This is a genomic window from Streptomyces sp. NPDC054842 (assembly GCF_053611025.1).
This window is the reverse complement of the sequence record NZ_JBSGZN010000031.1, coordinates 57,672-106,477: the sequence shown is the minus strand read 5'-3', so window position 1 is coordinate 106,477 and position 48,806 is coordinate 57,672. Positions and strand designations below refer to the sequence as shown.

Here is a 48,806-nt window from a genome sequence, read left to right as displayed (position 1 = left end):
ACCTCGTAGAAGACGGCTCGTTTGAACCATTCGGGGTCGCGGTCCTTGGCGGGGGTGTCCTCGAAGGTGTCCGGGACGGGCTCGTTGACGATCATATGGCGGGTGACCCTCCGATCTGCGGTGAGGACGGTCGCAGGACGGTGAGGATGTGCGCCGGCCTGTGCCCCGGCTCCAGACGCACATAGTTGGCCCTGCCCCAGTTGTAGGTCTCACCGGTGAGCTCGTCGCGCACCGGCACGGACTCGTGCCAGTCCAGGCCGAGTTGCGGCATGTCCAACGAGACCGTGGCCTCCTGGGTGTGGTGCGGGTCGAGGTTGGCCACCACCAGAACCGTGTTCGAACCGCTCTGCTTCGAGTAGGCGATCACGGCTTCCTTGTCCGTGGCGTGGAAGTGCAGGTCGCGCAGCTGCCGCAGGGCCGGGCTGCGGCGCCGTACCGCGTTGAGCCTCGCGAGGAGCGGCGCGATGCTGCGGCCCTCGCGCTCCGCCGCCGCCCAGTCACGGGGGCGCAGTTCGTACTTCTCGGAGTGGAGGTACTCCTCGCTGCCCTCCCGGGCGGGCACGTTCTCGCAGAGCTCGAACCCGCTGTAGACGCCCCACGTCGGGGAGAGCGTCGCGGCGAGCACCGCACGCACCTCGAACGCGGGACGGCCGCCCCGCTGGAGGAACTCGTGCAGGATGTCCGGGGTGTTCACGAAGAAGTTGGGCCGCATGTACGCGGCGGCCTCACCGGACAGCTCGGTGAGGTACTCCGTCAGCTCCTCCTTCGTGTTGCGCCAGGTGAAGTAGGTGTACGACTGCTGGAAGCCGATCGCCCCGAGCGTGTGCATCATCGCGGGCCGGGTGAACGCCTCGGCCAGGAAGATCACGTCGGGGTCGGTGCGGTTGACGTCCGCGATGACCTGCTCCCAGAACACCACCGGCTTGGTGTGCGGGTTGTCCACCCGGAAGATCCGCACGCCGTGGTCCATCCAGTACCGCAGGACGCGCACGGTCTCCTCGACCAGACCGGGCATGTCCCGGTCGAAGGCGATCGGGTAGATGTCCTGGTACTTCTTCGGCGGGTTCTCCGCGTAGGCGATGGTCCCGTCGGGGCGGTGGTGGAACCACTCGGGGTGCTTCTCCACCCACGGGTGGTCGGGGGAGCACTGGAGCGCGAAGTCCAGCGCCACTTCGAGCCCTTCGTCGGCCGCCCGCCGTACGAAGGCGTCGAAGTCCTCGATCGTGCCCAGGTCCGGGTGGACGGCGTCGTGGCCGCCCTCCGGCGAGCCGATCGCCCACGGCACGCCCACGTCGTGCGGACCCGCCGACAGCGTGTTGTCGGGACCCTTGCGGAACGTGGTGCCGATGGGGTGGATCGGCGGGAGGTAGACGACGTCGAAGCCCATCTCCGCGATCGCCGGCAGCCGCTCGGCCGCCGTGCGGAACGTCCCGCTGACCGGCGGCCTGCCCGGCCGGACGACGGCGCCCTCGGAGCGCGGGAAGAACTCGTACCAGGCGCCGTAGAGCGCCCGTTCGCGCTCCACGACGAGGGGCAGCGGCGCCGACGAGGTGACGAGTTCCCGCAGCGGACGCCCCGCGAGGACCCGGTCCACCTCGGGGGTGAGCGCGGCGGCCAGCCGGGACGCGGCGGGGCGCTCCGTGTCGCGCAGCGCGGCCGCGGCGGCGAGGACGACGTCCCGCCCGCCGCCGTCCGGCAGGCCGGCGGCCGCCCGTTCGTACAGGCGGGCCCCCTCCTCCAGGACCAGCTCGGTGTCCATTCCCGCGGGGACCTTGATGCCCGCGTGATGGCGCCAGGTGGCGACGGGATCGCTCCACGCCTCGACGGCGTAGGTCCAGTGGCCCTCCGTCGGCACGGAGACGGTGGCGCCCCAGCGGTCGGTGCCGGGGGCCAGTTCGCGCATCGGGGTCCAGGGCCCCTCACGGCCCTCGGCGTCTCTGAGGACGACGTTGGCGGCGACCGCGTCGTGGCCCTCCCGGAAGACCGTGGCCGATATCTCGAACGACTCGCGCACCACCGCCTTCGCGGGGCGACGTCCTTCCAACACGCGTGGCCGGACGTCCAGGACGGGGATGCGTCCGACTCCCGCCGTGCGGTCCGCGGAGGGTTTCGCCGCGGTCGGGGGACCTGAATCGACCCTGCTCATGGAGGGTGTGACGGTGTGCTGCGTCGGGGGTGGCGACGTGTGGTGCTTGGCGGGCATGACCGCTCCTGTCCGCGTCAACGTGGGTGGGCGGATGAGAGTGTGGGGAGGTGGACTCCTGAGGGGCGTACCGGAGGAGCCTTCCCACCCTATTCGGGTGAGCAATCCGGCGCTTTGTTAACTACTCACGCGTAAATCTGCACACAAGACCGGCCTTGTTCAGAAACGGGCGGGGCCGGCCGGAGCCCGGCGGTCCGGCCGGAGCGTACTCCCGTGCGCGCCGCTACGGACGGCTCGTCCGCAGCAGCCGGTCCGGTGAGCCTCGCCCCTCGCCGGTGACCTTCCCGCGGCTCGCCCGCTCGACGAGCGCCTTGCCCACGCGGTCCGGAGTCGCCCCGGGGTGACCGGCGAGATAGAGCGCGGCGGCGCCTGTGACGTGCGGAGTCGCCATCGACGTGCCGGAGAGGGTCGCCCTGCCGGTGTCGCCGGTGTGCGCGGCCGAGGTGACCGACACGCCCGGGGCGAACAGGTCGACCCCGGGGCCGAAGTTGGAGAACCTGGCGCGGGCGTCCGTCCGGCCGGTCGCACCGACGGTGAGCGCCTCCCGGACGCGGGCGGGAGAGTACAGACTGGCCGAAAGTCCGTCGTTGCCCGCCGCGACGGCGTACGTGACGCCCGAGGCGATGGAGTGGCGTACGGCCGCGTCCAGTTGCGCGTTCGCCGGGCCGCCCAGGCTCAGGTTGGCGACGGCCGGCTTCCTGGCGTTCCTGGTGACCCAGTCGATGCCCGCGATGACCTGCGCGGTGGTGCCGGCCCCCGCGTCGTCGAGGACCCGCACGGCGACGACCTCGGCCTTCTTGGCGACGCCGTACGTCCTTCCGGCGACGGTGCCGGCGACGTGCGTGCCGTGCCCGTTGCCGTCGCGGGCGGTGCGGTCGTGGCCGACGAAGTCCCAGCCGTGGCTCGCCCGGCCGCCGAAGTCCCGGTGGGTGACGCGGATGCCGGTGTCGATGACGTAGACGGTGACGCCGGCGCCCCCGGAGTCCGGTGAGGAGTAGCGGTGGTCCAGCGGCCGGGCCGGCTGGTCGATCCGGTCAAGGCCCCAGGACGGCGGGTTCCGCTGCCGGTGGTCGAGGCGCACGGCGGTGTCCTGGACGACCGAGACGACACGGGGGTCCGCCGCGAGCCGGCGTGCCCCGGAGGGGTCGGCCCGCACCGCGTACCCGTTGAGAGCAGTCCGGTAGGTGTGGCTGATTTTCGCCCCATACGTCTCGGCGACCTCCCGCCCGGCCGCCGAGGACGCCCGCGTGCTCCCGTCCAGGGTCACGAGGTAGCTCCCGGCGACCGCGCCGGGCCCCCCGGCGCCGCCTATCCGCCCCTCGGTGGCGGCGTGCGCGGGCGGCGCGGCGGCCGAGAGCACCGCCGCGGTGACGGCCGCGACAAGGGCCCCCGCCCGGTGCGGGCGTCTGGTACGCGTCTGTGGCATGTCCGGGTTCCCCTCCCTGACGCGACGCACGAGACGGGGGCCCACCCCGCCGGGGCGGGTCCGGGCCGGTGCGTCACAGAGCACCCTCTCGTGGGGCGCGAAGCGCCACAAGAGCGCACAGGCGGGCGGAACCGGCCATCCGGCGCATCACACCCCCAGGGGAATGTTGCGGCGAATTCACGCCGAAGTCGGCAGGTCGGCGCGGGAGTCCCACCGCGTGTCCCGCCGTGCGCCGTGGTTGCGAGGGCGCTCGTCCCGTTACCGTCGTGGGTGACGAAGGGCGCACAGCGACGTGCGTCCCTCTGCCGCGTACGTCCTCCGTGAAGGTGGAATTCGTGAAGGCAATCCGCAGGTTCACCGTTCGACCCGTACTCCCCGAAGCCCTTCACCCGCTCGTCGACCTCGCGCGCAATCTGCGGTGGTCGTGGCATGCGGAGACCCGTGACCTCTTCCAGTCAGTGGACCCCGAACGCTGGGCCGCGTCCGGCGGCGACCCGGTCCGGCTGCTGGGCAGCGTGCCGACCGCACGGCTCGCCGAGCTGGCCGAGGACCGGCGCTTCCTGCGCAGACTGGCCGCGGCCTCCGACAACCTGCGCGAGTACGTGACCGGCGAGCGCTGGTACCAGACGCAGTCGGCCGAACTGCCCGCCGCCATCGCCTACTTCTCACCCGAGTTCGGTGTCACCGCCGCCCTGCCCCAGTACTCCGGCGGCCTCGGCATCCTTGCCGGCGACCACCTCAAGGCCGCCAGCGACCTGGGCGTCCCGCTCATCGGCGTCGGCCTGCTCTACCGGCACGGCTACTTCCGCCAGTCCCTCTCGCGCGACGGCTGGCAGCAGGAGCACTACCCCCTCCTGGACCCGAACGAGCTGCCGCTGGTGCTGCTGCGCGAGGCCGACGGCACCCCCGCCCAGGTGTCCCTGGCCCTCCCCGGGGGCAGCCGGCTGCGCGCCCGCGTCTGGCTGGCGCAGGTCGGCCGCGTCCCGCTCCTCATGCTGGACTCGGACGTCGAGGAGAACGCCCCCGGCGAACGGAGCGTCACCGACCGGCTCTACGGCGGCGGCAGCGAGCACCGGCTGCTCCAGGAGATGCTGCTGGGCATAGGAGGGGTGCGCGCGGTCCGCACGTACTGCCGGCTCACCGGCCACGCGCAGCCCGAGGTCTTCCACACGAACGAGGGGCACGCCGGCTTCCTCGGCCTGGAGCGCATCGCCGAACTGTGCGACACCGGGCTCGACTTCGACTCCGGCCTGGAAGCCGTCCGCGCGGGCACCGTGTTCACCACCCACACCCCGGTCCCGGCCGGCATCGACCGCTTCGACCGGGAACTGGTCGCCCGCCACTTCGGCCCCGACGCCGAACTGCCCCGGATCGACGTGGAGCGCATCCTGCGCCTGGGCATGGAGACCTACCCGGGCGGCGAGCCGAACCTCTTCAACATGGCCGTGATGGGCCTGCGGCTCGGCCAGCGCGCCAACGGCGTGTCCCTGCTGCACGGACAGGTCAGCCGGGAGATGTTCTCGGGCCTGTGGCCGGGCTTCGACCCCGAGGAGGTGCCGATCACCTCGGTGACCAACGGGGTGCACGCGCCGACGTGGGTGGCCCCGGAGGTGTTCCGCCTCGGCGCCCGGCAGATCGGCGGCCGGCGCACCGAGGACGCGCTCACCGTCGGCGGCTCGGACCGCTGGGACGCGGTGGGCGAGATCCCCGACCAGGAGATCTGGGACCTGCGCCGCGTCCTGCGGGAACAACTCGTCACCGAGGTACGGGAGCGCCTGCACGCCTCCTGGCGCACGCGCGGCGCGGGCACGGCCGAGCTGGGCTGGATCGACGGCGTGCTGGACCCCGACGTCCTGACGATCGGGTTCGCCCGCCGCGTCCCCTCGTACAAGCGGCTGACGCTGATGCTGCGCGACCGGGACCGGCTCATGGACCTGCTGCTGCACCCCGAGCGCCCGGTCCAGATCGTCGTCGCCGGCAAGGCGCACCCCGCCGACGACGGCGGCAAGCGCCTGATCCAGGAACTGGTCCGCTTCGCCGACGACCCCCGGGTGCGCCACCGCATCGTCTTCCTGCCCGACTACGGCATGGCGATGGCCCAGAAGCTCTACCCGGGCTGCGACATCTGGCTGAACAACCCGCTGCGCCCGCTGGAGGCCTGCGGGACGAGCGGTATGAAGGCCGCGCTGAACGGCTGCCTCAACCTGTCCGTCCTGGACGGCTGGTGGGACGAGTGGTTCCAGCCGGACTTCGGCTGGGCGATCCCGACGGCGGACGGCACGGCGACGGACGACGACCGGCGCGACGAACTGGAGGCCGCGGCCCTCTACGACCTGCTCGAACGCCGCGTCGCCCCGCGCTTCTACGAACGGGGGGAGGGCGGCCTGCCCGACCGCTGGATCGAGATGGTCCGTCAGACCCTGACACACCTGGGTCCCAAGGTGCTGGCCGGCCGGATGGTCCGGGAGTACGTGGAGCGCCTGTACGCGCCCGCCGCCCGCGCCCACCGCGCCGTGACCCCGGAGTCCGCCCGGGAGCTGGCCGGGTGGAAGTCCCGGGTGCGGGCGGCCTGGCCGCGGGTCGCCGTCGACCACGTGGAGGCGTCGGCGGAGACGACGACCGCCGAACTCGGCACGACGCTCAGCCTGCGGGTCCGCGTGGACCTCGCCGACCTCGGCCCCGACGACGTCGAGGTGCAGGCGGTCGCCGGGCGGGTGGACGCGCAGGACAGCATCGCGGACGCGGCGACGGTGCCGCTCAAGCCGGCCGGCGGCCCGGACATGGAGGGCCGCTGGGTCTACGAGGGCCCGCTGTCCCTGGACCGCACCGGACCCTTCGGCTACACCGTCCGGATCCTGCCGGCGCACCGGCTGCTGGCGTCGAGCGCCGAACTGGGCCTGGTCACCGTCCCGTCGGAGGAGACCGGCGAGGGGGCGGGCGTGCTGATGCGGTGAGGGCGTCCGGCCCCGCCCGCGCGGCGGGGCCGGACCGCCGCTACTCCTTCACCTCGGCGCAGAGCCGGCGCAGGACGACTCCGCAGCGCTGGGCGTAGGCGTGCTGGAGGCCGCGGGTGGCCGCGCCGCCCGCCCGGGTGTACCACTTGGCCGGGCGGCTGAAGGCGGTCACCGTCAGCCAGACGGTGCCGTCGCCGGTGCGGTCCACGACGAAGGCCTCCTCGCCGCACTCCGGGTGGCCGGGCAGTGTGCCGTAGGCCCATCCGGCGCGGCGGGGTTCCTCGACCGTCCAGACGACCCGGCAGGGGGCCTTGATCGGGCCGATGCCGACGGTGACGTCGACACCGGGCGCCGCCGTCTGCGCGTCGGACGAGACGGCGACGCCCACCGCGCGGTGCAGTTCCCAGGTCAGCAGTGCCTGGCACGCCCTGCGGAAGACGTCCTCGCCCTCGCCGATACGGTTCCGGACATGCAGTCGGTGGAAGCCCGGCGGGCAACGGTCCTCGCGGGTCGCGCCCACGTCCTCGTAGGTGAAGGGCATGGGGGACAGCCTAGGGGGTGCCCCGAACGGCGCTCCCGAAGGGCGGCCCCCGGAGAAACCTTCTCTCCGGGGGCCGCCCGACGGGTGGGAGCGCGGGTCAGTTGACGTTGACCGCGGTCCAGGCGGCCTTCACGGCCGCGTACTCCGTGCTGGTGGAGCCGTACAGCGCCGAGGCCGCGGACAGGGTCGCGGTGCGGGCGCCCGCGTACTTGGTCGACGACGTCATGTAGGTCGTCAGCGCCTTGTACCAGATCTGCAGCGCCTTGGCGCGGCCGATGCCGGTGACCGCGGAGCCGTTGTACGTCGGGGAGTTGTAGGAGACCCCGTTGATCGTCTTGCTGCCGCTGCCCTCGGACAGCAGGTAGAAGAAGTGGTTGGCGACACCGGACGAGTAGTGCACGTCCTTGCTGCCGACCGTGGAGGACCAGTAGTCGGCGGAGCCGCCGTCCTTGCTGGGCTTGTCCATGTAGCGCAGCGGGGTGCCGTTGCCGTTGATGTTGATCTTCTCGCCGATGAGGTAGTCACCGACGTCGGAGGAGTTGTTGGCGTAGAACTCGACGCCGGTGCCGAAGATGTCGGAGGTCGCCTCGTTCAGGCCGCCGGACTCGCCCGAGTAGTTGAGGCCCGCGGTGTTGGAGGTGACGCCGTGGCTCATCTCGTGGCCGGCCACGTCCAGCGAGGTCAGCGGGTGGGTGTTGCCCGAGCCGTCGCCGTACGTCATGCAGAAGCAGCCGTCGTCCCAGAACGCGTTGACGTACGCGTTGCCGTAGTGGACCCGGGAGTAGGCGCCGACGCCGTTGTTCTTGATGCCGCTGCGGTTGAAGGTGCTCTTGTAGAAGTCCCAGGTCGTCTGGGCGCCGTACGCGGCGTCGGCGGCGGCGGTCTGGTCGGTGGTGGAGCTGGAGGCGGCGCCGGTGCCCCAGACGTCGTCGGCGTCGGTGAACAGGGTGCCGGTGCCGGACGTGCCGTGCTTGAGGTTGTAGGTCTTGTGGCCGCCGCGGGTGCCGTCCGTCAGGCTGTACGTCGATCCCGACAGGGTGGTGGTCAGCGGGACGCTGCCGGAGTACAGCGTCTTGCCGGTGCCGGTCTCGATGCCCTGGTACTCGTAGAGCTTCTTGCCGGTGGCCGCGTCCGTGACGACGTGCAGCTCGTTGGGGGTGCCGTCCTCCTGGAGGCCGCCGACGACGGTCTCGTAGGCGAGGGCCGGCTTTCCGTCGGCCGCCCAGATCACCTTGCGGGGGGCCTTGTCGGCGGTCGTCTTCTCGGAGCCGGCCGACTGGGCGGCCTTCACGGCCTGCTTCTCGGCCTTCTGGGCGGTCACGGCGGGCTTCAGGGAGGCCACGTCGATGGCCGCCTTCGTCGCCTTGGTGACGCCCTGGGTCTTCCCGGCCTTCGTCTCGTGGACGACCAGGTCGCCGCCGAGGACCGGGAGTCCGCCGTAGGTGCGCTCGTAGCGGGTGTGGACCGTGCCGTCGGCGTCCTTGACGACGTCTCTGACGACGAGCTTCTCCTCGGCGCCGAGACCTATCTCGTCGGCCGTCCGCGTGACGTCGGCCTGGGCGTCCTTGATCAGGGCGGTGCGGGCCGCGGCCGACAGCTGCACCGGCGCGGCGGAGAGCGCGGGTGCGCCCGAGGGGGAGGTGGGGGTCTGGGCGGACGCACCGGTGGTCATACCGGCGGTGAGGAGCGCCCCGGCCGCGACGGCGGTCGCGATGGCCAGGGTGGTGCGCTTGTGACGCGCGTAGAGGGGAGTCACGCAAGCTCCTTATGTGGGGGCGACCGGGCGGCGTGGGGTGGCCGTCCGGAAGTACGAAGGTGCGGTGCGGGAGTGCCGTGCGGTGGAAAGAGTGGCACCTGGGGCGCGTACATGTCAGGAGGGCGATCAAAGCTTGGCCGGAAAGCGTTCGTTGAGTGAACACCGCTGTACGCAATGCGGAATCGATCTTGCCCAAAGAGGCAACCAAGGCCGGGTCAGGGCACGGTAAAAGAGGGCGCCGCCCCGGGGAGTCGAACCACCGGGACGGCGCCCTGCCTGTGCGGGACCGCGGGACGGTCTACGGGAACGTCAGCTTCCAGCTGTTGATGTAGCCGGTGTCCTGCGCCGCCTGGTCCTGGACCCTCAACTTCCAGGTGCCGTTGGCGACTTCGGAGGACGCGTCGACCGTGTACGTGGTGTTCACGTTGTCCGCCGAGTCGGAGGAGCTGAAGTTCTTCAGCCGGTACGCGGTGCCGTCCGGGGCGAGCAGGTCGATGACGAGGTCACCGCGCCAGGTGTGCACGATGTCCACCGCGACCGCCAGGTTCGACGGGGCGTTGCCCGTCCGCCCGGAGACCGTCACCGAGGACGTCACGGCCGCGCCGTTGTCCGGAATCGATACGTCGGCCGTGTTCTCGAACGACGTGCCGCCACCACCGCCGCCACCGGAACGCGCGCCCACGGCCACGGCCGCCCACGCGTCCTGCACCGCCTTGTACTCGGCGCTCGTCGTGCCGTACAGCTCACCCGTCGCCGCGAGCGTGCCGGTGCGGGCCGCCGCGTAGTTGGTGGTCGAGGTGAACTTGGTGGTGAGCGCCCGGTACCAGATCTGCAGCGCCTTCTCGCGTCCGATGCCGACGACCGGGAGGCCGTCGGAGGTCGGCGAGTTGTAGCTGACGCCGTTGATCACCTTCGCGCCGCTGCCCTCGGACAGCAGGTAGAAGAAGTGGTTCGCGGGACCCGAGGAATAGTGGACGTCGATCGACCCGATGCCCGAGTACCAGCTGTCCTTGGACGCGCCGTCCTTGCTCGGCTTGTCCTGGTAGCGCAGCGGGGTGCCGTTGCCGTTGATGTCGATCTTCTCGCCGATGAGGTAGTCGCCGACGTCGGAGGAGTTGTTGGCGTAGAACTCCACACCGGAGCCGAAGATGTCGGAGGTCGCCTCGTTCAGACCGCCGGACTCGCCCGAGTAGTTGAGGCCCGCGGTGTTGGAGGTGACACCGTGGCTCATCTCGTGGGCGGCCACGTCGATCGAGGTCAGCGGCTTCGCGTTGCCGGACCCGTCGCCGTAGGTCATGCAGAAGCAGCCGTCGTCCCAGAACGCGTTGACGTACGCGTTGCCGTAGTGGACCCGGGAGTACGCGCCGACGCCGTTGTTCTTGATGCCGCTGCGGTTGAAGGAGCTCTTGTAGAAGTCCCACGTGACGGCGGCCCCGTAGTGCGCGTCGGCGCCCGCGGTGGCGGCGTTCGACGTGGTGCCGTTGCCCCAGGTGTCGCTGGTCTGCGAGAACAGCGTGCCGGTGCCGGACGTGCCGCGGTTCAGGTTGTACGTCTTGTGGCCGCCGCGCGCGCCGTCGTTCAGCGTGTACGTGGAGCCCGAGAGCGTGGTCGTGAGCGGCACCGTGCCGCTGTACTGGGTGTTGCCGGTGCCGGTCTCGATGCCCTGGTACTCGTAGAGCTTCTTGCCGGTGGCCGCGTCCGTGACGACGTGCAGCTCGTTCGGCGTGCCGTCCTCCTGGAGGCCGCCGACGACCGTCTCGTACGCGAGCGCGGGCTTGCCGTTCGCGGCCCAGATCACCTTGCGGGGTGCCCGGTCGGCCTCGGTCTTCTCCGAGCCGGCGTCCCTGGCGGCCGACAGGGCCTGCTTCTCCGCCTTCGAGGCGGTGACGGCCGGGGTCAGCGAGGCGACCTTGATCGTGGCCTTCGTCGCCTTGACGACACCCTCGGTCCTCCCGGAGGCGGCGGTGTCGACCACCAGGTCGCCGCCGAGCACCGGCAGTCCGGCGTAGGTGCGCTCGTAGCGGGTGTGGACGGTGCCGTCCTTGTCCTTGATGACGTCGCGGGCGACGAGTTTCTCCTTCGCCCCGAGCCCCAGGTCCTTCGCGGTGTCCGCCTTGGCGGCGTCGGCGTCGCGTATCAGCTCGGCGCGCTGGGAGGGCGTGAGCTGCACGGCGACGGAACCGGGGTTGATCTTCCCGGCCGGCGCATTCTCGGGGGCGGCGCTGGCGGCGCCCGACTGGACGGCCGCGGTGAGCAGCGCGGTGACGCCGACGAGGGCGGCGGCGGTGGCGCGGCGGCGGGCGGTGTGGGAGGTGCGTCTGTGGGAGGTGCTGCTTCTCAACACTGACTCCTTCTGCGTGGCCGCGGGTCGCACGGCCAGGGGAGACCGGACGATGGGTGAGCCGTCCGGGCAGAACAGGGCGGTACGCAAAGCCAGGTGCACAGGAGGTTGCGCCGCGGCACAGCGAGGAGCTGTGAGGTTGCTGTGGAGCGGCCGTGGGAAGAGTGGCAGCAGATTGCCTGTCCTGTCAGGGGCGCATCAAGAAGTTGGCCGGAAACCGTTCGTTGTCCGGTTGGTCGTGTTCGGTATACGAACTGGCCACCCGGTCAGGCCAGACTGTCCTGCCACGCCCGGTGCAGATCGGCGAACCTGCCGGTGTCCAGGACGAGTTGATCCGGCGTGCCGTCCTCCACGATCCGCCCGTGCTCCATCACCAGCACCCGGTCGGCGATCTCCACCGTGGACAGCCGGTGCGCGATCACGACAGCCGTACGGCCGTGCAGGACCGTCGACATCGCGCGCTGCACCGCCCGCTCCCCGGGCACGTCCAGCGAGCTGGTCGCCTCGTCGAGGATCAGCACGGCGGGGTCGGCGAGCAACGCCCGCGCGAACGCGACCAGTTGGCGCTGACCCGCCGAGATGCGGCCGCCCCGCTTGCGTACGTCCGTGTCGTAGCCGTCGGGCAGGGCGCTGATGAACTCGTGCGCGCCGATCGCCTTCGCGGCCCGCTCGATCTCCTCGCGGCCCGCGTCGGGGCGGCCGATGGCGATGTTCTCGGCGACCGTGCCGGAGAACAGGAACGCCTCCTGCGTCACCATCACCACCCCGCGCCGCAGTTCGGCGTTGGCGAGATCGCGCAGGTCGACCCCGTCCAGCAGGACCCGGCCCTCGGTCGGGTCGTAGAAGCGGGCGAGGAGCTTGGCCAGGGTGGACTTGCCCGCGCCCGTCGAGCCGACCACGGCGACCGTCTGGCCGGCGGGCAGGACGAGGTCGAAGCGGGGCAGGACCTCGCCGCCGGTGCGGTACGCGAAGCGCACGCCCTCGAACACGACCTCGCGTCCCGGCTGCTCCGAGGCCGGTTCCGGCAGGTGCCGGGGCGTCACCGGCTCCGGCACCGCGGGCGTCTGGGCCAGCAGACCCGCGATCTTCTCCAGCGAGGCCGCCGCCGACTGGTACGAGTTGAGGAACATGCCCAGGCGGTCGATGGGGTCGTACAGGCGGCGCAGGTAGAGCACCGCGGCGGCCAGCACCCCGAGCGCCAGCGAGCCGGACGCCACCCGGTGCGCGCCCCACAGCACGATGCCGGCGACCGCCACGTTCGCGACCAGCCGCGAGCCGGTGACGTAGCGCGCCATCTCCAGCAGCGCGTCGCCGTTCGTCCGCTCGTGACGCCGGTTCAGGACCCGGAACTGCGCGTCGTTGGCCGCCTCGCGCCGGAAGGCGCGCACCGGCCTGATCCCGTTCATCGTCTCGGCGAACTTCACGATGACGGCGGCGATCGCGGTCGACCGCACGCGGTACACGCGGCCCGCGCGGCGCTGGTAGAGCCGCACCAGCAGGTACAGCGGCACGAAGGAGGCCACCGCGAGCGCGCCCAGGCCCAGGTCGAGCCAGAGCAGCATCGCCGAGATGTAGACGAAGGACAGGATGACCATGACGAGTTCCTGGAGGCCCTCGCTGAGCAGCTCCCGCAGGGACTCGACGTCCGTGGTGGACCGGGAGATCAGCCGGCCCGAGGTGTACCGCTCGTGGAAGTCGACGCTGAGCGCCTGCGCGTGCCGGAAGATGCGTCCGCGCAGGTCGAGCAGCACGTCCTGGTTGACGCGCGCGGAGGCCGCGATGAACGCGTACTGGAGTGCGCCGGCGGCGACCGAGCACAGCAGGTAGGCGACCGCCACCGCGATCAGCGGACCGCGGTCGTCGTGCCGGAAGGCCGGAACGGCGCGGTCGATGGCGTACGCGACGAGCAGCGGGCCCGCCTGCACCACCGCCTGCTGGACCAGCAGCAGCACCGTCGCCACCACGACCCGGGCCCTCAGCGGGGCGAGGAGCGAGCGCAGCAGCGCGGCCGTCGCGCCCGGGGGAGTGGGCAGGACGTCACGGTCGAAGGGGTCGACGTGCCCGGCGTCCTCCCGCGGCGTGTGGTCCGGGTCCCCGGCCCGGTCCCGGTCGGGGTCCCGGTCCGGCGCGGTCGTCGTGGGCGCCGTCATCGGTGGTCCTCCTCGGTGTGGGCGCCGGCGTGGGCGGTCCGGCGTGCGGTGTCGGTGCCGTGCCCCGCTCCGGGAGCGGCGCCGGAGTACTCGGTGCCCGACATCAGCCAGGCGTACTCGGCGTGCGAGCGCAGCAGTTCGTGGTGGGTGCCGACGGCGGCGATGCGGCCCCCGGACAGCAGGGCCACCCGGTCGGCGAGCAGCACCGTGGACGGGCGGTGCGCGACGACCAGCGCCGTCGTGCGGGCCAGGACGCGGCGCAGGGCGGCCTCCACCGCGGCCTCCGTGTGCACGTCCAGCGCGGAGAGCGGGTCGTCCAGGACGAGGAAGCGGGGGCTGCCGACGACCGCGCGCGCCAGGGCGAGGCGCTGGCGCTGGCCGCCGGACAGACTCAGGCCCTGCTCGCCGACCTGGGTGGCGGTCCCCTCGGGCAGCGCTTGGACGAAGTCGGCCTGGGCCACGGCCAGCGCGCGGTCCAGCTCCGTCCCGCCCGCGGTCCCGGCGGCGCCCATCAGGACGTTCTCACCGACGCTCGCGGAGAACAGGGTGGGCTCCTCGAAGGCCACGGCGACGAGCTCGCGCAGCGTCGCCCTGGGCATCCGGGTGATGTCCTCGCCGTCCAGCGTGATGCGGCCGGACGTCACCTCGTGCAGGCGGGGGATGAGGGCCGTGAGGGTGGTCTTGCCGCTGCCGGTCGCCCCCACCAGGGCCATCGTCTCGCCGGGGCGGATGTGCAGGTCGATGCCGTCGAGCACGGGGGCCGCGTCCGCGGGGGCGTCCGGGTAGCGGAACCGCACGCCGTGGAACCGCAGTCCGCCCGCGCCCGCCCGCCCCGGACCGGCCGCTCCGGCACCGACGCCCTTTGGGCCCCCGACGTCTCCGCCGCCGTCACCGTCGTGGCGATCCGCCTCGGAACCGGCGGCGTGACCGTGAAGATCACCATCACCGGCGTCGGCGTCGTCCCGAGTCCCCGTACCGACGCCCTCGCGGAGACCGGCGCCTTCACCGTCGACCGGGTCGGCCGACTCCGGCGGGGAGTCCATCACCTCGAAGTACCGCTGCGTGGCCGTCGCCGCCTCCTGGCTCATCGCCAGCAGGAAGCCGATCGAGTCGATGGGCCAGCGCAGCGCGAGTGCCGTCGACAGGAAGGCGACCAGCGTCCCGGCGGAGAGGTCGCCGTCGGCGACCTGGACCGTGCCGAGGACGAGGGCCGCCCCGATGGCCAGTTCGGGCAGGGTGACGATGACGGCCCAGATCGAGGCGAGCAGCCGTGCCTTGGCCAGTTCCGTGCCGCGCAGGGTCCGCGACAGGTCCCGGAAAGCGCGGGCCTGGCTGCGGTGGCGCCCGAAGCCCTTGATGATCCGGATGCCGAGCACGCTCTCCTCGACCACCGTCGTCAGATCGCCGACCTGGTCCTGCGCCTGCCGTGCCACCTGCGAGTACCGCCGCTCGAAGAGCCAGCAGACCAGCACCACCGGCAGCACCGGGGCCAGCAGCACCAGCCCGAGGGTCCACTGCTGGAGCAGCATGATGACCATGCCGACGAGGATCGTCACGCCGTTGACGAACAGGAACGTCAGCGGGAAGGCCAGGAACATGCGCAGCAGCATCAGGTCCGTGGTGGCCCGGGACAGCAGCTGACCGGAGGCCCAGCGGTCGTGGAAGGCGACCGGGAGCCGCTGGAGATGCCGGTACAAGTCCGCCCGCATGTCCGCCTCGACGCCCGCGAGCGGACGCGCCACCAGCCACCGGCGCAGTCCGAACAGCAGCGCCTCCGCGAACCCGAGCAGCAGCAGGTACAGCGCCCCCAGCCACACCCCCCGCGGGTCGCGGCCGGCGACGGGACCGTCCACCAGCCACTTCAGGACGAGCGGGATCACCAGCCCGACGCAGGAGGCGACGACCGCGACGCACGCCGCGCCGAACAGCCGCGCCCGCACGGGCCGCACGTACGGCCACAGGCGCAGCAGGCTGCGCACGGTGGAGCCGCCGTCCGTGTGGTCGCCGGGGCCGGTGGCGCCCTCGCGGGCAGCCGCGTGACCGGGCCCGTCGGCGGGGTCGTCGTGATCCTTGGTCGCTGCATCTGTCGTGGCCATCAGGGGCGAGCCTACGGATTGCCACTGACACCGCCCACCGAGTTTTGGCCGGACCCGCGACGCCCCGACGGCTCCGGACCCGCGACGGCCGGACGGCCCGGACACCCACCGGACGCCGTACCGGACGTGGTCCTTCCGCGGGCCGGCGCGCACCGGGCGCGGGCCCGCGAGGCGCCGCACCCGCGCCGCTCAGCCCGCGCCCCTCAAGTCCGCGTCCCTCAGCCCGCGCCGCTCACCCCACGCCCCTCAGCCCAGGCCCCTCCACCCGCGCCCCTCAGCCCAGGCCCCTCCACCCACGCCCCTCAGCCCAGGCCCCTCCACCCGCGCCCTCTCAGCCCGCGACCCGCAGCAGCAGCACCGCGCGCGCCTGCACCGTGACCGTCGCCCCGCCCCGGTGCACCACTCCCGGCGCCTCGGTCTGGTCCTCGCGGGAGGTGTCCACGACCACCTCGTACTCCGCGGCCCACGGCGGCCCCGGCAGCACGAATTCCGTCGGCCGGTCCCCGGCGTGCAGCACCGCGAGGAAGCTGTCGTCCACGACCGGCGCCCCCCGGGCGTCCCGTCCGGGGATGTCCCGCCCGGACAGGTACATCCCGAGCGTCGCGGCCGGCGCGTACCAGTCCCGCTCCGTCATCTCGCTGCCGCGCGAGGTGAACCAGGCGAGGTCCCGCAGCCCGTCCGCCGAGTGCGCCCGCCCGGAGAAGAAGGCCCGCGTCCGCAGCACCGGATGCCCGTGCCGCAGGGCGATCAGCCGGGACGTGAGGTCGAACAGCGCCCGCCAGGCCGGGTCCTCCAGCTGCGACCAGTCGACCCAGCTGATCTCGTTGTCCTGGCAGTACGCGTTGTTGTTGCCCCGCTGCGTCCGCCCGAACTCGTCGCCCGCGACCAGCATCGGCACCCCGGTGGACAGCAGCAGCGTCGTCAGGAGGTTGCGCAACTGGCGGCGGCGCAGGGCCTGTACGCGCTCCTCGTCCGTCTCGCCCTCCACGCCGCAGTTCCAGGCGCGGTTGTCGTCGGAGCCGTCCCGGTTGCCCTCCCCGTTGGCCTCGTTGTGCTTGCGCTCGTAGGAGACCATGTCCCGGAGGGTGAATCCGTCGTGCGCCGTGATGAAGTTGACGGACGCGTACGGGCGCCGGCCGCCCCACGCGTACAGGTCGCTCGACCCGGACAGCCGGTAGCCCAGGTCCCGCACGTCGGGCAGCGCCCCGCGCCAGAAGTCCCGCACCGCGTTGCGGTACCGGTCGTTCCACTCCGTCCACAGGGGCGGGAAGGACCCCACCTGGTATCCGCCCGAGCCGACGTCCCACGGCTCCGCGATGAGCTTCACCCGCCGCAGCACCGGGTCCTGCGCGATGACGGCCAGGAACGGCGAGAGCATGTCGACGTCGTGCATGGAGCGGGCCAGCGCCGCCGCCAGGTCGAAACGGAAGCCGTCCACCCCCATCTCCGTCACCCAGTAGCGCAGCGAGTCGGTGATCAGCCGCAGGACGTGCGGCTGGACCACGTGCAGGGTGTTGCCGCAGCCCGTGTAGTCCGCGTACCGCCGGGCGTCCGACTGGAGCCGGTAGTAGCCGCGGTTGTCGATGCCGCGCAGCGAGAGCATCGGCCCCAGCTCGCTCGCCTCCGCCGTGTGGTTGTAGACCACGTCGAGGATGACCTCGATGCCGGCCGCGTGCAGCGCGCGCACCATCCGCTTGAACTCGCCGACCTGCTCGCCCCGGGTGCCGGTCGCGGAGTAGGCGGCGTGCGGGGCGAAGTAGCCGATGGAGTTGTAGCCCCAGTAGTTGCGCAGGCCCCTGCGCAGCAGGTGGTCCTCGTGCGCGAACTGGTGCACCGGCAGCAGCTCCACCGCCGTCACCCCGAGCGCCGTCAGGTGCGCGATCGCCGCCGGGTGCGCCAGCCCGGCGTAGGTGCCGCGCAGTTCCTCCGGGATGCCCGGGTGCAGCCGGGTGAAGCCCCGCACGTGCAGCTCGTAGATCACCGAGTCGGCCCACGGCGTCTTGGGCCGGTGGTCGTCCGCCCAGTCGTCGTCGTCGTGGACGACGACGCCCTTCGGGACGTACGGGGCCGAGTCACGGTCGTCGCGCACGGTGTCCGCGACATGCTGCTGGGGCCAGTCGCGGACGTGCCCGTACACCTCGGGCGGCAGCGTGAAGTCGCCGTCCACGGCGCGTGCGTACGGATCGAGGAGCAGCTTCGCCGGGTTCCAGCGGGCGCCGGTCCAGGGGTCCCAGCGGCCGTGCACCCGGTAGCCGTAGCGGCGCCCGGGGAGCACACCGGGGACGAAACCGTGCCAGATCTCGTGGGTCAGCTCGGTGAGCTGGACGCGGATCTCGCTCGCCCCGCCGCCCCGCTCGTCGAAGAGGCACAGGTCCACCGCCTCCGCGCCGCCCGCCCACAGCGCGAAGTTGGTGCCCGCGACGCCGTCGGGGCCCACCCGGAAGCGTGCCCCGAGCGGAGTCGGGGTACCCGGCCACACGGGCACGACGGGCGCCGCCCGCTGCGTGCCGTTCCTCGGAGGGGCGGACTGCGTGGGCAGCCCGCCGCCCGCGGCATGTCCCTCCTGGACTGCCTCCTGCTCGGGTGCGCTCGACACCGGTCAGCCTCCCGCGGCTCGATGGGAGCGACAAGAAAAGGGGCCCTCGGCGTCCCGGCCGCGGTTCCCCGTCGCGTCGTCCTCCCCACTGTTCTGCCCACAGCTTGGGTCGCACTCACGTTTCCCCAGGAGGGGCATGGTCGTTGGGTGCTCGTGATGCACGTACAGACGCGCGCGCGACGCGCCGTGGCCGCGCTGGCGGCCGCACTGACCTGGGCGGTCCTGCTGGCCGCCGCCTCCGGCTGCACCTCGGACGGGATGGACGAGGTGCTCGGCAAACCCCGCGCGCCCGAGGACGTCATCCGCATCTCGCCGGACGACGGCAGCAAGGGGGTGCGGCCGGGCCAAGGGCTGAGGGTACGGGTGGCGAGCGGGCGTCTGGAGTCGGTGAAGGTCGTCCGGTCCCAGGACGCCCAGGAGTCCGAGGTGCCCGGCCGCGTCACGGACGACGGCCTGAGCTGGCGGCCCGACGACCGGAGACTGGCACTCGCCGCCCGGTACACCGTGGACGTGGTGGCGCTGGACGGGCACGGGCGCCGCTCCGCCCGGCACACGGCGTTCACGACGGCCGTGCCGGACGAGCGCTTCATCGGCTACGTGGCACCCGAGAACCGCTCCGTGGTCGGCACCGGGATGATCGTCTCCCTGGAGTTCAACCGGGAGATCCGGCGCCGGGCCGCCGTGGAGCGCGCCATCCGGGTGACCGCGGTGCCCCCGGTGGAGATCCGCCCGCACTGGTTCGGCCGGGACCGGCTCGACTTCCGGCCCGAGACCTACTGGAAGCCCGGGACCAGGGTGACGGTGGCGCTGCGGCTGCGGGACGTCGAAGGGGCGCCCGGCGTCTACGGGTTGCAGCACAAGACGTTCACCTTCACCGTCGGACGCAGCCAGGTGAGCCTCGTGGACGCGGCCGAGCACACCATGGAGGTGCGCCGCGACGGCGACCTGCTCGCCACCGTGCCGATCACGGCGGGCGCCCCGAAGACGACGACGTACAACGGGAAGATGGTCGTCACCGAGATGCTGGAGGTGACCCGGATGAACAGCCGCACGGTCGGCTTCGGCGGCGAGTACGACATCCCGGACGTCCCGCACGCGATGCGCCTCACCAGCTCCGGCACCTTCCTGCACGGCAACTACTGGGCGCCGGACGCCTTCGGCAACACCAACGTCAGCCACGGCTGCGTCGGCCTGAGGGACGTCAGGGGCGGCAGTTCGCGGACGCCCGCCGGCTGGTTCTTCGACCGCAGCCTCGTCGGCGACGTCGTCGAGGTCGTCCACAGCAAGGACAAGAAGGTCGCTCCCGACAACGGCCTCGGCGGCTGGAACATGGGCTGGAAACAGTGGAAGGCGGGCTCCGCGGCGAAGTAGCCCGACATACGGGTACGTACGGAGCTCCTCCGACTCCCCTCCGCACAGTTGAACTTGGAACTGAACGGTGACAATCGCGGGGATCCATCACCTCGGGCGGTGTGATTAATTAGCGCGATATGCGCGTGGGACGCGCCGGGGTGCGGGCCTGATCAGGCCGTGCGAGGGGAGAACGACTGTGAACGGGCGACCGATATCGGGGGCGTCGGTTGGCGCGCGGACACGGCGGAACAAGGGGGGCCTGGCGCTGCTGCTGGGTGTCCTGATGTGTGCCGTGACCGCGTGCGGCGGAGGCGGGGACACGGGCTCCGGGTCCGGGAAGAGCAAGGGCGAGTCGGGTACGGCGGACACCAAGGCGTCGGCGGCGGTCGTGAGCATCGCGCCCAAGGACGGCGCCGACGACGTGCGGACCAGCGGCGCCCTCAAGGTGACCGCGGCCAAGGGCAAGCTGACCGAGGTGAAGGTCGAGGACACCAAGGGCAACGCGGTCGAGGGGAAGATCACCGGCGGGGGCGCCACCTGGACGCCCTCGACGCACCTGGCCTCGGCCACCAAGTACAAGGTCCACGCGGTGGCGAAGGACGCCGACGGCCGTGAGGCCGCCGAGGAGTCCGCGTTCACCACGCTGACCCCGAAGAACACCTTCGTCGGGATCTACACGCCCGAGGACGGCTCCAAGGTCGGCGTGGGCATGCCGTTCTCGGTCCACTTCACCCGGGGCATCACGCACCCGGAGGACGTCGAGAAGGCGATCAGGATCAAGACCGAGCCCGCGGTCGACGTCCAGGGGCACTGGTTCGGCAACGACCGGCTGGACTTCCGGCCCGAGGAGTACTGGAAGGCGGGCACGGAGGTCACCGTCGAGCTCAACCTCGACGGTGTCGAGGGCCGGCCCGGGGTGTACGGCAAGCAGGCGAAGACCGTGAAGTTCACGATCGGCCGCAGCCAGGTCTCCACCGTCGACGTCAAGACCAAGAAGATGACCGTCAAGCGCGACGGGAAGACCATCAAGACCATCCCGGTCACCACCGGCAAGCCCGGCTACGACACCTGGAACGGCCAGATGGTCATCAGCGAGCGCCTGCGGGTGACGCGTATGAACGGCGAGACCGTCGGCTACGGCGGCGAGTACGACATCAAGGACGTGCCGGACGCGATGCGCCTGACCAACTCGGGCACCTTCATCCACGGCAACTACTGGGGCGGCGACGCCTTCGGCAACTACAACGCCAGCCACGGCTGCGTCGGCCTGCGGGACGTGCGCGGCGGCGGCGACCGGAGCGTGCCCGCCGCGTGGTTCTTCGACCACTCGATGGTCGGCGACGTGGTCGTCGTGAAGAACTCCCACGACAAGACGGTGGCCCCGGACAACGGGTACAACGGCTGGAACATGTCCTGGGAGAAGTGGACGGCCTAGGTTCCTCCCGCCCTACGGGCCCGGTGTGCCGCTGTGACCGAGCACACCGGGCCCGTCGGCGTTAACGCCCACTAACCTGCTCCCATGACTGTGCATCTCGAAGTCGCCGAAGGCGTCGGCACCATCCGCCTCGACCGTCCGCCGATGAACGCGCTGGACGTCGCCACCCAGGACCGCCTCAGGGAACTCGCCGAGGAGGCCACGCGCCGCGCCGACGTGCGCGCGGTGGTGCTGTACGGCGGAGAGAGGGTGTTCGCCGCCGGCGCGGACATCAAGGAGATGCAGGCCATGGACCACGCGGCGATGGTCGCGCGCTCCCGGGGCCTGCAGGACTCCTTCACCGCCGTCGCCCGTATCCCCAAGCCGGTCGTCGCCGCGGTCACCGGCTACGCGCTCGGCGGGGGCTGCGAGTTGGCGCTCTGCGCCGACTACCGCATCGCCGCGGCCAACGCGAAGCTCGGCCAGCCGGAGATCCTGCTCGGCCTGATCCCCGGCGCCGGCGGCACCCAGCGTCTCTCCCGGCTGATCGGCCCCTCCCGGGCCAAGGACCTCATCTTCACGGGCCGGATGGTCAAGGCCGACGAGGCGCTCACGCTCGGGCTCGTCGACCGGGTCGTCCCCGCGGAGGAGGTGTACGCCCAGGCGCACGCGTGGGCCGCGAAGCTGGCGCAGGGACCCGCCATCGCGCTGCGGGCCGCCAAGGAGTCGATCGACGCGGGCCTGGAGACGGACCTGGAGACCGGACTGACCGTCGAACGGAACTGGTTCGCGGGGCTGTTCGCGACGGAGGACCGGGAGCGGGGCATGCGCAGCTTCGTGGACGAGGGTCCCGGCAAGGCGAAGTTCCTCTGATCCGGCAGCAGTTGCCGCCCCGAATCACTTGCAGTTGACGCGGTGTCTCACCCGGTGTCCCTCGTGAGGCTGGTTTATGCCCGCCTTAAGAGAACCTTAAGGGCAACTGAACGCGGGTTCCGGGGTCTTGCCGCGCTCCGGGGTCCCTTCGCAGGTGGGACGGGTCGCGGCCGGTCTTGAATTACCTGTGGCATATGCCGTTCGACTCCTGCGGAACGAGCGGTTCCGGGGGGCGTATTCCCTCGGAACCGCCCCGTAGGTCTCCCGGGGCGGCCATGATGGTGCCATGGCGGGGCTGGAGGGTGTGGAACAGCCGCGGCGGCACGCGAGTGCGACCGCGGCGCGCTGGTCGCCAGCGGTGGAGGACGAACGGGCGCTGAAGGCGCTGGAGTTGTTCGGCAATCCGACGGAGGGTGAGGTGGTCCTGCCGTCCCGCCCCGAATCGGCCGCGAGCGCGCGACGGCTCGCCCAGGTGGTGGTGCTGCGCCAGTGGGGGCTCTCGCCGAAGATGACCGAGGACGCGGTTTTACTGGTCTCCGAGCTCGTCGGCAACGCCGTACGGCACACCGGCGCCCGGGTGTTCGGCCTCCGCATGCGCCACCGCCGGGGCTGGATCCGCGTCGAGGTGCGTGACCCCTCCCGCGGACTGCCCTGTCTGATGCCGGTCCAGGAGATGGACCTCAGCGGGCGCGGACTCTTCCTCGTCGACAAGCTCTCCGACCGCTGGGGCGTCGATCTGCTGCCCCGCGGCAAGACGACGTGGTTCGAGATGCGGGTCGCTGACCGCTGAGGCGGGGGCGCGGCCCTCGTACCCCGGTTCAGTGGACGGGGTCGTCTTGGCAGCGTGACGTGATCGCGGGTGCTGCCCTCGCCGGTCGCCGGTGTGGACGTCACGGGGCTCCGCCCCGGGCCCCGCTCCTCAAGCGCCGGAGGGGCTGAATCTTTCGCGCCGCTTTCCCGGTCGTGCGCGCTCGCTCGTGCCGACGTCACGGGGCTCCGCCCCGGGCCCCGCTCCTCAAGCGCCGGAGGGGCTGATTCAGCGGACCGGTACCGCCCCCGTCGCGACCCGCGGCAGTCGTTCAACACGTCAATATGCCTATTCAGGGGCGTTTCGCCCTTAAATGGTGCGGTGACCACGACCGACCGCCGTTCGGCGCTGCGCGCGGGTGCCGGGCTCGCCGCAGCCGGGGCCCTCGCCGCCGCGTGCTCCCCGGGCGGGGCCGCCGCCCAGCAGGCCCGCACGCCCGGCACCCCGGACACGCCCGCCGCGTCCGGCGCCCCGCACCCCCGGAGCAGGCGCCCGGCGCCCGCGCCCCGGCACTTCCCGGGGCAGCCCGTCCAGATCGAGCACGGCCCCCGCACCCGGCCCCGGGTCGCCCTCACCTTCCACGGGCAGGGGGATCCGGCGATCGCCCGCGCCCTCCTGGACGAGGCCGAGCGCCGGGGTGCCCGGGTCACCGTGCTCGCCGTCGGGACCTGGCTCGACGAGCACCCCGAGCTGGCCCGCCGCATCCTCGACGGCGGCCACGACCTCGGCAACCACACCCAGCGCCACCTCGACATCAACGCGATGTCCGAGGCGGACGCGTACGCCGAGATCCGGGGCTGCGCCGACCGGCTGCGCCGGCTGACCGGCTCACCCGGCACCTGGTTCCGCTCCTCGCGCAGCCCGCACGCCTCGCCCCTCGTGGAGCGGGTGGCCCGCCGCGCCGGATACCCCCACGTCCTCTCGTACGACGTCGACTCGCTCGACTTCACCTCGCCGGGCGCCACGGCCGTGACCCGCAAGGTCATGGGCGAGGTGCGCGCCGGATCGGTGGTGAGCCTGCACTTCGGGTACGCGGACACGGTCGCCGCGCTCCCGGCCGTCCTGGAAGAACTCGACCGCCGCGGACTGCGCGCGGTGACCACCACGGAGCTGCTGAGCTGATGCACCGCAACCGGAGACTCACCCAGCGCGCCCTGATCGCGGGCGCCGTTCTCACCGCCCTCGCCGGCTGTTCGAGCGCGGACGGGAACCACGCCGACGAGGCCCTCGGCACCGAGGCGCCCGTCGAGCGGGCCCGGCCGGAGCCGGCCCGGGGACTGCCCGGGATGCCGCCCGTCCTGGACCCGAAGGACGTCTACGCGGCGGACCGTCCCGGCAAGCTCTCGCCGGTGGTCAAGGACTTCCCGTCCCGCGTCTACGTCCCGAACACCAACTCCGACACCGTCTCGGTCATCGACCCGGCCACGTACGAGGTCATCGAGACGATCCCGGTCGGCTCCCAGCCGCAGCACGTCGTCCCGTCCTGGGACATGAAGACGCTGTGGGTCAACAACGACAAGGGCAACACCCTCACCCCGATCGACCCGAAGACCGGCCGGGCGGGCAAGCCCGTCGACGTGCACGACCCGTACAACCTCTACTTCACGCCGCACGGCAAGTACGCGATCGTGATGGCCTCGCTCGACCGCGAACTGGTCTTCCGGGACGCGCACACCATGAAGCGGGTGAAGACGGAGCCGGTCAGCTGCTACGGCGTCAACCACGCCGACTTCTCGCCGGACGGCCGCTACTTCATCGTCTCCTGCGAGTTCAGCGGCGAACTGCTGAAGGTCGACACCGAGAAGATGAAGGTCGTCGCCCAGCAGAAGCTGCCGTTCGACGGCGCCATGCCGCAGGACGTGAAGATCTCCCCGGACGGCAAGAGGTTCTACATCGCCGACATGATGGCCCACGGCATGTGGGTGCTGGACGGCGACAAGTTCACCGAGCCGACCCTGCTGCCCACCGGCAAGGGCTGCCACGGCCTCTACGTCAGCCGCGACTCGCGCGAGATGTACATCTCCAACCGGGGCGAGGGCACCGTCTCCGTGTTCGACTTCGCCCAGGACCGGCTGACCAAGAAGTGGCACCTGCCCGACGGCGGCAGCCCCGACATGGGCGGTGTCTCCGCCGACGGCAAGGTGCTCTGGCTGTCCGGGCGCTACGACAACGAGGTGTACGCCATCGACACCCGTACCGGCGCCCAGCTCGCCCGCATCAAGGTCGGCGGCGGACCGCACGGACTCGCGGTGTACCCGCAGCCCGGCCGCTACTCGCTCGGTCACACGGGCATCTTCCGCTGACCCCGGACCGGCCCGTGCCCGCGTCGACCCGGTGACGCTGACACGCCGCCGCAGGAGTGAGGGTCCCCGGCCCGCCGCCGCCCAGCCGAGATCGTGCACCGCATGATCACCACTCGCCTGCGGCGACGGGCCGCCGCCCTCGCCCTGTCCCTCGCGGCCGTCCTCGCCACCTCCGCCGCGACGGCTCCCGCGTCCCCGGTCACCTCGCCCACCCGGGCCGCCGCCCCCGCCTGCCCCCAGTTCTACGATCCGCTCACGGCCGCGGCCGACCGGCGCGTGGACGTCGGCCGCATCACCCCGGAGCCGGTCTGGCGCACGACCTGCGGCACCCTCTACCGCAGCGACGGCCGCGGCCCCTCCACCGTCTTCGAGCAGGGCTTCCACCCCAAGGACACCGTCGGCGGGCAGTACGACATCGAGCAGTACGTCCTGGTCAACCAGCCCTCCCCGTACGTCTCGACGAGCTACGACCACGACCTCTACAAGACGTGGAAGAGCGCCTACAACTACTACGTCGACGCCCCCGGCGGCATCGACGTCAACAAGACCATCGGGACCACCCACCGGTGGGCCGACCAGGTCGAGGTGGCGTTCCCGGGCGGCATCGCGCGGCAGTACATCGTCGGCGTCTGCCCGGTCGACAAGAAGACCAGGACCGAGATCATGAGCGACTGCGAGAGCAACCCGTACTACGAGCCCTGGCACTGAGACGACGGCTCCCGGCGGGCCGTCACCGGCGGGCGAACAGGGCCTCCGCCCCGACCGGACGGTAGCCCGCCGCCTGGAACGCCCGCACACTGCGGGCGTTCCCCGCCGCCTGCTGGGCCCACACCGGTTCGCCGCCGGCCAGGTGCCGGGCCGCCACCGCGAGCGCCCGGCCGAGTCCCCGGCGCCGGGCGGACTCCGTCACCTCGACCGCGGCCTCCAGCCGCCCGGCGACCCCGCGCCCCAGGACGAGCACGCCGCCGTCCGCCGCCCACACCCGCACGTCGTCCCGCCGCTCGCGCGCCCGGGCGACCCGGGGATGACCGGGGTCGTCGATCTCCGTCAGCACCGTCGGCGGCCGTCCGGGCAGCGGCGCCGCGACCGTCAGCAGGTCGACGGTGTCCGTGGACCGTCCCGTGCGGTCCATGAACGCGGCGAGGAAACGCGGGTTCATCGTCGCGGCCAGCGGATCGCAGTCCAGGGAGCGCAGCGTCGCGCGCACCCACGCCGGGTCCTCGTCGGTGAACACCACGGAGTGCGCCGTGAAGGCGAGGACGCCCGCGTCACGGGCGCTGGGCTGCGGTACGACGGTGGTGGAGCCGTCGGCGGGCGGGAAGACCCCGCGGGCCGCCGCGTCCAGGACGTCCCGCAGCGTGCCGGCCATGGCGCCGCCCCTCTTCTCGCTCCGGATGCCCCGGACGCCGGAACGCCCGGCGCCACCCCATGATCGGCCACCGCGCCGCCGGCCCCGGGACCGGCCCCGGTGGGCGCCCGCCGGCCCGCGCGGCCGGACCGTTAATCTGACCTCCGTCAACAGGGCCGCAGGGCCCGCGCAAGCACCAAGAAGGGGCGGATCCGGTGGCGGACATCGAGGAAGCACGCAAGGCGTTCGAGCGGATCGACGCGGACGGCGACGGGTACGTCACGGCCGCCGAGTTCAAGAGCGCTCTCGCCCAGGGCGGGGACTGGAACGTCACCGAGTCGGTCGCGGAGGCCCTGATCGCCTCCCGTGACATCGACGGGGACAAGCTCCTCTCGTTCGACGAGTTCTGGGCCCACCTGAACAAGTGAGCCGGCCGGACGAGGGGCGCCGCCGCGGTACGGGGGCGCCCCTCCGTCATGCCCGCGGGGAGCGGGGAACGGGACCGGCGTACGCACGCGTCGGCCCGCGCCCGGTACCGCGCCGGGGCGGCCCCCGCACCCGCCGGCGCCGTCCGGCCGGCGTCACCCGGATGCCCGTACCCCCGGAATAGCCCGCCGCGTCCGGAGGTTGGTGGTCCGCGTCAGCAGGCACCCGGTATCCGGAAGGGCATGTCATGAAGATCGGCGTCATCGGAGCGGGCAACATCGGCGGCAACCTCACGAGGCGGCTCACCGCACTCGGCCACGAGGTCTCCGTCGCGAACTCGCGCGGCCCGCACACCCTCACCCAGCTCGCCGAGGAGACCGGGGCGACGCCCGTACCGGTCGAGGAGGCGGCGCGCGGCGCGGAGGTCGTCGTCGTCACGATCCCGCTGAAGGCGGTGCCGGACCTGCCGTCCGGGGTCCTCGACGGGGCGGCGGAGGGCGTCGCCGTGATCGACACCGGCAACTACTACCCGCAGCAGCGCGACGGCCGGATCGCCGCGATCGAGGACGACGGCCTGACCGAGAGCCGCTGGACCGCCGAGCGGCTCGGGCACCCCGTGGTCAAGGCGTTCAACGGCACGTTCGCGCAGGACATCCTGGACCGCGGCCGCCCGGCCGGCGACCCCGAGCGGATCGCCCTGCCGGTGGCCGGCGACGACGAGGCCGCGAAGCGGGTCGTGCGCGGCCTCATCGACGAACTCGGCTTCGACACCGTCGACGCGGGCGGCCTCGACGACTCCTGGCGCCAGCAACCGGGCACCCCGGTCTACGGACTGCGGGCGGGCGTCGACGGGGTGACGAAGGCCCTCGCGGAGGCACCCGCGGAGCGCCCGGCCGACTTCCGCGGCTGAGCCGTCAGACGATCCGCAGCGGGCGGTGCGGCCCGTCCGGCAGCTCGACCACGATCGGGTCCCCGGGCCGCACCACACCTCCGGCGCGCACGACGCTCATGACGCCGGTCAGGGGACGGGGCGTGCCGTCCCCGTCCCGCCCGACCACCTGCTTGAGCAGGCCCTTCCGGAGGCCGTCGATCTGCGCGCAGGGGTTGCGCAGCCCGGTGATCTCGACCACGGCCTCGCCGCCGAGCCGCAGCAGCGCCCCGGTGGGGAGGTTCAGCAGGTCGATCCCGCGGGTGGTGACGTTCTCGCCGAGCCGGCCCGCGGTGACGGAGAAGCCCGCCTCGCGGAGGTCGTCGAACAGCTCCTCGTGGATGAGGTGCACCTGCCGCAGATTCGGCCGCGAGGGGTCCTTGCGCATGTGGAAGCGGTGCTTGACGGTCACGCCCGCGTGCACGTCCCCCTCGACCCCGAGCCCGTCGAGCAGCGTGATCGCGTCCCGGTTCGGCTTGGTGAACGCATACGTCCCGTTGCGGCTGACCGCGGTCACTTTCCCCATGCGGCGAAGCCTACGGGTTCGCCCATTCGCGCAGTTCGGCGGCGTCGGTGAAGGCCGCCACGTCCCGGTCCAGGGGGTCGTCGGTGTACTGGTGGAACGTCCAGTCGGCCTGGATCCGCGGCCTGCCCGCGCTCACGTAGTCCGCGATCCACAGACCGTCGCCCGCGTACGAGGTGGTGTCGATGTTCAGCCAGAAGTTGCGGTTGCAGTACAGGACGACCCGGTGGCGGGGGCGCAGCTCCTTGAGCCTGCGCAGGAAGCGGTCCTTCTCGGCGTTGCCCGCGTGCGTGCCCTCGCCGGTGGTCTCCCAGTCGACGGCGAGGATGTCGCCCGCCTTCTCCGGGGCCTTGGCGAGGAAGTACTCGGCCTGGGCGGTGAGGTTGCCCGGCCACAGGAAGTGGTAGAGCCCGACGACGCAGCCGGCGTCACGGGCCCTCTTCACCTGCGCGTTGAGCTTCGGGTTGACGTACGAGCGGCCCTCCGTCGCCTTGACGAAGACGAAGGAGAGACCGTCGGTGGAGAAGGACGACGACTGGTAGGCGCTGACGTCGATGCCGCGCAGCATGGCGACTCCTGGTGCCGTGGGGAGGGCGGGGAAGTGGGGGAGCGGCGAGAAACGCCAACTACCTTGCCTTTTCCCTCACTTCGCTGTGCCCACCCCTGTACGCACGGAAGGGGCCTCAGCACTCGATGATGTTCACCGCGAGTCCGCCGCGCGCGGTCTCCTTGTACTTGACGGACATGTCCGCGCCGGTCTCCTTCATGGTCTTGATGACCTTGTCGAGGGACACCTTGTGGGAGCCGTCGCCGCGCATGGCCATCTTCGCCGCGGTCACGGCCTTGACCGCCGCCATGCCGTTGCGCTCGATGCACGGGATCTGGACCAGGCCGCCGACCGGGTCGCAGGTCAGGCCCAGGTTGTGCTCCATGCCGATCTCGGCGGCGTTCTCGACCTGCTCGGGGCTGCCGCCGAGGACCTCGGCGAGCGCGCCCGCGGCCATCGAGCAGGCGGAGCCGACCTCGCCCTGGCAGCCGACCTCGGCGCCGGAGATGGAGGCGTTCTCCTTGAACAGCATGCCGATGGCGCCCGCCGCGAGCAGGAAGCGCACGACGCCCTCCTCGTCGGCGCCCGGCACGAAGTTGACGTAGTAGTGCAGGACGGCCGGGATGATGCCGGCGGCGCCGTTGGTGGGGGCGGTGACCACGCGTCCGCCCGCGGCGTTCTCCTCGTTCACGGCCATCGCGTAGAGGGTGATCCACTCCATGGCGTGGGCCAGCGGGTCGCCGTCCGCGCGCAGCTGGCGGGCCGTGACGGCGGCCCGGCGGCGCACCTTGAGGCCGCCCGGCAGGATGCCCTCACGGGACATGCCGCGCGCCACGCACGCCTGCATCACCCGCCAGATCTCCAGGAGGCCCTCGCGGATCTCCTCCTCGGTGCGCCAGGCCCGCTCGTTCTCCAGCATCAGCGCGGAGATCGACAGGCCGGTCTCCTTCGTCAGGCGCAGCAGCTCGTCGCCCGTGCGGAAGGGGTACTTCAGGACCGTGTCGTCCAGCTTGATCCGGTCCTCGCCCACCGCGTCCTCGTCGACGACGAAGCCGCCGCCGACCGAGTAGTAGGTCTTCGACAGCAGCTCCTCGCCGTCGGCGCCGAACGCCCACAGCGTCATGCCGTTGGCGTGGTACGGCAGGGCCTTGCGGCGGTGCAGGACCAGGTCGTCGTCGAAGGAGAAGGCGATCTCGTGCTCGCCCAGCAGGGCGAGCCGGCCGCCGGTGCGGATCGCGTCGACCCGGGCGTCGGCGCCCTCGACGTCGACCGTCCGCGGGGACGCGCCCTCCAGACCGAGCAGGACCGCCTTGGGGGTGCCGTGGCCGTGGCCGGTCGCGCCCAGGGAGCCGTACAGCTCGGCGCGTATCGCGACGGTCGGGGTCAGCAGGTCCTCGTTGCGCAGCCGCCGGGCGAACATGCGGGCCGCGCGCATCGGGCCCACGGTGTGGGAGCTGGACGGGCCGATGCCGATCGAGAACAGGTCGAAGACCGAGATGGCCACGGGGAACTCCTCAGGGTTTCGGCGGACGCCGTTGTCAGCCGGTGGTGCGGGGCGGTGCATGCGGCGGGGCACCGCGCTCGGTTTCCAGTGTGCGCGGTGCCCCGGACGTTCGTACGAGAGAAGACGCTGTCATGAAAAGACGCGTACGGCAAAAAAGCGTACGAACTACTTCAGGCCGGGGTACAGCGGGTGCTTGTCGGCCAGAGCGGACACCCGGGCCTTGAGCGACTCCGCGTCGTACGAGGGCTTGAGCGCCTCGGCGATGATGTCCGCGACCTCGGTGAAGTCCTCGGTCCCGAAGCCGCGGGTGGCGAGGGCGGGCGTGCCGATCCGCAGGCCCGAGGTCACCATGGGCGGGCGCGGGTCGTTCGGGACGGCGTTGCGGTTGACCGTGATGCCGACCTCGTGGAGACGGTCCTCGGCCTGCTGTCCGTCCAGCTCGCTGGCGCGCAGGTCGACCAGGACGAGGTGCACGTCCGTGCCGCCGGACAGGACGTCGACGCCGACGGCCTTGACGTCGTCCTGGACCAGGCGCTCGGCCAGGATCCGGGCGCCGTCCAGGGTGCGCTGCTGGCGCTCCTTGAAGTCCTCCGTGGCGGCCACCTTGAACGAGACGGCCTTGGCGGCGATCACGTGCTCCAGCGGTCCGCCCTGCTGACCGGGGAAGACGGCGGAGTTGATCTTCTTCGCCAGCTCGGCCGTGGAGAGGATCACGCCACCGCGGGGGCCGCCCAGCGTCTTGTGCGTGGTGGTCGTGACGACGTGGGCGTGCGGCACCGGGTTCGGGTGCAGGCCCGCCGCCACCAGTCCGGCGAAGTGCGCCATGTCGACCATCAGGTAAGCGCCGACCTCGTCCGCGATCCGGCGGAACGCGGCGAAGTCCAGCTGACGCGGGTACGCGGACCAGCCGGCCACGATCAGCTTCGGCTTCGACTCCTTGGCCAGCTTCTCGACCTCGGCCATGTCGACCTCGCCGGTGGCGTCGTCGACGTGGTAGGCGACCACGTTGTAGAGCTTGCCGGAGAAGTTGATCTTCATGCCGTGGGTCAGGTGCCCGCCGTGCGCGAGGTTCAGACCCATGATCGTGTCGCCCGGCTTGAGCAGCGCGAACATCGCGGCGGCGTTGGCCTGGGCACCGGAGTGCGGCTGGACGTTGGCGTGCTCGGCGCCGAAGAGCGCCTTCACACGGTCGATGGCGATCTGCTCGACCACGTCGACGTGCTCGCAGCCGCCGTAGTAGCGCCGGCCCGGGTAACCCTCGGCGTACTTGTTGGTGAGGACCGAGCCCTGGGCCTCCATGACCGCGACCGGAGCGAAGTTCTCCGAGGCGATCATCTCCAGGGTGGACTGCTGGCGGTGCAGCTCGGCGTCGACGGCGGCGGCGACGTCCGGGTCGAGTTCGTGAAGGGGCGTGTTCAGAAGCGACATCAGTCGGAAGTCCTTAGCCTGCGGTGAATTCGGTGTACTCGTCCGCGGAGAGCAGGTCGGCCGGCTCGTCCGTGACGCGCACCTTGAACAGCCAGCCGCCCTCGAAGGGGGCGGAGTTCACCAGGGACGGGTCGTCCACGACGTCCTGGTTGGTCTCGGTGATCTCGCCGGTGACCGGGGCGTAGAGGTCGCTGACCGACTTGGTCGACTCCAGCTCGCCGCAGGTCTCACCCGCGGTCACGGTGTCACCGACCTCCGGGAGCTGGACGAACACGACATCGCCGAGCGCGTTGGCCGCGTGCTCCGTGATGCCGACCGTCGAGACGCCGTCCTCGGCGCCCGACAGCCACTCGTGCTCCTTGCTGTAACGCAGCTGCTGGGGGTTGCTCATGGCCTGAATTCTCCTGTACGCGGGGGACTGCTGACGCAGCGGGGACGTGGATGAGCCGGGCGGACGTGCCCGGAGGTGTCCGGCGCCGTGACGGGGCGCCGGGGCCGGGATCAGCGGGGCGGCCCGGGGGCCAGTGTCACTTCTGGCGCTTGTAGAACGGCAGCGCCACGACCTCGTACGGTTCGTGGCTGCCCCGGATGTCGACCCCCACACCGGCGGTGCCGGGGGCGGCGTGCGCGGCGTCGACGTACGCCATCGCGATCGGCTTGCCGAGCGTGGGGGAGGGGGCACCGGAGGTGACCTCGCCGATCACCTCGCCGCCGGCGACGACGGAGTAGCCGGCGCGCGGCACCCGGCGGCCCTCGGCGACGAGCCCGACGAGCACGCGCGGCGGGTTGTCCGCGGCGCGGGAGGCCGCCTCGGTGAGCGCCTCGCGGCCGACGAAGTCGCCCTCCTTCTCGAACTTCACGACGCGCCCGAGCCCGGCGTCGAAGGGGGTGAGCGACGTCGTCAGCTCGTGCCCGTACAGCGGCATGCCCGCTTCCAGGCGCAGCGTGTCGCGGCAGGAGAGGCCGCAGGGGACGAGCCCCGCCGGGGCGCCCGCCTCGGTCAGCGCCTGCCACAGCTTCTCGGCGTCGGCCGGCGCCACGAACAGCTCGAAGCCGTCCTCGCCGGTGTAGCCGGTGCGCGCGATCAGCGCCGGGACGCCCGCGACGGTGCCCGGCAGACCCGCGTAGTACTTCAGGCCGTCGAGGTCGGCGTCGGTGAGCGACTTGAGGATCCCGGGGGACTCCGGGCCCTGCACGGCGATCAGCGCGTACGCGTCACGGTCGTCGCGCACCTCGGCGTCGAAACCGGCCACCCGCTCCGTCAGCGCGTCCAGCACCACCTGGGCGTTGGAGGCGTTCGCGACGACCATGTACTCCTGCTCCTGGAGCCGGTACACGATCAGGTCGTCGAGAATGCCGCCGTCCGCCCGGACGATCATGGTGTAGCGGGCGCGGCCGACACCGACCGAGCCGATGTTGCCGACGAGGGCGAAGTTCAGGAAGGCGGCGGCCTGCGGACCGGTGACCGTGATCTCGCCCATGTGGGAGAGGTCGAAGAGACCGGCCTTCGTGCGGACGGCGAGGTGCTCGTCGCGCTCGGAGCCGTAGCGCAGGGGCATGTCCCAGCCGGCGAAGTCGGTCATCGTCGCGCCCAGAGAGCGATGCAGGGCGTCGAGCGCGGTGTGACGGGGGGCGTTACTGCTCATCGGTGGGGCTCCCAAGGCATGACGGCGAGGTCGTTCCTCCCCATCTGTCATCGGAACCTGAGAGGTTCATCACGACCCGGCGAACCGGTGGTCCTGACTTGCACCTTGGGTGGAGCCACTGGTGAGCGGCCCGCTTTTCAGATGTGCCTCGCCCGCGCGGTAACGGGGCCTGAGAGATTCAAGGGAGGGACTTGCTCCTTCGGCGCCCGGGCAGGTGGTGCCCCGGGACTCTCCCGCGCGGATTCAAGCGGCCGGTATGCAGTTGGCGGGCACATCATTGCACGCATCCGTGAAACCCGGCAGGGGCGGCCCGTCCGGCCGCCCCCGGAAGACCTGTGACCGGTCTGTGGCAGGACGGGGACGGAAACGGGAGGCGCACCGCATTACCTTCTCTTTACACTCGACGGGGATGGGACTCCGGATCCAAGGGGAGGACGATCAGGGTGAACAGGACCACGGCGTACGCGACGAGTTCGGGCCTCGCACTGCCGGAAAAACCCGCAGTCCCGGCCCGGGAGGCGTGCGGGCCGCGGTCCGGGCCCGTCGTCCGCGACCTGCGCGAGCGCGCGGGACACAGCCCGCACGGGCTGTCCTTCGGCGCCACCGACCTGGTCGTGGTGACCGGTCTGCCCGGCAGCGGCAAGTCGACGCTGATGCGCCGGGCCGTGAGCGGCGCCCGCGTCGACTCCCAGGACACCCGCGACCGCTGGGACACCCGGCTCTCCCGCTTCCTGCCGTACACGCTCTACCGCCCCGTCGTCCGCGTCGCGCACTACGCCGGACTGCGCCGCGCGCTGCGCTCGGGAGCAGGCGTCGTCGTGCACGACTGCGGCACCCAGACCTGGGTGCGCCGCTGGCTCGCCCGCGAGGCCCGGCGCCGCGGCGGCACCCTGCACCTGCTGCTCCTGGACGTCCCGCCGGACGCCGCCCTGGACGGGCAGCGCGAGCGCGGCCGGGGGGTCTCGCGCTACGCCTTCCTGCGCCACCGCCGCGCCGCCGGCCGGCTGCTGCGCTCCGTCGAGAAGGGCGACCTGCCCGAGGGCTGCGGCTCGGCGGTCCTGATCGACCGGGCGGCGGCGGACGTGCTGCGCCGGATCGACTTCGGCGGCTGACCCCCGTACGCGCCCACCGGCTAGGGTTTCCAGCCGGAACAGCGGTTCACAGCAGGCGGTAGACAGATGGACTTCCCGGCACAGGCGCACCCGCACCCCCATCCGCACGGCGGATGGCCAGGCAACGAACTGGAGGAGGTGCTCTCCGCATCCCTCGGAGTCCCCGAGGCCGGTGCCCGGATCGTCGAGGTGCTCGGCCGCAGCTTCCTGTGGATCCCGCTGCCGAACGGCGGCGGCCCGCACAGCGGCCCCCTCGACCTCCCCACGATGGAGCTCGCGGGACAGGCGTACGTCCCGGTCTTCAGCTCGGAAGAGCAGTTCCGCCAGGTCGCCGGCGGGCACATGCCGTACACGATCGCGCCCGCCGTCGAGTTCGCGCGCGGCCTGCCCCCGCAGGTCGGCCTGGCCGTCAACCCCGACGGTGTGGTCGGCGTGCCGCTGCCGCCGCCCGCCGTCGCCGAACTGTGCCGCACCGGACGGACCCCGCTGGACGGTCCCGCCAGTGGTGGCCGGGTCCGGCTGTTCGAACCCGACTGGCAGGACGACCCGGTGGATTTCCTGTCCGCCGCCTCGACCGAGTTCGCGGCGACCGGCGTCGTGCTGACCGCCCGCCGCTGCCTGGCCAGCATCGAGGGCGGCGACCCGGTGATGTTCGTGGGCGTCGAGCTGTCCGACTGGGAGGGCCCCGCGCGCACCTACCCGCTGGACGCGCTCGGCCGGGCGCTCGGCCGGGTCCCGGTCGACCGGCCGGTGAACCTGGTCCTCCTCGACGTCGCCCAGGATCCGGTGGGCGAGTGGATGCGCGCCCAGGTGCGGCCCTTCTACCAGCGGGAGTACTGACCGGGCCGCCGCGGCCCGCGAACGGGCGCGGGACGCCACGCGAAACGGCGAAGCCGAGCGTCAAGTTCCTGTCAGGAACGCCGCTTAAGCTGGTTTCATGGCTCGGTCGAGGTGTTGACGTGCTCCCGGACGGGGAGGCCGTGCGAGCGCCCCGGGGGCAATGGGTGAGTTCATGATGATCTGTTCGCGAAGGGGCGGTTGAAGGTGAGCGCGTCGGGCACGGCCGCGGCCGGGCAGGTCGAGCACATGCTGCGCCAGGTGACGCCCGGGCGTTACGACGCCTACGAGGCGCTCCTCCGTGCGCTCGCGACCCCGTCGAACGGCCAGATCTGGATGCTGCTCTGGCACGGCCAGGCCGGCTCGCCGGACGCCCAGTACGGGAACATGGAGGTGGGCGGCTACGGCTACGCGCCCTGCGTGACCTCCGCCCAGGAACTGTCCGCCAGCGGCTGGAACCGGTCGTACGAGGTCGTGGACGGCCTCGACGTCGCCCGCACCCTCTACCCCGACCACTTCGGGCTCTGGCTCAACCCGCACGCCCCCGGCGGGGGCGTGGGCATCCCCTGGCTGGATCTGCGCCGGATCGCCACCGGCCTCGAACGCCAGCCCGCGGGACCGCTGCGGCTGTCCGAACCCGGCATCGAGATCCCGCAGTTCTACGCCCTCCTCACGCAGAACGCGCACCGCACGTCCGCCGTGCGGTCGCTGCGCCGCGCCTGGGTGCAGCCCGCGCTCGGGGCGCCGTACCTGGCCATCGGCCTCGACGTCTACGACACGTCACCGGCCGCCGTCGACTCGGTGCGGGCGATGATGCAGCAGTCCGTCGGCGCCGTCCCGGACGGGCTGCCCGTGTCCACCGTCGCGATGTCCGACGCCTACGACCCGGTCGCCCTGTGGCTGCGCGCGAACGCCCGGCCCTTCTACGACCGCGAGGCCCACGCGGCCCCCGCACCGGCCCCCGCGGCCGGCGGGTACGGCTACCCACAGCCACGGCCCTACTGACCCCGCGGACGCCGCGGAACCGCCGCCGCGCCCCGCTCCTCGGACCGGGACCCGGCGCTGACCAGCGCGCTCGAAAGCGGAAGTGCGGGATGTCCGTGTTGCGGACGAGGTGACAGGAAAGCGACCCCCGTGGTCCCTTGCGGCCCAATTGCCCCCTGTCCGACCCCCGTTACCCGCCGTCCGGATAACGGAACCCCCCAGAGCGCATCACGTTTAGGCATCCATTCACCGCCAAGTCTGGCAACAGATCGCCGAGGCGTTGAAGACTCCCGGTCCAGGGGTGTTCGCCCCTTTGTACGACGGACTGATCATGCCGCTACCAGCGGCACGTGTGGGCCGGCTACCGCCGGTTGAGAGGGGTCCCTGCCACGATGACGGCACCATTGCACGAGCCGACCGCTGAAGCGGCCCCGAGCGCGGCCGAGGAAGCGGCGGTTGTCAGCGCCGATCCGAAGGCGGTTCAAGGACGCTCCCTCGGCCGGATCGCCTGGGAGCGCCTCAAGCGGGACAAGCTGGCCCTCACGGGCGGTGTCGTCGTGCTCGTGCTGATCGTGATCGCGATCCTCGCCCCGGTGATCGCCAACCTGGTCGGCCAGGATCCCGAGTCGCACCACGAGGACCTGATCGACCCGCTGTTCTCCACGCCGACCGGATCCCTCGGCGGCATCAGCGGCGACCACCTGCTCGGCGTCGAGCCGGTGAGCGGCCGCGACATCTTCGCCCGCATCATCTACGGGGCGCGCATCTCGCTCCTCGTGGGCTTCCTGTCCGCCCTGGTCGCGGTGGTCCTCGGGACCGTCCTCGGCATCCTGGCGGGCTTCTTCGGCGGCTGGGTGGACGCGGCCATCAGCCGCGTGATGGACGGTCTGCTGGCCTTCCCGCAGCTGCTGTTCATCATCGCCCTGGTCTCCGTCATGCCGAACGAGATGCTGGGCCTCACGGGCACCGGCGTGCGCCTGTTCGTCATGATCCTGGTGATCGGCTTCTTCGGCTGGCCCTACGTCGGCCGCGTGGTGCGCGGCCAGACGCTCTCGCTGCGCGAGCGCGAGTACGTGGAGGCGGCGCGGAGCCTGGGCGCCGGGCGGTTCTACATCCTGTTCAAGGAACTGCTGCCCAACCTCATCGCGCCCATCATCGTGTACACGACGATGATGATCCCCACCAACATCCTCACCGAGGCGGCGCTCAGCTTCCTGGGCGTCGGCGTCAAGCCGCCGACGGCCTCCTGGGGACAGATGCTCTCCTCGGCGATCGACTACTACGACTCGGATCCCATGTACATGGTGATCCCCGGTGTGGCGATCTTCATCACCGTGCTCGCCTTCAATCTCTTCGGCGACGGCGTGCGTGACGCGCTCGACCCGAAGGCTTCCCGCTGAACAGCCGTACCCCCGGGGCCTGCGACTCATTCGCAGGCCGCCTACATCATTTCGGAGGATCCGAGATCGTGACTACCCAACGCACCACAGGGCGGCGCAAGCAGGCCGTGGCCGCAGCTGCCGTGGTCGCAGCACTGCTCAGCACGGCTGCGTGCGGCGGCGGCGACGACAGCAACGGCGGCGGCAAGAACGGCGGCGCTGCCGGCTTCAACGCCGGTAACAACAAGGTCGCCAACGCCTCGTCGAAGAAGGGCGGCGAGCTCAAGTTCGCCGGCGCCCAGGACGCCGACTCGTGGGACACCACCCGCGGTTACTACGGCTTCGCGTGGAACTTCATGCGCTACTACAGCCGTACGCTCGTCACGGGCAAGGCCGAGCCCGGCAAGGCCGGTGCCGAGCTCACCCCCGACCTCGCCACGGGTCTCGGCAAGGTCTCCGACGACGGCAAGACCTACACGTACACCCTGCGTGACGGCGTCACCTGGGAGGATGGCAAGCCCATCACCTCCAAGGACGTCAAGTACGGCATCGAGCGCCAGTGGGCGCAGGACGTGCTGTCCGGCGGTCCGGTCTACCTGAAGGACCTCCTGGACCCGAAGGGCGAGTACAAGGGCCCCTACAAGGACAAGTCCAAGGACAAGCTCGGCCTGAAGGCCATCGAGACGCCGGACGACAAGACGATCGTCTTCAAGCTGCCGAAGGCGAACTCGGACTTCGAGGACATCCTCGCGCTCGCCTCGTCCGCGCCGGTGCGCCAGGACAAGGACACCAAGTCCAAGTACGGCCTGCACCCGTTCTCCTCGGGCCCGTACAAGTTCGAGAGCTACACCCCGAACAAGAGCCTGACGCTGGTCCGCAACACCGAGTGGAAGCAGGCCTCGGACCCGATCCGCAAGGCGCTGCCGGACAAGGTCTCGATCAAGTTCTTCACCAACGCCAACGACCTGGACCAGCGCCTGATCGCCGGCGACTACGACCTGGACCTCGCGCAGACCGGTCTGTCGCCGCAGGGCCGCACCACCGCCCTGAAGAAGCACAAGGGCAACCTGGACAACCCGGTCTCCGGCTACATCCGTTACGCGGTCTTCCCGCAGACGGTCAAGCCGTTCGACAACGAGCACTGCCGCAAGGCCGTGATCTACGGCGCCGACCACAAGTCGCTGCAGACCGCGCGCGGTGGCCCGGTCGCCGGCGGTGACATCGGCACCAACATGCTCCCGCCGTCCGTCCCGGGCTCCGAGGGCCAGAAGTACGACCCGTACAACGCCGCCAAGAACGACGGCGCTGCGGACATCACCAAGGCCAAGGAAGAGCTCAAGGCCTGCGGCAAGCCGAACGGCTTCAAGACCACGATCGCGGTCCGCAACAACAAGCCCGTCGAGGTCGCGACCGCCGAGTCCCTCCAGGCGTCGCTGAAGAAGATCGGCATCACCGTCGACATCGAGCAGTTCGACGGCGCCCAGACCACCGGCATCATCGGCAGCCCTTCGAACGTGAAGAAGAAGGGCTTCGGCATCATCATCATGGGCTGGGGTCCGGACTTCCCGACCGTCCAGGGCTTCGGTCTGCCGCTGTGGTCCGGCAAGTACATCCTGGACAGCGGTAACAACAACTTCGCGATGATCGACGACAAGACCATCAACGGTCTGTTCGACGACTACGTGAACGAGCTGGACGAGGCCAAGAAGGTCGAGCTGGCCAAGGAGATCAACCACAAGGTCATGGAGGGCGGTTACTACCTGCCCTTCGTCTTCGAGAAGTTCATCAACTGGCGCTCGAACCGGCTGACCAACGTCTACACGACGGACAACTACAGCGGTCAGTTCGACTTCGTCAACCTCGGCGTGAAGTAATCCCGACCGGCGCACCCGCCATAAGGCACGAAAGGCAGGTGAAGGCCGGAGCGGTGTGAGCCGTGGGCCACCGGAAGACCTCCGGTGGCCCACGGCCCCGCCGTCGGGCCGAGAGCAGTGCTCGCTTACCTCATCAGGCGGCTCTTCGCCGCCGCAGTGATGCTGGTGGTCATCATTCTGGTGGTCTTCGGCATCTTCTTCCTCGTCCCCAAGTGGGCGGGCGTCGACCCGGCCACGATGTTCGTGGGCAAGCAGGCAGACCCCGCCGCCATCGAGGGCGTGCGGGAGAAGCTCGGTCTGGGCGACCCGATCCTCGTCCAGGTGTGGGAGTTCTTCAAGGGCATCTTCGCGGGGCGCACGTACGCGTCCGGCGGTGACGTCACGAACTGCGCCGCGCCGTGCTTCGGTTACTCCTTCCGCAGCGAGCAGGCCATCTGGCCGCAGATCACCGACCGCTTCCCAGTGACCCTGGCCCTCGCGCTCGGTGCTGCTGTCCTGTGGCTGATCTTCGGTGTCGCGGCGGGTGTGCTCTCCGCGCTCAAGCGCGGTTCCCTCTGGGACCGCGGTGCGATGGTCGTCGCCCTCGCCGGCGTCTCGCTCCCCATCTACTTCACCGGTCTGCTGTCGCTGGCGATCTTCAGCTACGGGCTCGGCTGGCTCGATGCCCAGTACGTCCCGCTGGAGGACGGCCTCGGCGGCTGGCTGGGCGGCATGCTCCTTCCGTGGATCACGCTCGCCTTCCTCTACGCGGCGATGTACGCGCGGATCACCCGGGCCACCATGCTGGAGGTCATGGGTGAGGACTACATCCGCACCGCCCGCGCCAAGGGCCTGCGCGAGCCGGTCGTCATCGGCAAGCACGCCATGCGCTCCACGATGACGCCGATCCTGACCATGCTCGGCATGGACCTCGGCGCCCTCATCGGCGGCGCGATCCTCACCGAGACCACGTTCAGCCTCCCCGGTCTCGGCCAGGCGGTGCTGAAGGCGATCAGCGACAAGGACCTGCCCGTCATCCTCGGCGTCACGCTGATCACCTCCCTCGCGGTGATCGTCGCCAACCTCGTCGTGGACATCCTGTACGCCGTGATCGACCCCCGAGTGAGGCTCGCATGACCGACCTCAGCAAGAGCGGAGCCGCGGTCGGCGAGCCTGTCACGGGCTCGCCCGCACCGTCCGCCTTCCTCGAAGTGCGCGACCTGAAGGTCCACTTCCCGACCGACGACGGTCTCGTCAAGTCCGTCGACGGGCTCAGCTTCACGCTGGAGAAGGGCAAGACCCTCGGCATCGTGGGCGAGTCGGGCTCCGGCAAGTCGGTGACCTCGCTCGGCATCATGGGCCTGCACACCGCCGGCCAGTACGGCAAGCGCAAGGCCCAGATCTCCGGCGAGATCTGGCTGAACGGCACGGAACTGCTGTCCGCCGACCCCGACTACGTGCGCAAGCTGCGTGGCCGCGAGATGGCGATGATCTTCCAGGACCCGCTGTCGGCGCTGCACCCGTACTACACGATCGGCCAGCAGATCGTGGAGGCGTACCGGATCCACCACGACGTCGACAAGAAGACCGCGAAGCGCCGCGCCGTCGAGATGCTCGACCGCGTCGGCATCCCGCAGCCGGACAAGCGCGTCGACAGCTACCCGCACGAGTTCTCCGGCGGTATGCGCCAGCGCGCGATGATCGCGATGTCGCTGGTCAACAACCCCGAGCTGCTCATCGCGGACGAGCCGACGACCGCCCTCGACGTCACCGTCCAGGCGCAGATCCTCGACCTCATCCGGGACCTGCAGAAGGAGTTCGGCTCCGCGGTCATCGTCATCACCCACGACCTGGGCGTCGTCGCCGAGCTGTCCGACGACCTCCTGGTGATGTACGGCGGCCGCTGCGTCGAGCGCGGTCCGGCGGAGAAGGTGTTCTACGAGCCCCGGCACCCCTACACCTGGGGTCTGCTCGGCTCGATGCCGCGGCTGGACCGCGAACAGACGGAGCGCCTCATCCCGGTCAAGGGCTCCCCGCCCTCGCTCATCAACATCCCGTCCGGCTGCGCCTTCAACCCGCGCTGCCCGTACGCGGACGTCCCCAAGGACAACGTCACCCGCACGGTCCGCCCCGAGCTGTCCGAGGTCGGCAGCAAGCACTGGGCCGCCTGCCACATGACGCAGGAGCAGCGGGAGCGGATCTGGACCGAAGAGATTGCGCCCAAGCTGTGAGTGAGAACGCAGAGGACAAAGCAGTGAGCATCCCTGCACAGAGCAGTGGCGCGACCCTCGCCCCGGGTGCCGCCCCCGGTGAGACCCTGCTCAAGGTGACCGGCCTCAAGAAGCACTTCCCCATCCGGAAGGGCCTCCTGCAGCGTCAGGTCGGCGCGGTGCGGGCCGTCGACGGCATCGACTTCGAGGTGCGCTCGGGCGAGACCCTGGGCGTCGTGGGCGAGTCGGGCTGCGGCAAGTCGACGATGGGCCGGCTGATCACGCGGCTGCTCGAACCGACCGAGGGCAAGGTCGAGTTCCAGGGCAAGGACATCACGCACCTCGGCGTCGGCGGCATGCGGCCGATGCGCCGTGACGTCCAGATGATCTTCCAGGACCCGTACTCGTCGCTGAACCCCCGGCACACCATCGGCACGATCGTCGGCGCCCCCTTCAAGCTCCAGGGCGTCTCGCCCGAGGGCGGCATCAAGAAGGAGGTCCAGCGGCTGCTGTCGGTCGTGGGTCTCAACCCCGAGCACTACAACCGCTATCCGCACGAGTTCTCCGGCGGCCAGCGCCAGCGCATCGGCATCGCCCGCGCGCTCGCGCTCAACCCGAAGCTGGTCGTGGCGGACGAGCCGGTCTCGGCGCTCGACGTGTCGATCCAGGCGCAGGTCGTCAACCTGCTGGACGACCTCCAGCAGGAGCTCGGCCTGACGTACGTGATCATCGCGCACGACCTCTCGGTGGTGCGGCACGTCTCGGACCGCATCGCGGTGATGTACCTCGGCAAGATCGTCGAGCTGGCGGACCGGGACTCGCTCTACAAGGCGCCGATGCACCCGTACACCAAGGCGCTGATGTCGGCCGTGCCGATCCCGGACCCGGCCCGGCGCAACGCCAAGAGCGAGCGCATCCTGCTCAAGGGCGACGTGCCCTCGCCGATCGCCCCGCCGAGCGGCTGCCGCTTCCACACGCGGTGCTGGAAGGCGACGGAGATCTGCAAGACGACCGAGCCGCCGCTCCTGGAGCTGAAGCCCGGCCAGCAGGTCGCCTGCCACCACCCGGAGAACGCCGAGGACCAGGCGCCGCAGGACACCGTGCTGCTGTCGGTGGCGCGGGAGGCGGTCGAGCTGGTGCCGGACGCGGTGCTGGCGGAGACGTCCGCGGTGGCGGTGCAGGCGTCCCTCAAGGAGGCCGACGCGGCGCCGGCGGCCACCGAGGAGCCGGCCGTCGCCGAGACGCCCGCCGAGGACACCCCGGCCGCGACCCCCGTCGCCTCCGCCGAGGAGCCCGTGACGGCGGAGCCCGTCGTCACGGCGCCCGAGACGGCTGAGCCCGCTGAGGCCCCCGCTGCCACGGAGGCCGCGAAGCCCGGGGCGGCGGAGTCCGTGGCCGCCGAGCCGGTGACCTCGGAGCCCGAGGCCGCCGAGCCCGCGGTCGCGAAGCCGGCTGCTGCCGAGCCCGCTGCTGCGGAGCCCGCGGTCGCCGAGTCCGAGGCCGCCGAGGCCGCCGAGCCCGACGCGGGGAAGCCCGCGGCCGGGAAGGCGGACGGCGCCGGGGACGCTCCCGTCAAGGAGTAGGCCCGCATGTGACCAGGGAGGGGAGGACGCGGGCGCGTTCTCCTCTCCTCGGCGTGGCGGGTAAGAATGTCGGGTGCTCCTGCAACTGTTCAGTCCCTCCGTCCAGCACACCCTCGACCTGGTCGGCATCTTCGTCTTCGCCATCTCGGGCGCGCTGCTGGCCGTCCGGAAGAACTTCGACGTCTTCGGCATCGCCGTGCTCGCCGAGGTCACCGCGCTGGGCGGCGGGCTGTTCCGGGACCTGATCATCGGAGCCGTACCGCCGGCCGCCTTCACGGACCTGGGGTACTTCATCACCCCGCTGCTGGCCGCGCTGCTCGTCTTCTTCCTCCACCCCCAGGTGGAACGCATCCAGGTCGGCGTGAACGTCTTCGACGCGGCCGGCCTCGGCCTCTTCTGCGTCGCCGGCACCACGAAGGCGTACACCTACGGCCTCGGCCTCACCGCGTCGGCGGCGCTGGGCCTGGCCACGGCGGTGGGCGGCGGCGTGCTGCGCGACGTGCTGGCCAACGAGGTGCCGTCGCTGCTGCGCTGGGACCGCGACCTGTACGCGGTGCCCGCCATCGTCGGTGCCGCGATGGTGGCCCTGTGCATCCGCTACGACGCGCTCTCGCCGTTCACCAGCGGGCTGGCCGTGGTGACCGCCTTCGTGCTGCGGCTGCTCGCGATGCGCTTCCACTGGCGGGCGCCGCGCGCCTGGAACCGGCGCTCGACCGTGCAGGAGACGGACGCGTGAGCGCGGTGTTCACGGGATCGCAACGCAGAAAAGCTACTGCTTAGTAATCTCTTGTTGTACCGTTCAGGCATGTCTGAAGCAGCTTCCGTACAGGCCACGCGGGCCACGGTCGGCGACAGCGAGTTCGACCGGGACACCGCGGTCACCCTGCGCGAACCCGGCGTCTACGACATCGACCTGTCCGCCGGGTGGACGATCATCAGCGCCGTCAACGGCGGTTACCTGCTGGCCGTCCTGGGCCGCGCGCTCGGCGACGCCCTGCCGCACTCCGACCCGTTCACGATCTCCGCGCACTACCTGACCGCGTCCCAGCCGGGCCCCGCGGTCGTCCGCACGGACGTCGTGCGCACCGGCCGCACCCTGTCGACCGGCCAGGCCTCGCTCTTCCAGTACGACGAGGAGGGGCGCGAGGTCGAGCGGATCCGCGTGCTCGCGTCGTACGGCGACCTCGGCGCCCTGCCCGACGACGTCCGCACGACGGCCAGGCCGCCCGCCATCCCGCCCATGGAGCAGTGCTTCGGGCCGCAGGACGGACCGGCGCCCGTCCCCGGCAGCTCCGCCATCACCGACCGGCTGATGCTCAAGCTCGACCCCGCCACGCTCGGCTGGGCCCTGGGCTCGCCGTCCGGCAAGGGCGAGATGCGGTCCTGGTTCGGTCTCGCCGACGGCCGCGACCACGACCCGCTCTCGCTGCTCCTCGCGGTCGACGCGCTGCCGCCGACCGCCTTCGAGCTGGGCCTGTCCGGCTGGGTGCCGACGGTCGAACTGACGGTGCACGTGCGGAGCCGCCCGGCCCCGGGACCGCTGCGGGTCTCCATCACCACCCGCAACCTCGCCGGCGGCTTCCTGGAGGAGGACGCCGAGGTGTGGGACAGCGCGGACCGGCTGGTCGCGCAGTCCCGCCAGCTCGCGCGCGTCCGGCTCGGCTGAACTCCCGGCGCGGGGGCCCGCCGTCCACCGGTGAGCCCCCGCGCGATACCGCCGGTCACACGGTGACCAGCGGGCGGCGCCCCAGCCAGGACGCCAACTCCCCGTACACGTCGGCTCCTTCGGGGGCCGGCACCGCGGAGGCGAAGTGACCGCCCTCCTCGCGCCGCGCCTCGGGCAGCACCGCCCGGGCCACGGCGAGCGCGAACCGGGCCGGTTCCGGGTCCAGTCCGAGCGGTGAGCCGAGCGCCTCCGCGAGGTCCCAGGTGTGGGTGACCGCCTCCATGACGTAGCCGGCCAGGGCGGCGCGGCCGGGCACCTCGCCCCACGGCACCCGGACCAGGGCGTCGAGGCGGGCGTCGTCCGCCCAGTCCCGCCGCACCCGCTCCCGCGCCTCGTCGTACGCGCCCGCCCAGCCGTCGTCGGGAACGCCCTCGGCGTACGGGGCCACGGCGAGTCCGTCGCCGCCCGCGCCGATCACCGCGATCCGCCGGGTGCCGCCCACGATGTGCGAGAGCAGCCTGCGCACGTCGTACTCGGCGCACGGGGTGGGTCCGTCCAGCTGCCCGGGACGGACGGTCCCGACGAGGGCCGCGAGCTGCTCGGCGGCGCGCCGGTACAGGGGGCGGGGGTCGGTCATGGCGTTCATCTCGGACCTCTTCTTCCGTTCACCGCGAGTCGGTGTGCCCCCAGGCTCCCGGCATAACCTGACAGTTTCCGTCAGCATTTGCGGAGCGTCCGGCGGGCGCGGAATGCTGGGCCCGTGAAGTCCGGCCGCCTGCTCTCGATCCTCCTGCTGCTGCAGACCCGCGGCCGGGTGCCCGCGCACGAACTCGCCCGCCGGCTGGAGGTGTCGGTGCGCACCGTCTACCGGGACGTCGAGGCGCTGTCGGCCTCCGGCGTCCCCGTGTACGCGGAGCGCGGACGGCACGGCGGCATCGAGCTGCTCGCCGGCTTCCGTACGGACGTCACCGGGCTCACCGCCGACGAGTCCCGCGCCCTGTTCATCCTGGCCGCCCAGGGGGCGCACGCCGCGCTCGGCCTGGACGCCGCGCTCGCCTCGGCCCTGCGCAAGGTGATGGCGGCGCTGCCCGCTCCGCACCGGCCGGCGGCCGAGGCCACCAGCCGCCGCGTCCTCGTCGACGCGACCCGCTGGAAGGGCGGACCGCGGCCCGCCGTCGACCTGGAGGTGCTGCAGGACGCCGTGTTCGCCGACCGCCGGTTGCGGCTGCGCTACCGCCACAGCGGGCGGAGCGAGCCGAGCCGGTACACCGTCGACCCCTACGGTCTCGTGTCGAAGGCCGGCGTCTGGTACCTCGTCGCCGACCGGCGCGGCGGGCCGCAGCTCTTCCGCGCGGACCGGGTGCGCTCGGCCACGCTCCTCGCGGAGCCGGTCAGGCGCCGTCCGGGCGTCGAACTCGCCGACGCCTGGGAGGTGTTGCGCCGCCAGGTCGAGGAGCGGCCCGGCGGCGTCGACGTCACGGTCCGGGTGCCGCGCTCGCGCCTCGACATGTTCCTGCGCCTGAACGCCGCCGCGCTGGGGGAACTGCCGGAGGACGACGGGGAGAGCGAGTGGGTGACGGCCCGGCTGTCGTACGGAGTCGTCCAGGAGGCCCGCTCCCTCCTCGCCTTCGCCGACCGGATCGAGGTGCTGTCACCGCCCGAGGTCCGCGCGGAACTGGCCGCGGTGGCGGCGGCCGTCACACAGCTGTACGGGACCCCCGACGGGCAGGCGGGGGAAGGGCCGGCGGCCGCGGGCTGATCCCCGGAGGCGGGCGGGGGAGCGGCGGTGGCGAGCAGGCGGCCGGGGTCGATCCGGGCCCCGGGGAGGAGGGGAGCACGCCCGAGGAACGGGAAAGGCCCGCCGGTCGTCCCGGCTAGCCCAGCCAGTGGCGGCGGCCGATGCTGATCAGCCGCATCTGACGGGTCGCGAGGCGTGCCACCCGGTCCCGTTCCTCCTCGGGGGCGTCGAGCGCCTCCAGGAAGAGCGAGGCCGTCATCAGCATCTGGTCGACGTACAGCGCCGCCAGCATCAGGAGGTCGTCGTCGCTCCAGCCCGCGGACTCCGGGTGCTTGGCCAGCTCGGCCCGCACCTCGTCGGCGAAACGGGCCAGTTGGCCGCTGATGGCCTCCCGCACCGGCTGCACGCCGCCGTGCCGCTCGCGCGCGATGAAGCGGACGTGCGCCGGGAACGTCTCCACGTGACGGGCGATCAGACCGACGGCCCGCGCTATGCGTTCGTCGCTGTCACCCGCCGCGGACACGGTGTGCCCGATCATCGGGTGCAGGCTGCCCAGCGCCTCCTCGACCAGTGCCACACCGAGGTCGGCCGTGGAGCGGAAGTGCCGGTAGAACGCGGTCGGGGCGACTCCGACCGCGCGGGTGACCTCGCGCAGCCCCAGGCTGCTCAGGCTCTGCTCCTCCAGCAGGCCCAGCGCCGCGTCCAGGAGCGCCTGGCGGGTCTTCTGCTTCTGCGCCTGCCGGATGCCGAGGGTGTGACTCATGCCATGCAGTTAACAACTGTTCTCCGGAATTGAAAAGCCGCCGGACGCGCTAGACTCATAAGTCAGTGAACAACTGTTACTACAACTGTTCACTGGAGCGTCAAGTCACTGAAACATCCGGGGTGTTGAAAGGGGGACGGAACGCGGGCGATCGACGCGAACCGAACCTTCCGGACGAACGAACGGACGGGGACCCGACGCTCCAGGACCTCACGAGAGGAACGTCATGCTGATCCTGGTCGCAGCCCTTCTGCTGCTGGGTGTCGTCATGGGCTCCGTGGCCCACGCGCCGCTGCCCCTCACCCTCGTCGCCGCCGCCGTCATCGGCCTCTGGCTGGCCGTCTTCGCGGTGCGCGAGCGGCACGCCCGCAAGCGCCGCACCACCGCCCACTGACGGACGCGCCGCCCCTGACCGCGCGCGTCCCGCCTCCGCCCACCGACCGCCGGGAGCTGAACCCGATCATGGAACTCACCGCATCTCCGACCCGCCGGACCGGCATCCGGGACACCGACGGCATGGCCGTCGCCTCCTTCGTCCTCGGACTCCTCGGCCTGCTCGTCCTGAACCTCTTCCTGGGCCCGATCGCCATCGTCCTGGCCTCCGTCGCCCTGTGGCGCGGCACCGAGCGCAAGGGCCGCGCCCTCCTCGGACTGGGCCTCGGTGTCGCCGACCTGGTCGTCCTGCTGGCCTTCATGCAGGCCGACAACACGGTGTCCTGGAGCTTCTGACGCCCGCCGGGACGAGCGGAGGGCCACGCGGGCCGAGGCGCCGGACGGCGGGCCCGTAGAATCGGGCCCACCATGGCTTACCTCGACCACGCCGCGACCACCCCGATGCTTCCCGAGGCGGCGGAGGCCCTGACCGCCCAGCTCGGCATCACGGGCAACGCCTCCTCCCTGCACGCCGCCGGCCGCCGCGCCCGGCGGACGGTCGAGGAATCCCGCGAGACCCTGGCGGACGCCCTCGGCGCGCGCCCCAGCGAGGTGGTCCTCACCTCCGGCGGCACCGAGGCCGACAACCTTGCCGTCAAGGGCCTGTACTGGGCCCGCCGCGACGCCGACCCCGCCCGCACCCGGGTCCTCGCGAGCCCCGTCGAGCACCACGCCGTCCTCGACGCCGTGGACTGGCTCGGCGAGCACGAGGGCGCCACCGTCGAGTACCTGCCGGTCGACGCGCACGGACGCGTCCACCCCGAGGCACTGCGCGAGGCCATCGCCCGCGACCCCGGCACTGTCGCGCTCGCCACGGTCATGTGGGCCAACAACGAGATCGGGACCCTCATGCCGGTCCGCGAACTCGCCGACGTGGCCGCCGAGTTCGACGTCCCGCTGCACGCCGACGCCGTCCAGGCGTTCGGGCAGGTGCCCGTCGACTTCGGCGCTTCCGGGCTCGCCGCGATGACGGTGTCGGGCCACAAGATCGGCGGCCCGTACGGCATCGGCGCACTGCTCCTGGGCCGCGAGTACACCCCGGTGCCCGTCCTGCACGGCGGCGGCCAGGAGCGGCACGTGCGCTC

The 48,806-nt window shown here is 71.7% G+C and carries 40 protein-coding genes, 1 pseudogene and 2 riboswitches (1 of these 43 only partly in view); of the genes and pseudogenes, 24 read left to right on the top strand and 17 right to left on the bottom strand.

What is annotated here, in order from left to right:
* Positions 1-91: 91 nt before the first annotated feature.
* Both ACWGIS_RS23835 and ACWGIS_RS23830 read right to left on the bottom strand, forming a co-directional pair.
* Positions 92-2,203 (bottom strand): alpha-1,4-glucan--maltose-1-phosphate maltosyltransferase, encoded by a 2,112-nt coding sequence (locus tag ACWGIS_RS23835; RefSeq protein WP_453364489.1) that lies wholly within the window; start codon positions 2,201-2,203, stop codon positions 92-94.
* A 223-nt stretch (positions 2,204-2,426) separates the two neighbouring features.
* Positions 2,427-3,629: a S8 family peptidase gene (locus tag ACWGIS_RS23830; protein ID WP_453364488.1), complete on the bottom strand. Its 1,203-nt coding sequence runs from the start codon at positions 3,627-3,629 to the stop codon at positions 2,427-2,429.
* A gap of 335 nt (positions 3,630-3,964) precedes the next feature.
* On the opposite strand from ACWGIS_RS23830, the gene ACWGIS_RS23825 reads away from it, so the two are divergent.
* Entirely contained in the window at positions 3,965-6,583 is a 2,619-nt protein-coding gene (locus ACWGIS_RS23825) for a glycosyltransferase family 1 protein (protein WP_453364487.1), read from the top strand.
* 40 nt (positions 6,584-6,623) lie between these two features.
* On the opposite strand, the gene ACWGIS_RS23820 is transcribed toward ACWGIS_RS23825, so the two are convergent.
* From ACWGIS_RS23820 to glgX, 6 genes are all read right to left on the bottom strand, one after another.
* Positions 6,624-7,124: a DUF1990 family protein gene (locus tag ACWGIS_RS23820; RefSeq protein ID WP_453364486.1), complete on the bottom strand. Its 501-nt coding sequence runs from the start codon at positions 7,122-7,124 to the stop codon at positions 6,624-6,626.
* A 97-nt stretch (positions 7,125-7,221) separates the two neighbouring features.
* Positions 7,222-8,880 carry a M4 family metallopeptidase gene (locus tag ACWGIS_RS23815; RefSeq protein WP_453364485.1) on the bottom strand — a complete coding sequence of 553 codons (1,659 nt, stop codon included), beginning with the start codon at positions 8,878-8,880 and terminating at the stop codon, positions 7,222-7,224.
* Positions 8,881-9,178: 298 nt separating this feature from the next.
* Positions 9,179-11,221 (bottom strand): M4 family metallopeptidase, encoded by a 2,043-nt coding sequence (locus tag ACWGIS_RS23810; protein ID WP_453364484.1) that lies wholly within the window; start codon positions 11,219-11,221, stop codon positions 9,179-9,181.
* Between the two features lie 266 nt (positions 11,222-11,487).
* Entirely contained in the window at positions 11,488-13,371 is a 1,884-nt protein-coding gene (locus tag ACWGIS_RS23805) for an ABC transporter ATP-binding protein (protein WP_453364483.1), read from the bottom strand.
* Positions 13,368-15,467 (bottom strand): ABC transporter ATP-binding protein, encoded by a 2,100-nt coding sequence (locus tag ACWGIS_RS23800; protein ID WP_453364482.1) that lies wholly within the window; start codon positions 15,465-15,467, stop codon positions 13,368-13,370. The genes ACWGIS_RS23805 and ACWGIS_RS23800 overlap by 4 nt, the downstream gene beginning before the upstream one ends.
* 331 nt (positions 15,468-15,798) lie before the next feature.
* Positions 15,799-18,063 carry a glycogen debranching protein GlgX gene (gene glgX, locus ACWGIS_RS23795; RefSeq protein ID WP_453364481.1) on the bottom strand — a complete coding sequence of 755 codons (2,265 nt, stop codon included), beginning with the start codon at positions 18,061-18,063 and terminating at the stop codon, positions 15,799-15,801.
* A gap of 156 nt (positions 18,064-18,219) precedes the next feature.
* On the opposite strand from glgX, the gene ACWGIS_RS23790 reads away from it, so the two are divergent.
* The 7 genes from ACWGIS_RS23790 to ACWGIS_RS23760 all read left to right on the top strand — a co-directional run bounded on the left by ACWGIS_RS23790 (position 18,220) and on the right by ACWGIS_RS23760 (position 25,522).
* The gene (locus tag ACWGIS_RS23790; RefSeq protein WP_453364480.1) at positions 18,220-19,434 is read left to right on the top strand and encodes an Ig-like domain-containing protein; all 1,215 of its coding nucleotides are present in this window, start codon (positions 18,220-18,222) and stop codon (positions 19,432-19,434) included.
* 178 nt (positions 19,435-19,612) lie between these two features.
* Positions 19,613-20,851, top strand: coding sequence for a L,D-transpeptidase (locus tag ACWGIS_RS23785; RefSeq protein WP_453364479.1), 1,239 nt, complete (start codon positions 19,613-19,615; stop codon positions 20,849-20,851).
* A gap of 84 nt (positions 20,852-20,935) precedes the next feature.
* Positions 20,936-21,703, top strand: a complete 768-nt coding sequence (locus tag ACWGIS_RS23780; RefSeq protein ID WP_453364478.1) for an enoyl-CoA hydratase/isomerase family protein — start codon at positions 20,936-20,938, stop codon at positions 21,701-21,703.
* A gap of 286 nt (positions 21,704-21,989) precedes the next feature.
* Positions 21,990-22,493 (top strand): ATP-binding protein, encoded by a 504-nt coding sequence (locus ACWGIS_RS23775; RefSeq protein WP_453364477.1) that lies wholly within the window; start codon positions 21,990-21,992, stop codon positions 22,491-22,493.
* 339 nt (positions 22,494-22,832) lie between these two features.
* The gene (locus ACWGIS_RS23770) at positions 22,833-23,633 is read left to right on the top strand and encodes a polysaccharide deacetylase family protein (protein WP_453364476.1); all 801 of its coding nucleotides are present in this window, start codon (positions 22,833-22,835) and stop codon (positions 23,631-23,633) included.
* The gene (locus ACWGIS_RS23765; RefSeq protein WP_453364475.1) at positions 23,633-24,814 is read left to right on the top strand and encodes a YVTN family beta-propeller repeat protein; all 1,182 of its coding nucleotides are present in this window, start codon (positions 23,633-23,635) and stop codon (positions 24,812-24,814) included. The genes ACWGIS_RS23770 and ACWGIS_RS23765 overlap by 1 nt, the downstream gene beginning before the upstream one ends.
* Positions 24,815-24,916: 102 nt before the next feature.
* Entirely contained in the window at positions 24,917-25,522 is a 606-nt protein-coding gene (locus ACWGIS_RS23760) for an ADP-ribosyltransferase (RefSeq protein WP_453364474.1), read from the top strand.
* A gap of 22 nt (positions 25,523-25,544) precedes the next feature.
* Here ACWGIS_RS23760 and ACWGIS_RS23755 read toward each other — a convergent pair whose 3' ends face one another.
* The gene (locus ACWGIS_RS23755) at positions 25,545-26,183 is read right to left on the bottom strand and encodes a GNAT family N-acetyltransferase (RefSeq protein WP_453364473.1); all 639 of its coding nucleotides are present in this window, start codon (positions 26,181-26,183) and stop codon (positions 25,545-25,547) included.
* A gap of 194 nt (positions 26,184-26,377) precedes the next feature.
* Here ACWGIS_RS23755 and ACWGIS_RS23750 point away from each other — a divergent pair, with 194 nt between their 5' ends.
* Entirely contained in the window at positions 26,378-26,590 is a 213-nt protein-coding gene (locus ACWGIS_RS23750; protein WP_453364472.1) for an EF-hand domain-containing protein, read from the top strand.
* Positions 26,591-26,796: 206 nt separating this feature from the next.
* A pseudogene (locus ACWGIS_RS23745) lies at positions 26,797-27,498 on the top strand (NADPH-dependent F420 reductase); the annotation flags it as partial.
* Between the two features lie 4 nt (positions 27,499-27,502).
* On the opposite strand, the gene ACWGIS_RS23740 reads toward ACWGIS_RS23745, so the two are convergent.
* From ACWGIS_RS23740 to gcvT, 6 genes are all read right to left on the bottom strand, one after another.
* On the bottom strand, positions 27,503-28,042 hold the full coding sequence (locus ACWGIS_RS23740; RefSeq protein ID WP_453364471.1) for an MOSC domain-containing protein: 540 nt from the start codon (positions 28,040-28,042) through the stop codon (positions 27,503-27,505).
* 10 nt (positions 28,043-28,052) lie between these two features.
* On the bottom strand, positions 28,053-28,607 hold the full coding sequence (locus ACWGIS_RS23735) for a glycoside hydrolase family 25 protein (RefSeq protein ID WP_453364470.1): 555 nt from the start codon (positions 28,605-28,607) through the stop codon (positions 28,053-28,055).
* A gap of 115 nt (positions 28,608-28,722) precedes the next feature.
* Entirely contained in the window at positions 28,723-30,090 is a 1,368-nt protein-coding gene (locus ACWGIS_RS23730; RefSeq protein WP_453364469.1) for an L-serine ammonia-lyase, read from the bottom strand.
* 165 nt (positions 30,091-30,255) lie between these two features.
* Positions 30,256-31,518 (bottom strand): serine hydroxymethyltransferase, encoded by a 1,263-nt coding sequence (gene glyA / locus ACWGIS_RS23725; RefSeq protein WP_453364468.1) that lies wholly within the window; start codon positions 31,516-31,518, stop codon positions 30,256-30,258.
* Positions 31,519-31,531: 13 nt separating this feature from the next.
* Positions 31,532-31,909 carry a glycine cleavage system protein GcvH gene (gene gcvH / locus ACWGIS_RS23720; RefSeq protein ID WP_453364467.1) on the bottom strand — a complete coding sequence of 126 codons (378 nt, stop codon included), beginning with the start codon at positions 31,907-31,909 and terminating at the stop codon, positions 31,532-31,534.
* A gap of 136 nt (positions 31,910-32,045) precedes the next feature.
* Positions 32,046-33,164 carry a glycine cleavage system aminomethyltransferase GcvT gene (gene gcvT / locus ACWGIS_RS23715; protein WP_453364466.1) on the bottom strand — a complete coding sequence of 373 codons (1,119 nt, stop codon included), beginning with the start codon at positions 33,162-33,164 and terminating at the stop codon, positions 32,046-32,048.
* A 34-nt stretch (positions 33,165-33,198) separates the two neighbouring features.
* A riboswitch (glycine riboswitch) is annotated at positions 33,199-33,311 on the bottom strand.
* Positions 33,312-33,410, bottom strand: a riboswitch (glycine riboswitch).
* A 197-nt stretch (positions 33,411-33,607) separates the two neighbouring features.
* Between gcvT and ACWGIS_RS23710 the strand changes: the two genes are divergently transcribed.
* The 10 genes from ACWGIS_RS23710 (at position 33,608) to ACWGIS_RS23665 (ending at position 44,788) form a co-directional block, all read left to right on the top strand.
* Positions 33,608-34,276, top strand: a complete 669-nt coding sequence (locus ACWGIS_RS23710; protein ID WP_453364465.1) for an AAA family ATPase — start codon at positions 33,608-33,610, stop codon at positions 34,274-34,276.
* A gap of 66 nt (positions 34,277-34,342) precedes the next feature.
* Positions 34,343-35,116 carry an enhanced serine sensitivity protein SseB gene (locus tag ACWGIS_RS23705; protein ID WP_453364464.1) on the top strand — a complete coding sequence of 258 codons (774 nt, stop codon included), beginning with the start codon at positions 34,343-34,345 and terminating at the stop codon, positions 35,114-35,116.
* A gap of 204 nt (positions 35,117-35,320) precedes the next feature.
* Positions 35,321-36,118 carry an enhanced serine sensitivity protein SseB C-terminal domain-containing protein gene (locus ACWGIS_RS23700; protein ID WP_453364463.1) on the top strand — a complete coding sequence of 266 codons (798 nt, stop codon included), beginning with the start codon at positions 35,321-35,323 and terminating at the stop codon, positions 36,116-36,118.
* A gap of 371 nt (positions 36,119-36,489) precedes the next feature.
* Positions 36,490-37,497 (top strand): ABC transporter permease, encoded by a 1,008-nt coding sequence (locus ACWGIS_RS23695; RefSeq protein ID WP_453364462.1) that lies wholly within the window; start codon positions 36,490-36,492, stop codon positions 37,495-37,497.
* A gap of 68 nt (positions 37,498-37,565) precedes the next feature.
* A complete protein-coding gene (locus ACWGIS_RS23690; protein ID WP_453364461.1) occupies positions 37,566-39,350 on the top strand; it encodes an ABC transporter substrate-binding protein in 1,785 nt (594 codons plus the stop codon).
* A 117-nt stretch (positions 39,351-39,467) separates the two neighbouring features.
* On the top strand, positions 39,468-40,466 hold the full coding sequence (locus ACWGIS_RS23685; RefSeq protein WP_453364460.1) for an ABC transporter permease: 999 nt from the start codon (positions 39,468-39,470) through the stop codon (positions 40,464-40,466).
* A complete protein-coding gene (locus ACWGIS_RS23680; RefSeq protein ID WP_355793024.1) occupies positions 40,463-41,560 on the top strand; it encodes an ABC transporter ATP-binding protein in 1,098 nt (365 codons plus the stop codon). The genes ACWGIS_RS23685 and ACWGIS_RS23680 overlap by 4 nt, the downstream gene beginning before the upstream one ends.
* Before the next feature lie 23 nt (positions 41,561-41,583).
* Positions 41,584-43,122 (top strand): dipeptide ABC transporter ATP-binding protein, encoded by a 1,539-nt coding sequence (locus ACWGIS_RS23675; protein ID WP_453364459.1) that lies wholly within the window; start codon positions 41,584-41,586, stop codon positions 43,120-43,122.
* A gap of 73 nt (positions 43,123-43,195) precedes the next feature.
* Positions 43,196-43,858 (top strand): trimeric intracellular cation channel family protein, encoded by a 663-nt coding sequence (locus ACWGIS_RS23670; protein ID WP_453364458.1) that lies wholly within the window; start codon positions 43,196-43,198, stop codon positions 43,856-43,858.
* A 69-nt stretch (positions 43,859-43,927) separates the two neighbouring features.
* Positions 43,928-44,788 (top strand): thioesterase family protein, encoded by an 861-nt coding sequence (locus ACWGIS_RS23665; protein WP_453364457.1) that lies wholly within the window; start codon positions 43,928-43,930, stop codon positions 44,786-44,788.
* A 55-nt stretch (positions 44,789-44,843) separates the two neighbouring features.
* Here the strand turns inward: ACWGIS_RS23665 and ACWGIS_RS23660 are convergent, their stop codons facing one another.
* Entirely contained in the window at positions 44,844-45,434 is a 591-nt protein-coding gene (locus ACWGIS_RS23660; RefSeq protein WP_453364456.1) for a TIGR03086 family metal-binding protein, read from the bottom strand.
* A gap of 114 nt (positions 45,435-45,548) precedes the next feature.
* On the opposite strand from ACWGIS_RS23660, the gene ACWGIS_RS23655 reads away from it, so the two are divergent.
* Positions 45,549-46,547: a helix-turn-helix transcriptional regulator gene (locus tag ACWGIS_RS23655; protein WP_453364455.1), complete on the top strand. Its 999-nt coding sequence runs from the start codon at positions 45,549-45,551 to the stop codon at positions 46,545-46,547.
* Between the two features lie 115 nt (positions 46,548-46,662).
* On the opposite strand, the gene ACWGIS_RS23650 is transcribed toward ACWGIS_RS23655, so the two are convergent.
* Positions 46,663-47,289 (bottom strand): TetR family transcriptional regulator, encoded by a 627-nt coding sequence (locus ACWGIS_RS23650; RefSeq protein WP_453364454.1) that lies wholly within the window; start codon positions 47,287-47,289, stop codon positions 46,663-46,665.
* Between the two features lie 226 nt (positions 47,290-47,515).
* On the opposite strand from ACWGIS_RS23650, the gene ACWGIS_RS23645 reads away from it, so the two are divergent.
* From ACWGIS_RS23645 to ACWGIS_RS23635, 3 genes are all read left to right on the top strand, one after another.
* A complete protein-coding gene (locus ACWGIS_RS23645) occupies positions 47,516-47,683 on the top strand; it encodes a hypothetical protein (protein WP_453364453.1) in 168 nt (55 codons plus the stop codon).
* Between the two features lie 68 nt (positions 47,684-47,751).
* Entirely contained in the window at positions 47,752-48,018 is a 267-nt protein-coding gene (locus ACWGIS_RS23640) for a DUF4190 domain-containing protein (protein ID WP_355789735.1), read from the top strand.
* Between the two features lie 72 nt (positions 48,019-48,090).
* On the top strand, positions 48,091-48,806 hold the 5' portion of the coding sequence (locus ACWGIS_RS23635; protein ID WP_453364452.1) for a cysteine desulfurase family protein. It continues 454 nt past the right edge of the window; 716 of the gene's 1,170 nt are visible here — the first part of the coding sequence; the start codon lies at positions 48,091-48,093; the stop codon falls past the right edge of the window.

Bases quoted from the DNA above. Each gene is read 5' to 3' on its own strand.
- ACWGIS_RS23835 (WP_453364489.1), bottom strand. From the start codon at position 2,203: ATGCCCGCCAAGCACCACACGTCGCCACCCCCGACGCAGCACACCGTC.
- ACWGIS_RS23830 (WP_453364488.1), bottom strand. From the start codon at position 3,629: ATGCCACAGACGCGTACCAGACGCCCGCACCGGGCGGGGGCCCTTGTC.
- ACWGIS_RS23820 (WP_453364486.1), bottom strand. From the start codon at position 7,124: ATGCCCTTCACCTACGAGGACGTGGGCGCGACCCGCGAGGACCGTTGC.
- ACWGIS_RS23805 (WP_453364483.1), bottom strand. From the start codon at position 13,371: ATGACGGCGCCCACGACGACCGCGCCGGACCGGGACCCCGACCGGGAC.
- ACWGIS_RS23800 (WP_453364482.1), bottom strand. From the start codon at position 15,467: ATGGCCACGACAGATGCAGCGACCAAGGATCACGACGACCCCGCCGAC.
- ACWGIS_RS23790 (WP_453364480.1), top strand. From the start codon at position 18,220: ATGCACGTACAGACGCGCGCGCGACGCGCCGTGGCCGCGCTGGCGGCC.
- ACWGIS_RS23780 (WP_453364478.1), top strand. From the start codon at position 20,936: ATGACTGTGCATCTCGAAGTCGCCGAAGGCGTCGGCACCATCCGCCTC.
- ACWGIS_RS23775 (WP_453364477.1), top strand. From the start codon at position 21,990: ATGGCGGGGCTGGAGGGTGTGGAACAGCCGCGGCGGCACGCGAGTGCG.
- ACWGIS_RS23765 (WP_453364475.1), top strand. From the start codon at position 23,633: ATGCACCGCAACCGGAGACTCACCCAGCGCGCCCTGATCGCGGGCGCC.
- ACWGIS_RS23760 (WP_453364474.1), top strand. From the start codon at position 24,917: ATGATCACCACTCGCCTGCGGCGACGGGCCGCCGCCCTCGCCCTGTCC.
- ACWGIS_RS23755 (WP_453364473.1), bottom strand. From the start codon at position 26,183: ATGGCCGGCACGCTGCGGGACGTCCTGGACGCGGCGGCCCGCGGGGTC.
- ACWGIS_RS23740 (WP_453364471.1), bottom strand. From the start codon at position 28,042: ATGGGGAAAGTGACCGCGGTCAGCCGCAACGGGACGTATGCGTTCACC.
- ACWGIS_RS23735 (WP_453364470.1), bottom strand. From the start codon at position 28,607: ATGCTGCGCGGCATCGACGTCAGCGCCTACCAGTCGTCGTCCTTCTCC.
- glyA (WP_453364468.1), bottom strand. From the start codon at position 31,518: ATGTCGCTTCTGAACACGCCCCTTCACGAACTCGACCCGGACGTCGCC.
- gcvH (WP_453364467.1), bottom strand. From the start codon at position 31,909: ATGAGCAACCCCCAGCAGCTGCGTTACAGCAAGGAGCACGAGTGGCTG.
- gcvT (WP_453364466.1), bottom strand. From the start codon at position 33,164: ATGAGCAGTAACGCCCCCCGTCACACCGCGCTCGACGCCCTGCATCGC.
- ACWGIS_RS23705 (WP_453364464.1), top strand. From the start codon at position 34,343: ATGGACTTCCCGGCACAGGCGCACCCGCACCCCCATCCGCACGGCGGA.
- ACWGIS_RS23695 (WP_453364462.1), top strand. From the start codon at position 36,490: ATGACGGCACCATTGCACGAGCCGACCGCTGAAGCGGCCCCGAGCGCG.
- ACWGIS_RS23680 (WP_355793024.1), top strand. From the start codon at position 40,463: ATGACCGACCTCAGCAAGAGCGGAGCCGCGGTCGGCGAGCCTGTCACG.
- ACWGIS_RS23665 (WP_453364457.1), top strand. From the start codon at position 43,928: ATGTCTGAAGCAGCTTCCGTACAGGCCACGCGGGCCACGGTCGGCGAC.
- ACWGIS_RS23660 (WP_453364456.1), bottom strand. From the start codon at position 45,434: ATGAACGCCATGACCGACCCCCGCCCCCTGTACCGGCGCGCCGCCGAG.
- ACWGIS_RS23650 (WP_453364454.1), bottom strand. From the start codon at position 47,289: ATGAGTCACACCCTCGGCATCCGGCAGGCGCAGAAGCAGAAGACCCGC.
- ACWGIS_RS23645 (WP_453364453.1), top strand. From the start codon at position 47,516: ATGCTGATCCTGGTCGCAGCCCTTCTGCTGCTGGGTGTCGTCATGGGC.
- ACWGIS_RS23640 (WP_355789735.1), top strand. From the start codon at position 47,752: ATGGAACTCACCGCATCTCCGACCCGCCGGACCGGCATCCGGGACACC.